Origin of the sequence: Streptomyces sp. NPDC001292 (genome assembly GCF_042896465.1) — a bacterium.
Classification (GTDB): domain Bacteria; phylum Actinomycetota; class Actinomycetes; order Streptomycetales; family Streptomycetaceae; genus Streptomyces.
Genome location: NZ_JBIAXG010000018.1, coordinates 55,733 through 113,403, shown reverse-complemented (window position 1 = coordinate 113,403; position 57,671 = coordinate 55,733). Strand labels below are relative to the sequence as shown.

The window sequence follows — 57,671 nt, the reverse complement described above, 5'->3', positions numbered from 1 at the left end:
GGCCGCCGGAACCGCGCTGCGCATGGCGGGCCGCGTCACCGGCCGACGCCGGCTGCTGGTGGCGACCGCCGTCGACACCGACAAGCTGTCCCGCATCCGGGACTACGTCCGTCCCGACCACGAGGTCACCGTGGTCCCCGTCGACCCGCGGACCGGCTGCGCCGACCTCGACGCGCTGCGCGCACACCTGGCGGCGGGCGACACCGCCGCCGTCTACGCGGACTCCCCCTCCGCCCTCGGCATCGTCGACCCGGCGCTGCCGCGGCTCGCGGAACTCGCCCACGAGGCGGGCGCGTTGTACGTCATCGGCTGCAACCCGCTCACCCTCGGCGTGCTCGCGCCCCCCAGCGCGTACGGCGCGGACATCGCCTGCGGCGACATCCAGCCGCTGGGCATCCACCAGAGCTTCGGCGGCGGCAACGCCGGCTTCATCGCCACCCGCGACGAAGAGCGGCTGGTCGCCGAGTTCCCCTCGCGCCTGTTCGGTCTCGCACCGACCGCGGTCGAGGGCGAGTACGGCTTCGGCGACGTCGCCTACGAGCGCACCTCCTTCGCCCTGCGCGAGGAGGGCAAGGAGTGGGTGGGCACGGCGGCCGCGCTGCACGGCATCGGCGCCGGGGTCTACCTCGCCCTGATGGGACCGCAGGGCATGCGCGAGATCGGCGAGACCATCCTCGCCCTCACCGCGTACGCCCGCCGACGCCTCGCCGAGGTGCCGGGCATCGAGGTCCCCTACCCGGACGCCCTGCACTTCGCCGACTTCACCGTGCGCTACACCGGCGCCAGGACCGCCGCCGAGATCCGCGCCGACCTCAGGGAACGCGGCATCTACGGATCCGTGCCCACCGGCAAGCACGATGCCGCCTTCTGCGTCACCGAAGTCCACACCAAGGCCGACATCGACCGGCTGGCCGCCACCCTGGAGGAGATCGTCAAGTGACCGCCCACCACACGCCCGCCCCCGTGACCGCCGAGGACGCGCGGATCGCGCCCAAGCCGCGGCTGCGCCGCTTCCAGCAGGCCTCCTGGGACGAGTCCCTGATCTTCGAGCTGGGTTCGCCGGGCGAGCGCGGCGTCCTGGTGCCGGCGCCCGACCCCGCCGTCCCCCTGGTGGAGATCCCCGCCGCGCTGCGCCGCGCCGAGCCGCCCGCCCTGCCGGAGATGTCCCAGCAGCAGGTCCTGCGCCACTACCTGCGCCTGTCCCAGGAGAACCTCGGCGCCGACCTCAACATCGACGTCGGCCAGGGCACCTGCACCATGAAGTACAGCCCCAAGGTCAACGACCAGTTCGTCCGCGACCCGCGCATCACCGCGCTGCATCCCCTCCAGGACGAGGACACCGTCCAGGGCGTCCTCGGCATCATCCACAGCCTGGAAGAGCTCCTGAAGGAGATCTCCGGCATGGACCGGGTCTCCCTCCAGCCCGGAGCCGGCTCGGCCGCGATCTACACCAACGTCGCCATGATCCGCGCCTACTTCGCGGCCCGCGGCGAACTGGAGCAGCGCGACGAGGTCATCACGACGATCTTCTCCCACCCGTCCAACGCGGCCTGCGCCAAGACGGCGGGCTTCAAGGTCATCACCCTGTACCCGGACGCGGACGGCTACCCGGACATCGAGGCGCTCAAGGCCGCCGTCGGACCGCGCACGGCCGCGCTGCTCATCACCAACCCCGAGGACACCGGCATCTACAACCCGCGCATCGAGGAGTTCGTGCGGATCGTGCACGAGGCGGGCGGCCTGTGCGCGTACGACCAGGCCAACGCGAACGGCATCCTCGGCATCACGCGCGCCCGTGACGCCGGGTTCGACCTGTGCCACTTCAACCTGCACAAGACGTTCTCGACCCCGCACGCCTGCGGCGGACCGGCGGCCGGTGCCAGTGCGGTGACGGAGGACCTGGCGCCGTATCTGCCGCGGCCCACCGTCGAGTTCGACGGCGAGCGCTACTTCCTGGACGACGACCGGCCCGAGTCCGTCGGCAAGATGCGCCCCTTCTACGGAGTCGTGCCGAACCTGGTGCGCGCCTACGCGTGGATCATGTCGCTCGGCGCGGAGGGACTGCGCGCCGCGGCGGAGACCGCGGTCCTCAACAACAACTACCTGCTGCACAAGGTCCGGCAGATCCCCGGCGTATCGGTGCCGTACGCCGAGGGACGGCCGCGCGTCGAACAGGTCCGCTACAGCTGGCAGAAGCTGCACGAGGACACCGGGCTGCACTCCGAGGACATCGGGCTGCGTGCCGCCGACTTCGGCACGCACTACTGGACGAGCCACCACCCCTACCTCGTCCCGGAGCCGATGACGCTGGAGCCGACCGAGTCCTACACCCGCGCCGACCTCGACGAGTACGCGGCGATCCTCGCCGAGATCGCCCGCGAGGCCTACGAGTCCCCGGACACGGTCCGGACGGCCCCGCACCGCTCCACCATCCACCGGGTCCGCCCGGAGAGCCTCGACGACCCCGCCACCTGGGCCGTCTCCTGGCGCGCCTACCGCCGCAAGATCCTCGGCGAGGCGGCCCGTTGACCAGCGCCGGACGTGCCAGGGTCGGCCTGGTGGTGAACCCGGTCGCCGGCCTCGGCGGCCGGGTGGGCCTGGGCGGCACGGACGGCCCGGACCGCCGCAGGCAGGCCCTCGCGTTGGGCGCGAGGCCCCTGGCGGGGGAAAGGGCGACCGCTGCACTGCGTGAACTGCGCGCGCGGCTGGGGACGTTGCCGCCCGGGGCAGCCCCTGGCGGACGTCCCGCCCCGTGGGCCGTACCCGGACCGGACCGGCGGCCCGCTTTCCCGCGCGCCGTGCCGGAAGCCGACCGCACGGCCGCCGGACCCGCCCCTTCCGCGCCCCGGAGCCGCGCGGCGACGACAGGCGACCTCCGCGAGCCCACCGGCCGGGATGCCATCTCGGACATCGGTCCGGACGAGGACGCTACGGTGGGCGCCGGCCTCGGCTCGGGTGTCCCCGTCGGGTCGGGGGCCGGCTCCGGTGCGCCGGGCGCTGCGGTCGCGCAGGCGGGCGGCGGGTGCCCCGGCGCGGAACTGGAGGTCGTCACCGCCGCCGGCGCGATGGGGGCCGACTCCGCCACCGCGGCCGGGCTCGCGCCACGGGTCGTCCACACCCCGGAAGCCGGGCGCGAGACCTCCGTCGCGGACACGGTCGCCGCCGTGCGCGCCATCGTCGCCGACGGTGTCGATCTGCTGCTCTTCGCCGGCGGCGACGGTACCGCCCGGGACGTGCTCGCCGCGCTCCACGACGTGCGCCACCCCGTGCTCGGGGTGCCGACCGGCGTCAAGATGCACTCGGCGGTGTTCGGCGTCACCCCGCGCGCCGCCGGCGAGGTCGCGGCCGCGTGGCTTGCCCGCTCCGGCGCCGCGCGCCTGCGGGACGCGGAGGTGATGGACCGGGACGAGGACGGACTCCGCGCCGGCCGCGTCGCCTCACGCCTGCACGGCTGGCTGCCGGTCCCCCACGTGCCCGCGCGCGTGCAGCAGCGCAAGACCGGCAGTGTCGCCGGTTCCCCGGAGGCGGTCGGCGGCATCGCCCTCGAGGTCGCCGAGCGGGTCGGGGACGGGCTCCTGGCGCTGGGCCCGGGCAGCACGACCCGCGCCGTGGCCGCAGCGCTCGGCGCGGATGTCTCGCTCGCCGGCGTCGACGTGCTCGCGCTGCGGCCCGGCCACCCGGCGCGGGTCGTCGTACGGGACGCCGGCGAGGACGCGCTCCTCGCGGCGGGTCCGTGCTGGATCGCCGTCTCCCCCATCGGGGGCCAGGGCTTCCTGCTCGGCCGCGGAAACCAGCAGATATCACCCCGCGTGCTGCGCGCCGCGGGCGGCCGCGAGCGGCTGCTCGCGCTGTGCACCGAGCAGAAGCTGGCAGCGCTGGGCGGCCGCCCCTTGCTCCTCGACACGGGCGACGACGCGCTGGATGCCGAATGGTCCGGCCATCTCCCCGTCATCACCGGCTGGCACCGCACCGCGCTGTACCACCTGACCACCTGACCGGTGCGGCCGTGCGGCCGCCGAGATCTCCGTACCCGTACCTTGTGCCCCCGCCCAGCCCCGCCCCCGCAAAGGAGTTCCCGTGATCACTCTCGAAGGCAAGCGTGCCGTCGTCACCGGCGCCGCCACCGGCATCGGCCGTGCAACGGCCCACGTCCTCGCCGAACTCGGTGCCCGCGTGGTCATCGCCGACATCGACGCGGACGGCGGCGAGCAGACCGCCAAGGACACCGGCGGCGTCTTCGTGCGCTGCGACGTCTCGCGGCGCGAGGACTGCGAGGCCGTGGTCTCCACCGCCCAGGAGCGCTTCGGCGGTGTCGACGTCCTGTTCAACAACGCCGGCATCATCCGCCGCTCCACCGTCTGCGAGATCACCGAGGACGACTGGGACCTGGTGATGGCCGTGAACATCCGCTCCATCATGCTGATGAGCCGCCTGGTGATACCCGGCATGGCGGCGCGGGGCGGCGGCTCGATCATCAACACCGGATCCGGATGGGGCATTTCGGGCGGCGCGCGCGCCGTCTCGTACTGCGCGTCCAAGGGTGCCGTCGTCAACATGACCCGGGCCATGGCCATCGACCACGGTCCGGACAACATCCGCGTGAACTGCGTCTGCCCCGGCGACACCGCCACCGGGATGCTCGCGGAGGAGGCCCGGCAGCTCGGCGAGAGCGCCGACGCGTTCTACGCCGACGCCGCCGACCGGCCGCTCGGCAGGATCGGGCAGCCCCGGGACATCGCGCAGACCGTGGCGTTCCTGGCGTCCGACGCGTCGGCGTTCGTGAGCGGTGCCATCATCCCCGTGGACGGTGCCGGTACCGCGTGATTCGCCCGGTGGCGGATAATCGACCGGACCGAAAGGGGAGGGCCGCCTCACATGCCAATCGACAACCGCCCGCTGCGCGAGCAGGTCAAGGATGAGCTGATCAAGCGTCTCGGGAGTGGCACGATCGCGACCAACGAGCCGATCAACGAGGTACAGCTCGCCACCGAACTCGGGGTCAGCCGCACTCCGCTGCGCGAGGCACTGATCACCCTGGAGCGCGAGGGTGTCATCACCAGCGAGCGCGGCCGGGGTTTCCGGTTCACGCCGCTCAGCGCGCAGGAGTACCGCGACCTGACGGCGATCGTGGCGACGCTGGAGGCCCTGGCCCTGGAGTCCAGCGACCTGGAGCACCTGCGGGCGGCGGCTCCCCGCCTGCTGGAGGAGGCGCGCGCCTTCTCCGCCCCGCAGGCACCGCACGACGTCATAGAGCGGTACGACGACGCGTGGCACGAACTGCTGCTGTCGGGCTGCACCAACGAGCGGCTGATGAAGCTCATCACGCCGCTGAAGGTGACGATGCACCGCTACGAGCGCGTCGCGCTCGGCGACCAGGACGTCCTGGAGCGCTCCGCCGAGGAGCACGAGCGGATCGCGCAGTGCCTGCTGCGCGGCGATCTCGACGCGGCGCTGGCGGCGCTCAAGGAGAACTGGAACAGCGGGATGCACCGGATCCTGGACCGTCTCAAGGACTGAGGGCCGCGCCGGTGCACGGGGGCAGCACGGTGGGGCGGAGCGCCCGGGCGCCCGCCCCCGGTGCACCGGGCAGCGTCGGCAGGGACCGGCCGGCGGCGCTCCACGCCCACCCGGAGTTGCGCGTCGAACTGTTGATCACCCTGGGCTCTCCCCCCGGCCCTGCCGCACGGCGTCTTCCACCGGTGGCCCCCGCGCGGAATCAGTATCAGCTGGTAGGAATCGGGATCGGACTGCCGGATCAGCTGCGCCGACCCGCAGGTCCCCAGCGACGGGCCCGCGGGTCCCCAGCGACGGGAAGGTCAGCGCCGGAACCTGCACCGCGCCCAGGTCCAGGGGCAGCGGCCTTGCGGTCTTGCGAGCCGGGTGGGTGTCCGGCGCCGGCCCTCGTGCGCCCGCCGGACGGGCCGCTTTTGCGCGGAGGTGGCGAAACCCCCCGCGAACGCGCGCGGTGGTGAGCTGTGACGCTGCGGGAGGTGGAGTCCTCGGCGGTGCTCCCGGGCAGCCTCGGATGGCCCACAGACGGCCCGTGCCCTGGCACGGAAGAAGGCCGGGGCGGCCCGGCCGCAGGGCAAGGATGCCTGTCGGCCGGGCGCGCTGGACGGGTCAGTACACGCTCACGTTGTACGCGCTGACCGCTTCGGGGACGGGCTGGTAGAACGTTGTGCCACCGGACTTGCAGTCGCCGCTGCCGCCGGAGGTGATGCCGAGCGCTTTGGAGCCGTCGTAGAGCGGTCCACCGGAGTCGCCGGGCTCGGCGCAGACATTGGTCTGGATCATGCCGCTCACGGTGCCACCGCCGCTGCCGACGTATCGGACGGAGACGTTCAGCGCGGTGACGGTTCCGCTGTGGGTGCCGGTGGTGGATCCGGTGCGCTTGACCGGCTCGCCGACATAGGCGTTGGCAGCCGAGAAACCGCCCGGGTGGCTGAGGGAGGTGTTGTCGTAGCGGACCAGTGCGTAGTCGTTGCCCGGGTAACTGGATGCGATCGTCGGGCCGATGAGCGTTTTGTGGCCGGAGTCGGTGTACCAGGTGTTGGCCACGTTTCCGCAGTGCCCGGCGGTGAGGAAGTAGTAGGTGCTCCCGCTGACGACGTTGAAGCCGAGTGAGCAGCGGTAGTTGCCGCCGTAGATGGCGCCTCCGGCGGACAGCAGCGGCTTGAAGACGCCGCCGGCGCGCTCGATCTTGATCGCTCCCGCGTCGGAGCCGGCCGCCTGCTTGATCTCGGCGATCTCGGCGCGGGAGACGGTGCCGTCGGTGGTCACGACGACGCGGTCGGAAGCCTGGTCCACGTACCAGGCAATTCCTTCGATGCCCGACTGCATCACCGCGTTGCTCACCTCGGAGAGCTGGCTGGCGGTGTACGCCTGCTGCGGCGCCGCGTTGGCGGTCGGCAGGGCGAGTGTTGCGGCTGCGGCCACGCTGGCCGCTATGGCGAGCAGCCGTGCGGATTTGGTGATTCCGCTGCGGGAAGGAGTGCGCTTGATCCTCACTGTCTCCTCCTCAGGAATGAGGCCCGCTGGGTGATGGGGCCCTGAGTCGTTGTCAGAAAGCGCACCCCCGAGATGCGGGTGACGTGACCCTGACAACTGGCTGAGTATCAGTCAGGAGGAGCCAATCCGCAAGGGGACGCTCAGGGACGGAGCGCGAAGGGTTCGACGCAGTGCCTCCACCCGCGCCGGTTATCACCTCCGTGCCGAACAAGGCGGCCCTCTCCTGGCAGGTCATCGGCCCCGGCCCGAACCGGGACCGATCCCCGTGGAACATCGACTCGACAGCCGGAACCGGCTGGCCGACGGGCAGGGTACGTGGAGAGCCGTCACCGCGCCCCGGGCCGACCGCACATTCGCGTCGCGCTCGCCGCCACCTCCCGGGTGGCGGCTCGTCCGTCTGGCAGTCATGCCCGACGGGACGTGGAGAGTTGAGGACCTTGCACTGGCCGCAGCAGGTTCCCGGACGAAGCAGTGGGGCCTTGGTCCGGGAACCTGCGGAGCACGGTGGCGTGTCGGCCGGACGCCCTGCCCGCGGATAGGGATGCCATGGCGGGCAGGGGGTCTTCGGCGTGGCCGGGCGTGCGCCGGCAACGATGTATCCGGGGAACTGGCGAGCCCAGGAAGCGCCCAGGCATGTCTGCAGCCGAGTGACGGATGTCCACAGGGGAGCACGTACGGAGCAGCAGACGAAGCCGGGCGAGACGGTATCGTCGTCGCTCCGTCTCATCAGCACCAGCGCGCACTGCGGCGCGCGCAGGCGTCCACCTGCCCAGTGGCGGCGCCCTCCTGACCTGACGGGATTCAGGCGGGGTCGGCGTTGATGTGAAAGGGGACGGTGACGATGTTGGAGGCGACGCCCATCAGACCCAGGTCCTTGGCGTCGATCTTCCCATCGCCGTCGAGGTCCTTCACGACGCCGGGTGCGTCGTTGTAGACGCCGTCGTGGTTGAGGTCGTCGACGACGGCCACGGTCAGGGTGGTGTCGACATCCTGCCCCGCGATGGGGGCGCCGACGATCCAGGTGTCCCACAGTTCGGTCTTGTGCGGGGTGCGGTTGGTGACGCCGGAGAGGTTGAACAGGTTGGCCAGGTTGGTGCCGGGCCCGGAGAAGCCGGGGAGGGTGCTGTTGGTGGTGGAGTCCAGCACGACCAGTCCAGGGATCTTGTCGTCCTGGCCGGTGGAGAACGTGCCGGGGAAGGGGGCGATGTTGTTGTGCGCGGCCGGGCCGGTGAGCTGGAGCCCGTTGAAGCCGGTCTGGGCCAGGGTCTTGCCCCGGAAGGAGAGCTTCAGGTCCACGAACCAGCCCTTGCCCTCCACCCCCGCGTTGTCCCCGCGCTCGGGCGCGAAGACCTCCACCTTGACCGGGTGCGTTTTGGTGGAGGCGGATGTGTTCTGGCTCGAGGCGCTCGCGCTGGACAGCCCGGAGGCCGCGGCGCCCAGGCCGAGGATCATGGCCGCACCCGCGCCGAGGGCCCAGCCGAACTTCTTCTTCCTCATGACTTGTTCTCCTGAGTGTTGGGAGGCTTGCGGTCATGTGTACGACCACCTGCGGTACCCGGTTCAATCCGCAGGTCGACCAGAAATGCTCTGTTGGATGGCGCGCGCCGAAGGCCGGTCACGGTCGTGTTCCGGCGGTTCCTTGTCCGTATGGTTCCGGGCGAGCTGGGCCATTCACGCCAAGAGCTGGAGGCGTTCGCGGCCGAGGTGTTCGCTCCCCTGCGGCGCTCGGACCAGCAGGGCAAGGGCGTGGGCTACCTGCGCGGTCTGCTGCTGGGCGGACGGCGCAAGTCGATGTAGTCAACGGCGAGCGGTTGGGCGTCGACCGCCAGTGCCTGCAACAGTTCATGGCGGGTCGGGCTCCCGCAGGGCGACCCCGGCGACGGACTCAGCGCCGTCCGGCGTCCGGCAAGCCTGTGGGGACGAGGATGCCATCCAGCGCACCCGTGGTCTCAACGGCGGCTCCGTGTCAGCACACCCGCGCACCCCCCTGCTACAAGGAGCGCCGACGGGCCTTCGCTCCAGCGGACGGCGAGAACCTGAGTTCGTCCGCTGCCTGCGGGTGAACTTGAACCCCCAGCTCGTCGTATACGTAGCGGCAAGGGCACACGATCAGTGCCTCAGGACACAAGAAACCGCCTGTCGCAGCCGTTTTTCGATGACGGCGCAGCCGGTGCGGTCATGTCTGGAAGTGAGTCGGATGGATCGGATCTGGTTTCCGGGCCTCCCCAGGACGCGGACTGTCCGCCGCCTGCAGTTCGGGCCCGGCGATGCTTCGAGCGACCCCAGCCTGCGAGACGAGGACATCGAGCGTGACGCCGGACGAACAGTTGATGACTGCGTTGTACACCGAGCACCACGACGTGCTGCTCTCCTTCGTGCGCAGGTACGTGCGCAGTCCTGAGCAGGCGGAGGACGTCGTGCAGGAGACGCTGCTGCGGGCGTGGCGCAGCATCACCAAGATCGAGCCACGCCACGCCACCATCCGCTCCTATCTCTTCACGATCGCCCGCAACGTGCTCACCGACGGCTGGCGCGCCGAGCAGCGGCGTCCGGAACCGCTCTACGACAACGAGACACTCGCGGCTGTACCTTCTGCCGATGATGTGGAGTCGGCGCTGGAAGGGCACCTGATTGCCGCAGCGTTGGAACGCTTGTCCGGCGAGCATCGTGACGTGATCCAGGCGCTGTACTTCGAGGGGCTGACCATCGCCGAGTCCGCGTCACGGCTCACGATCCCGGAGGGAACGGTCAAGTCCCGCGCCTACTACGCCGTACGCAACCTGCGCGCAGCCTTTGAAGAAATGGGAGTTCTACGGTGAGCACCGACCACGATGACGTGCGCATGCTGATCGGCGCGTATGTGCTGGGCGGTCTCAGCGAGACCGACCGCCGCGTCCTGGAGTCCCACCTGCCCACGTGCCAGGAATGCCGTGACGAACTCGCGCGCTCGGCCCCGCTGGCAGGACTGCTGCGCCGTGCCCCGGGCATGTCCGCGCCCCGTCCCCAGGCCCCGCGCGAGGCCGGCACCGATGCGGCGCCCCCGGCTTCGTCGGCCGGGCTCGACCGCCTGCTGGAGCAGGTCCGCGCCGCCGATGTCGCACGCAGGCGCCGGGCCCGTCTGCAGTGGCTGGCATTGGCTGCGGCCCTGATCGTGCTTGCCGGGCTCGGACTGGGGTCGATGCTGCCGTTCCGGCAGTCGACCGGCCCGTCCACGGCCTTCACCTCGGCCGCCGGGTACTCCGTGTCCGGCCGTGCCACGCTCACGGCCAAGCCCTGGGGCACCGCGGTGAGCGTCACCCTGGCCGACCTGCCCGCAGGAGGACCAGGACCCTTCATCCTCCAGGTCTCCTCGGTGGACGGCCGCAAGGAGCAGGCGGCCACCTGGGCGATCACTCCCAACGGCAGCGCCGCCGTGACGGGGGCGAGTGCCCTGCACCTTCCCGATATCCGGTCCATCTCCGTGATGGACCATGCGGGGCGCATGGTCGCCACGACCCGACCACTCTGACCTGCCTCGACCACCATCCCGCGGTCCGCTCCACTGCCGGGCCCACGGGATGGTCCCGCCTGCCCTGATGCGGGGCGACACACCACTGACCTGAGGTCTTTGCCCCTGCGGAGCGGTTGCCCCAGCACGTGCGACTCGCGGCAACGCAACTCTGGCCCGGCACCGGGCTGATCCTGCTGTTCGGACGAGCACAACTCCGCCCGCCCGGAAGCCATCACCAACGACCGACCCCGCCGCCCTACCTGCTGGACCGTACCCGCGCCGCCGGCACGGACGCCGTGAAGTCCGGCGCCTGAAGGTGTGCACGGTCCAGGCCGGTCTGCGCACAGGCTCGCCGCAGGCGTCCAACAGGTAGACAGCGGTGATACCGCCGTCGCGGCGTTACGGGCACCTGGACACCCGGGCCCTCCGTGAGCTGTGCGACGAGACGGACCGCACACGCCGACTGCCGCGCGACGTGCCAGTAGATCATCACGCCGAGGCCCCAGTAGCGCTGGTGCCACTCCCCGCGACCGAATCCCCGAGGCACCCAACTGGGCTTCCGCAGCCGGACTTTGAACTCACCGATGACAAAGTGTGGACGCAGTCGGCAGAAGTCCCCTAACGTGACGGCGCGACCGTAGGAGTACCGACTCTTCGGCATCAGCATCCGCGTTTCCGTATCGCTCGACCGGAGTGTGATCCGGCGGCCTCCGGTCCCGTCCTGGAGGACCGATGCATCCACATAGGTTCCGCCGCGCCCGAAGACAGCTCACCGCTCTGCTCGTCGGCGGCTTCCTCGCGAGCGGGATGGCGGCCGCGCCCCCGTCCGCCGCCGCACCCGCCGACATCCCGCCCCAGGAACCCGGTGTCACCCTGCGCGTCTTCGACACCCAGGTCCCGCTCACCAAGCTGTGCACGCTCAAGCCGGGCCAGACGCCCAACCACGACAAGCTGATGCCGACCGTGGACTGGTCCTCGACCGACGACTTCGGCGGATTCGCCGACAACTTCTCGGCCCAGGCCTCCGGTTACCTCGTCATCCCCGCCGACGGGACGTACACCTTCCGTCTCACCAGCGACGACGGGTCACGGCTCACCATCGACGACCGTGAGGTCATCGACCACGACGGGCTGCACGCCGCAGAGCCCAAGGACGGGGCCGTCGAACTCACCGCTGGCTCCCACCCGTTCCGCGTCGACCACTTCGAGCGCACCGGCGGGCAGCAGCTCACGCTCGCCTGGAAGCCGCCGGGCGCCACCGGCTTCACCGTCGTGCCGCGGGAGTCGCTGACCACCGACGCCGGGGTCGTACGGGTCACGTCGCCGGGCCGCAAGGAGTGCGAGGCCGGCGCGGACAGCCCCGGTGACGGACTGCCGCTCACCGACGTGCGCCCCGACCTCACCCTCACCGACCTGCGCCCGGACGGGTTCGAGCCGCAGGTCACCGGCATGGACTGGCTGCCCGACGGGCGGCTCGCCGTGAGCACGTGGGGCGGCTCCCAGAACAAGGCGGGCGAGGTGTACCTCCTCGACCATGTCACCGGGAGCACCAGCCGCGACAAGGTGACCGTCAAGAAGGTCGCGAGCGGCCTGCGCGAGCCGATGGGCATCAAGTACGTCGACGGCTCCCTCTACGTGTCGCAGAAGCACGAGCTGACCCAGCTCGTCGACACCGACGACGACTCCGTCACCGACGAGTACCGCACCGTGGCCACCTGGCCCTACGGCGGGAACTTCCACGAGTTCGCCTTCGGGCTGCTCTACCGCGACGGCTACTTCTACGTGAACCTGTCCGTCGCCATCAACTACGGCGGGGCGTCCACCACCCCGCAGCCGGCCCCGGGCCGCGGCACCACGTACCGGGTCAGCAAGAAGACGGGGAAGATCCATCCGGTCGCGGGCGGTCTGCGCACGCCCAACGGGATCGGCTGGGGTCCGGACGGTGGCATCTTCACCACCGACAACCAGGGCGGCTGGCTGCCGGCCAACAAGCTCGTCCAGATCAAGCAGGACCGCTTCTTCAACCACTACACCGAGCCGTCGGGCCCGTTCGACGACCGTCCCGTCACCCAGCCGGTGCTGTGGCTGCCGCAGAACGAGATCGCCAACTCCCCGAGTGCCTCTTTGTACTTGACCAAGGGTCAATTCGCCGGGCAGATGCTCATCGGTGACGTCACCTACGGCGGGATCCAGCGCGGCTATCTGGAGAAGGTGAAGGGGCAGTACCAGGGAGCCGTGTTCCGCTACACGCAGGGCCTCGAAGCCGGCGTCAACCGGATCACCACGGGCCCCGACGGCGCGATCTACGCGGGCGGCCTGGGCGCCGACGGCAACTGGGGTCAGGAGGGCAAGCTCAAGTTCGGCCTGCAGAAGCTGACGCCGAACGGCGGCAACACCTTCGACATCAAGGAGATGCGGGCCGTGCCCGGCGGCTTCGACCTGGAGTACACCCAGCCGGTGTCCGAGGCCACCGCCGAGAAGCTGGCCTCCCGCTACCAGGCCGAGCAGTGGCGCTACACCCCGACATCGGACTACGGCGGGCCGAAGATCGCCGAGGAGCGGCTCGCCGTCCGCTCGGCGACGCTCGCCGACGACGGGCGCACGGTCCGGCTGCGCCTCGACGGCCTCAAGCCCGGCCGCGTCGTGCACGTGCGCTCGCCGCGCCCCTTCGCGTCCGCGTCCGGCGAGACGCTGTGGAGCACGGAGGCCTGGTACACGCTCAACGCGCTGCCGGGAAAGCAGCCACCGCCCGCCACGCTGTACGAGGCCGAGGAGGCGCGCCTGACCGGCACGGCCGGCATCAACACCGACCACACCGGGTACTCGGGCAGCGGCTTCGTCGACCGCTACAGCACCGAGGGCAAGGTGGCCACGACGTTCGACGTGACGGTCCCCGAGGCCGGCGAGTACGACGTGAACCTGCGTTACTCGAACGGCCCCAACCCCTTCCAGGGCACCAAGTCCCTCTCTCTGTACGCCAATGGGGAGAAGCTGCGCCAGACGAAGCTTCCCTCCACGGGCACGTGGGACGCCTGGTCGACCCGGACCGAACGTGTCAGCCTGCGCGCGGGCCACAACACTGTCGCGTACCGCTTCGACGCCGGAGACACCGGTCATGTCAACCTGGACCTGATCACCGTGCGTCCGCACGGCGCCACGGTCACCCTCTTCGACGGCACCACAGCCTCCCAGGCGCAGTGGCAGCATCCGGACGGGCGGCGCGTGGAGTGGCCGCTCGCCGCCGAGCAGTCGATGGAGGTGTGCTGCGGCGACATCCGCACCAAGGAGGCCTACCAGGACTTCAAGCTGCACGTGGAGTTCCGGGTTCCGCTGCTGCCGGACGACGTGACCGGCCAGGACCGCGGCAACAGCGGCGTCTATCTTCACGACCGCTACGAGGTGCAGATCCTCGACTCGTACGGTGACACCACGCTCGACACCAACGAGGCCGGGGCGATCTACCTGAAGAAGGCCCCCGACGTGAACGCGGCGACGGCGCCCGAGACCTGGCAGACGTACGACATCACGTTCCGCGCGGCACGGTTTGACGACAGCGGCCGCAAGATCGCCGACGCGCGGGTGACGGTCGTGTGGAACGGCAAGAAGGTCCACGACGACGTCGCGATCGACGGGCCGACCGGCGCCGGTGCGCCGGAGGGGCCGTCGGCCGGGGCGATCCGCCTGCAGGACCACGGGAACAAAGTGCGGTTCCGCAACATCCGGGTTGAACCGCTGAGTTGACGTACCCGCACCGCAGTCGCGCAGCAGCGGGGCGCGCCCACGGGGTCGTGGGCGCGCCCCTTTCGAGGCCCCCCGGCATTGAACTATTCGGGCGGCAGGCCGCTTCGTCTGAACAACAACTTCACCCAACACGGTCCACCTGCCCGGCCAGGTGGCGCGAGGCAAGGACAATGTTCACACGCTGGCTCCACGCGTACCCGGGCCGCCATGCCGGTGTGGTCCGCGGGTCGGGCCCGCGGACTTCGGGGCGCCGGTGGTCCTGTCCCTACGCCGTCGCCCTCACCTCCGTGCCCAGTTCGCGTCGGGCGCGGGCGGCGGCGCCGACCGGGACGGCGTCGGAGGCCAGGGCGGCCTGGACCAGGCGGACGGGGTGGCCGCTGACCGGGGGGTCGACGGCGAGGGCGGACAGGATGACGGGCTCCAGCAGGGGCCAGGCGCGGCTGACGCCGCCGCCGACGACCACCGTGGTGATGTCGACGACGCCCGCCGTGATGACGATCGCGCGGGCGATGCCCGCTCCCGCGGCGCGGTACACCGCGAGAGCGTCCTCGTCGCCATGGGCGGCGGCCTCGGCGACTTCGCGGGCGGTGAGGCGGTGGCCGGTGCGGTCGGCGTAACGAGCCCCGATGGAGCGACCGGAGGCCAACGTCTCCAGGTGGCCCCGGCCGCCGCAGGAGCAGGGCAGGTCACCGAAGCCGGGGATGTGCCCGATCTCGCCGGCCGCGCCGTGCGGACCCGCGTACAGGGCGCCGTTGGTCCACAGAGCGCCGCCGACGCCGGTCCCCAGGGTCATGCCGAGGACGTCGGCCTCGCCGCGCACCGCTCCGCCGCAGACCTCCCCGTAGAGGAAGGCGTTGACGTCGTTGTCCAGGAAGGCCGGGACGCCGAGGGCCTCCTCGACGGCGGCGGTGACGGCGAAGCCGGCCCAGCCGCGGAAGGAGTCGCTTGCGACCAGGATGCGGCCGTTCGCGGAGTCCACCACCCCGGCGGCGCCGATTCCGGCGCCCACCAGGCGGCCCGGGGTGCGGGCCAGCAGCGGGGCGAGCGCGTCGAGCGCGGCGCCGACCATGGCCCGGCCGCCCTCAAGCGCCGGGGTGGCGGCCTCCGCGCCGTCGAGGACGGTCAGGTCGTCCGAGCAGACCACCACCTGGGTGGTGGTGCCGCCGATGTCGATGCCGGCGAACAGCGGCCGGAGGGCGGTGGGAATGGCCGGGTCCTGCGGGGTGTAGGGGGAGAGAAGAGGTCCGGTCACGCCTGGGCCTCCGTACGGCCGGCCGCGAGGGTGGCCAGGCGTTCGGCCCTGCGGCCCCGCTGCACCACCGGGTCGGGCACCGGCACTGCGGCCAGCAAACGGCGTGTGTAGTCGGTCTCCGGATGCAGCAGGGTCGTCCCGGTGGAGCCCTGCTCCTCGATGCGGCCGGCGCGCATCACGACGACGCGCTGCGCGAAGTGCTGCACGACGGCGAGGTCATGGGAGACGAACAGACAGGCGAAGCCGAGTTCGCCCTGGAGTTCGGTGATGACCTCCAGGACCGCTTCCTGCACGCTCACGTCGAGCGCGCTGGTGGGTTCGTCGGCGACCAGCAGCCGGGGTTCCAGGATCAGGGCTCGGGCCAAGCTGACCCGCTGGCGCTGTCCGCCGGAGAGTTCGCGGGGCGCGCGCCGGGCGAGTTCGCCTGGCAGCCGGACCCGGTCGAGGACGGCGGCGACCTTGGCCTGCCGGTCTTTGGCGGACAGGTCGCGACGGTGCACCCGGAGAGGTTCGGCGACGCACTCGCCGACGGTCATCCGGGCGTCGAGGGAGGCCACCGGGTCCTGGAGGACGACACCGATGCCGGCCCGCAGGGCGCGGCGGGCCCGGGCGCGGGTGCGGCCGAGGTCGGCGCCGAACAGGCAGACGGTGCCGGAGGTGGGCGGGATCAGGCCGAGCGCGACCCGGGCGGCGGTGGACTTGCCGGAGCCGGACTCGCCGACCAGGCCCAGGGTCTCCGCCGGCCCGACTCGGAACGACACTCCGTCGAGGGCGCGTACGGCGGCCTTGCCGCGGCCGAACACCACGTTGATGTCGCGCAGTTCGACCACCGCTTCGCCCTCGGGGCCGCCGGGCCCGGCAGGCGAGGCCGACGGCTCGGCCGCGGAACGGTTCCTCTGGGCCGGCACGGACGCGGCAAGCCGGCCGGTGCCGTCTGCGGCCTCGGCGACGGACAGCCGGGGCACGGCGGCCAGCAGGCGCCGGGTGTAGTCGTGGGCGGGGCGCAGCAGGACGTCCTCGACCGATCCGGTCTCCACGATCTCGCCGTGGTACATGACGGCAACCCGGTCCGCGAAGTCGGCGACGACGCCCATGTTGTGGGTGACGAGCAGCACGCCGGTGCCGGTCTCGACGGCGAGCCGGCGCAGCAGGTCGAGGATCTCGGCCTGCACGGTCACGTCGAGGGCGGTGGTCGGCTCGTCGGCGATGAGCAGGCCGGGCTCGTTGGCGATGGCCATGGCGATCACGACCCGCTGGCGCTGTCCGCCGGAGAGCTGGAACGGGTAGGCGCGGGCGCGCTTCTCCGGTTCGGGGATGCCGACCCGGCGCAGCAGTTCGACGGCCTCGGCGGCGGCGTCCTTGGCGGACACCTCGCGGTGGTTGCGGATCACTTCGGTGATCTGCTTCCCGATCCGGGTGAGCGGGTCGAGCGCGGTGGCCGGCTCCTGGAACACCATGGAGGCGGTCTTGCCGCGCAGCGCCGCGAGGCCGTTCTCCGAGACGCCGACGATCTGGGTGCCGGCGATGACGGCGCTGCCGGTGGTGCGGGCGTTCTGGGCGAGCAAGCCCATCGCGGCGAGCGCGATGGTCGACTTGCCGGAGCCGGACTCGCCGACCAGGGCCAGCGTCTCGCCCGGCCGGACCTGGAGGGACACGCCCTTGACCGCGGGTACGTCGCCGGTCTCGGTGGTGAAGACGACGCCGAGGTCGTCGAGTTCGAGGATCGGGCCGGACGCCGCAGTGCGGACGGCGGAGCCCTTGGTGGTGGCGGTCATCCGCGTCCCCTCACATCGAATGCGTCGCGGAGTCCGTCCCCGATCGCGTTGAACGCCCACACCACCAGGATGATGGCCAGGCCGGGCGGCAGGATGAGCCACCAGTAGCCGGAGTAGGCGGCGGTGAGACCGGCGGAGAGCATGCCGCCCCAGTCGGTCTGCGGCGGCCGGACTCCCATGCCCAGATAGGAGACGTAGGCGACCAGCAGGATGGCGTCGGCGACCTGGAAGGTCGCGGCGACGATGATGGTGGAGACCGAGTTCGGCAGGATGTGACGCAGGATCGCCCGGGCGTGCGTGCCGCCGATGGCGCGCAGGGTCAGGACGTAGTCCCGGTTCTTCAGGGTCAGCGTCTCGGCGCGGACCAGCCGGGACGGCACCAGCCAGGACACCAGGCCCAGGATGACGACGAGACCGGTCAGGCCCGGCGTGGTGATGGCGGAGACCACCAGCAGGATGAACAGCGCAGGGATGGCGATGCCGGCGTCGACGATCCGCATCATCACGGCGTCGATCCAGCCGCCCGCGTAACCGGCGGCGGCGCCCCACAGAGTGCCGATGACGGTGGCGAGGACGCCCGCGGCGAGGCCGACGATCAGGGAGACCTTGCCGCCGTACATCAGCCGGCCCAGCTCGTCGTGGCCGACGGCGTCGGTGCCGAGCCAGTGCGCGCCGCTGGGGGCGAGGTTGACCTGCTGGAGCATGGTGTGGGTCTGGTCGGTGGAGTACACCAGCGGACCGGCGAAGCAGAACAGGAAGAAGAAGACCACGACGGCGAGTCCGACGACGGCCAGCTTGTTGCGCAGGAAGCGGCGGACGGCGAGCCGTGCGCCGGAGGCCTCACGCGGCGGGGCGGCCTTCGCCGGGGCCATGTCCGGCTGGATGACGGCGCTCATGCCCGACCTGCCTTCACTCGGGGGTCGATGATCCGCTGGACGATGTCGGCGAGCAGGGTGCCGACGACGGTGGCGACGGCGATCACCAGGACGCAGCCCAGCAGGACCGGGTAGTCGGAGGACTGCGCCGCGGTCCAGAACAGCAGCCCCATGCCGGGGTAGTTGAAGAGCTGCTCGACGACCAGGGCACCGCCGAAGAGCACCGGGACGTAGTAGCCGAGCATGGCGACCACGGGCGTCAGCGAGTTGCGGAACACGTGCCGCCACAGGATCGCGCGGGCGCGGGAGCCGCCCGCCCTGGCCGTGCGGACGTAGTCCTCGGAGAGGTTCTCCAGGGTGGCCGCCCGCATGTAGCGGCTGAACACCGCGACCATGGAGGCCGCGCCCGCGACCACCGGCAGTACCAGGGCCTGCGGTTCGGAGAACACCTGGCCCAGCGTCTCGCCCTGCGGAGCCTGCGACGGGAACCACGCCAGCCCCTGGCTGAAGACCAGCACCAGGATCAGCCCGAGGAAGTACACGGGCGTGGAGTAGGCGATGAAGCTCAGCGTGGTGATGACGTAGTCCACCGGCTTGTTGCGGCGCACGGCCTGCCACATGCCCATCGGGATGGCGAGGACGAGGCCGACGAGAGCCGACAGCACGGTGAGGACCAAGGTCTTCGGCAGCCGCTCGGTGATGAGCTGGGAGACCGGCTCGTTGAGGGTGTACGAGGTCCCGAGGTCCCCGTGCAGCAGTTGGCCGAGGTAGTAGAAGTACTGCACGGGCAGGGGCTTGTCGAGGCCCTGTTCGTGGTTGAAGTGGGCGATCTGCTGTGCGGTGGCCTGCGGCCCGAGGATCCCGCGCGCGGGGCCTCCGGGCAGGGCGTGCAACAGGCCGAAGACGACAATCGTCACGATGACGATCACCGCGACGGCCTGCAGGACGCGTCTGATCAGGTACGAGGAAGTGCTCATGTGTTTTCCGGTCGCTTCGTCTCTGTGGTACGCGCGGGCGTCACCTGGACATGGGCGTCACTGCGACGTGGGTGTCGGCGTGGCGGGTGCCGGTGTGGCGCGGGCGCGCGAGGGGTGCGCGCGGGTCCCGGGGCGGCCCGGCCGGGTGGACGGACGACTCCGCAGGCCCGCGCGGGCACCGACCGGGCTTACTTGGTCCACTTCCACATGGCGGGGTGGAAGTTGGCGAGGGAGTCCTGGGCGAAGCCGCCGAGGCCGTCCTTGACCACGGAGATCTGGTAATCGGGCTCCGGCAGCCAGATCACGGGGAGGTCCTTGGCGAGCGCGGCGCTGTACTTCTGCACCGCCTCGTTCGAGGAGGACGTGGTGGTTTCGGTGATCAGCTTGTCGACCTCGGCGTTGGAGTAGCTGCCGAAGTTGGAGCCGCCGCCGGTGGCGAAGAGCGAGTCACCGCTCGGGTAGGCGGGGAAGTACCAGCTGCCCGCGGTGCCGAAGAAGGACAGCTGCCACTTGCAGCTCGACTCGTCGGCGGTGCACTGGCCGGACTGCGACAGGACGGAGTTGACCGGGGCGGTCTTGATGGCGAACTTGATGCCGGTCTTCGCGAACGACGACTGCAGCGCGCTCATCATGTTGTCGGTCACGGTGGAGCCGGACTGGGACAGCACCTGCATCTCGAACTTGGTGCCCTTGTCGACGCCCGCGCCGCACTGGTTGTCGCCGGTGCCGGGGCTGGTGCACACCATGGTGCCGCCCTGCTCGGTCCAACCGTGGTCGGTGAGCAGCTTCTTCGCCTTGGCCGTGTCGAACGGGTACGGGTTGTTCTTCTGCTCCGGGGAGACGAAGGACGAGTCCTGGCCCTGCGGGATCGGGCCGTAGGTGGGGACGGCGGTGCCGTTGAAGACCACCTTGGAGAGGGTGGCCTGGTCCACCGACATCTGGATCGCCTGGCGGGCGTACAGCTGCTTGAACACCGGGCCCATGGCGGGGTTGTTGAAGTTGTACGGCATGTAGGTGATCGCCCAGCCGGTCCACGGCTTCACCGAGTAGCCCTTGGCCTTGAAGGACGACTCCTGGCTCAGGTCGGTGGCGTTGATGTAGCCGTAGTCGACGGTGCCGGCGCGGAGGGCGTTCGCCTCGGCGTCGGTCGTGGTGAACGGCAGCAGATTGACGTTCTTGATGTTGGCCTTGCCGCCGCCGTCGTACTTCGCGTTGGCGGTCAGCTCGACCTTGCCCGCGGTGGAGAACGACTTGATGGTGTACGGGCCGCTGACCGTCTTCCACAACGGGTCGGTCGCGTAGCCGGAGATCTTCTTGGCGGCGTTGTTGAGGTACGTCCAGACCTTCTTGGCGCCGGCGGCGGTGCGGTCCAGGTCGGAGACGGCGCCGGAGTCGCTGGTCTTGTCCCAGACGTGCTGCGGCATCGGGCGGATCATGCTCAGCTCGTTGGCGAGCATCCACTCCTGGTTGTACGCCTTGTCGAAAGTGATCGTGAAGTGCGAGTCGTCGATCGTCTTGAAGGAGGTCCAGTTGTCCGGCGCCTTGCCCGGGCTATAGCTTGCCCAGTCCGCCCTGTTGGCCTTGACCAGGTTGAACCAGAACTCCACGTCGCGTGAGGTGATCTGCTTGCCGTCGCTCCAGTGACGATCGCCGAGGGTGATCGTCACGCTCTTGCTGTCCGCGGCGAACTTCGCGTCGGCGGCCAGAGAGTTGTCCTTGTTCCATCCGACCTTGCCGGTGGAGCCGTCGTACGCGATCAGCGGCTCCCAGACGGCCTGGGATATGGAGGAGTTGTTGGTGTTCAGGTGCGAGGCGGTGCCGACCGGGAGGATCCAGTTCGGCGTGAAGTTCGCCGGGAGGGCGTAGTTGATGGTGTCCGACGACGCCGAGCCGGAGGACGACGAGGTACCGCCGCCGGAACAGCCGGTGAGCAGCGCGCCGGTGGTGACGACGGCACCCGCGACGAGGGCCCAGCGGCGGCCGGCCGCCGTGTGAGCAAGGAACATGACTCTCCTCAGAGTGAAAGGACCCGCATACGTCCCGGGAGACCGGGTCGGCGCCGCTGGAACGGCGCCGTGTACGGCGACAGTCAACGACGGCCGCGCCGAACAAACAAACAAGAATTAGTAAAAAGTAAGTTTCTGCGATCTCGACAAAAGTCACACCCATCCGTTCCAGGCACCTCAGGCGGTATGTATGTGCCAATTTGAGGCGATTTTACTTGCATTGACGCTCTCTACTTTCTTCACGGAGCTGTTCCCCGCCCGCCTGGACGGGCGTACTGTCTCCGTCACACCCACCGTTGCGGAAGTTACTTCGTACATGACTGAAATAAGTGCACGGGACCGCAAGACCACCAAGGGCGTGTACCCGAAGGGCACGACCACCCTCGCCACGCGGGTCCTCGAACTCGTCGCCTCGGGCCAGGCGTCGTCCCGCGCCGAACTCGCGGAACTCCTCGGCACGGCCGCCTCCACCATCTCCCTCACCGTGGCTCAGTTGGTCGAGCGCGGGCTCATCGCCGAGGAGGGCACCCAGTCCTCCACCGGCGGCCGCCCCCGCAGGGTCCTCAGAGCGGGCAGCAACGACGAGTACGCCGTCGCCGCCGACGTCGGAGGCCGCCATGCCCGGATCGGTGTGGTGCTCCCGGGCGGCGGTGTCCGTGACGTCGCCAACGTCCCGTTCGAGGTCGCCGACGGTCCCGAAGTCGCCCTGCCGAGGCTCGCCGCGCACCTGGAGTCCCTCGCCGAGCAGCGTGGACGCGACCGGCTCCGGGGCGTCGGGCTCTCCCTGCCCGGGCCGGTGGACGTCGCCTCCGGCGCCGTCGTCCTGCCGTCCCGGATGCTCGGCTGGAACCGCTTCCCGGTCGGCGCTTGGCTGGAGGAGCGCTTCGGGGTCCCGGCCGCCGTCGACAACGACGCCAACTGCATGGCGGTCGGCGAGCAGAGCGTCAGGCCCGCCGAGCACCGGCAGTCGATCATGGTGAAGATCGGCTCGGCAATCGGTGCCGGCGTCATCGCCGACGGTCGCCTCTACCGGGGCGCCACCGGAGCCGCCGGCGACATCACCCACATCCGCATCGACGGCGGCGCCGACATCCCCTGCTCCTGTGGCAACACCGGCTGCCTGGAGACGGTGGCGTCCGGCGCCGCGCTCGTCCGCATCCTGCGCGAACGCGGTCTCGACGTCGCCAGCCCCGAGGACGTGGTACGGCTCGCCACCGACGCCGACCCGGAGGCCACCCGCGCCGTCCGCAGGGCCGGCGACCACCTCGGCCAGGTGCTCGCCGCCAACGTCAACTTCTTCAACCCGGACGCCGTCTACCTCGGCGGCATCCTCTCCACCCTCGAGCCGTTCGTCGCCGCGGTGCGCAGCAAGCTCTACGAGAGCTGCCACCCGCTGGTGACCGAACACCTCACCATCGAGCGGGCCAGTCTCGGCGCCGACGCCGGCCTGGTCGGCGCCGGACTCTTCGCCCTGCAGCGCGCCCTGACCCGCGCCCTCGGCGGCATCGGCCGCGCCACCCCTGGCGCCGACCGGCAGCACACCGCCGCAGGCCACGGAGGGATCTGACGCCGCTGCAAAAAGCCTGACAGTCGCGGAAATTACTCCGCGCACACGGCGACGCACCCGCCCGGGAGCCGCGGCCCGTACCCCGGCTCCCGGGCGATCCCCTGGTCCCCGAGCCCTGAGCCCAGGGGCCTGTCCAGGGGCCACTCCCGAAGTCCCCGCACCCGCCCAGATATCGACGTCCGCGGCACGCCCCCTGGCGGGCCGCCGAACGAGCCTCACGCACCACACCCCGTCCGAGGAGCCATGTCGCACACCCGCACCCCCGCCGCCCGCCCGGTCATCGCCGTCGCCGGCCTCGGCATCGAGTCCTCCACCTTCTCCCCGGCCCGCACCGAAGCCCCCGCCTTCCACCCCTCGCGCGGCGCCGGGATCTTCGACCGGTACCCCTTCCTCGCCCCTGGCGAGGAACTGCGTGAGGCCGCCGAATGGCACGGCGCCCTGGTCGGCAAGTCGCTGCCCGGCGGCACCGTCACCGCCGCCGCCTGGACCGCGCTCACTGACGAGCTCATCGAACGGCTCGCCGCGCTGCCCCGGTTGGACGGTCTCTGGTACGACATCCACGGCGCCATGACCGTGGAGGGGATCGACGACGCCGAGGCCGTGCTGCTGGAGCGCATCCGCGCCACCGTCGGCCCCGACGTGATCGTCTCCACCTCGATGGACCTGCACGGCAACGTCTCCCGCGAACTCGCCCACCGCAGCGACCTGATCACCTGCTACCGGATGGCCCCGCACGAGGACCACATGGAGACCAAGGAGCGTGCCGTCCGCAACCTGGTCGACCTGCTGGCGTCCGGCGCCCCCCGCCCGGTCAAGGCGTGGGTGCCGGTCCCGGTGCTGCTGGCCGGCGAGCAGACCTCCACCCGGATCGAACCCGCGAAGAGCGTGTACGCGGCGGTTGATGAGGTCGAGGCCGCCGACGGCGTGACGGACGCCGCCATCTGGGTCGGCTACGCCTGGGCCGACGAACCCCGCAACCGCGCCGTCGTGGTCGTCACCGGCGACGATACGGCGGCGGTCTCGGCCGGGGCCGAACGACTCGCCCGGGGCTTCTGGAACGCCCGCCACGACTTCGACTTCGTCGCCCCGACCGGCACCTACGACGAACTCCTCGACGAGGCCCTCGCCTCCGACCAGCGGCCGTACTTCATCAGCGACACCGGCGACAACCCCACCGCGGGCGGCGCCGGTGACGTCACCTGGGGCCTGACCCGGCTGCTGGAGCGCCCCGAGTTCCAGAAGGAGGACGGGCCGACCGTCATCTACGCCTCGGTACCCGGCCCCGCCGCGATCGAGACCGCCGTCGCCGCCGGGGTCGGCGCCACCGTCACCGTCACCGCCGGCGCCGAGGTCGACGACCGGCACGCCGGTCCCGTCACCCTCACCGGCGTGGTCCACGCGATCCGGCACGGCGACCGGGACGCCGAGACCGAGGTCGTGATCCGGGTCGGCAGCGTGTACGCGATCCTCACCAGGCTGCGCAAGCCGTACCACCACGAGCACGACTTCACCGACCTCGACCTCGACCCGCGCTCCGCCGACATCGTGATCGTCAAGATCGGCTACCTGGAGCCCGAACTGTTCGACATGTCGGTCGGCTGGAAGATGGCCCTCACTCCCGGCGGTGTCGACCAGGACCTGGTGCGCCTCGGCCACCGCCGCATCCGCCGCCCGATGTTCCCCTTCGACCGCGACATGGCCGACCCGGACCTGACAGCCCGTATCATCCCGGCCTCCAACCAGCCGCTCACCGGGGACGACGCATGACCGACCACACCACCCGGCCCCTCGGCCCGCCCCGGGCCGGCGGCGCGGGCCGGGCCCCGGCGCCGGTGGCGGCCGACGAGGTTCCCGGACTCGGGCGGCCCGGCCCAGCCGGACCGGTCCGCCGGCCCACACTGGAGATCGCCGTCACCTCACCGGCCGGTGCTCGTGTCGCCCTCGCCCACGGAGCCGATCGCGTCGAACTCTGCACCGGCCTGGAACTGGGCGGTCTGACCCCGTCGGCCGCCCTCGTCGAGGCGGTCGCCGCCGTAGGCCTGCCGGTGCAGGTCCTGGTCCGCTGCCGACCGGGCGACTTCGTCCACGACGCCGAGGAGATCGCCCTGATGGTCGCCGAGGTGCGGTCCGTGATCGCCTCCGGCGCCTCCGGCGTGGTCGTCGGCGCGCTCACCGCCGACGGCGGCCTCGACACCGACGCCGTCACCCGCCTCGCCGCGGCGGCTCATGACGCGGGCCGCCCCGTCGAGGTGACCCTGCACCGCGCGATCGACCTGTCCGCGGACCCGGTCGCCACCGCAGCGCTGTTGCCCGCCCTGGGGCTCACCCGGGTGCTCACCTCCGGCGGCGCCCCGGCCGCCGGACAGGGACTCGCCGCGCTCGCCGCCATGGTCGAGGCCGCTCCCGGCGTGCAGGTGATGGCGGGCGGCGGGGTGCGCCCCGCCGACATCCCGGCCCTGACCGCCGCCGGTGTCGCCGCGGTCCACCTCTCCGCGAAGCGCCGCGCCGAACCCCGGCGCGGGGGTGCGTGGATCCCCCTCGGCGCCTCCAGCGCCTCCGCCGAGCAGGACACGTACTTCGTCACCGACCCAGCGGTGGTCGCCGAGGCCAGGAGAATGCTGGGATCGCGGGCAACCGGCTGACCGGCCGTGCGCTCCCTGCCGGAGCGCGCCGCCCCGAAAGTCCGCGGTTCGCGTCGGACCGCGGACTTTCGGGGCGGGAGGGTGTACCGGAACCGATCACCGTAGGGCAACGACGCGATGCGTCAGCGGGCCATGCGCGAGAGGAGGGGTCAGCTCGTCGACGTTGTCGCCAAGGCCGTCGTCCTGCACGGCGAGGAAGGCAGCGGCGAGCTGGGCCGGACTCTGGTGCCGGTACCAGCCGTGCCAGGACCGAACTTCGTAGTCGGCCAGTGCGCAGGCGGACTTGGCGAGCTTGATCGCTTCCTCCACCCGCCACCGGGCGCCGGGCACCACGGTGAGCACGCCGGTGATCCCGTGGTGTCGGGCAGCAGTGAGGTCGTGGGTCGATCCGGGCAGGGCGGGCGAGGACCACAGCAGGTGTCCGAACGGATCGGTGAGGACCTGGATGTTCATGCCGTGGCGCTTGCGTTTCCCGGAGTAGTACGGGGTGTCCGCAGCGATCCGGTCGATCGGCAGCAGGGTGCCGGCCAGGATCACGAACGCCTTCTCGCGGATCGTCCGCGTTGCGCAGGAGCGTCCAACTTGCGGTCGGCATCGGGACGTTGGAAAGCTTTCACTGATGTCCGGCCCCACCTACACTAAAGCCGCACATGACTATTCAACCTGGATCATCCCTGACGACGATCCCCTCGAACTCGGTAGCCCGCGCCGAACACAAGCCAGTTCCCCAGGACCTTTGCGTGATCGCGACTTGGTCTCCTGAATGCGCGCGTCATCGCGATCGGAGCGCGGGCGCCGCAACCTCACGGTGCCCGCCCCACGCGTCTGACGGCTCACATTGGGCCGTGATCGCTACGCTGGGGCAGGTCAATGCCTGGGAGGGAGCCGGCAATGTCGTTCAGCTACTACGTTTACGTCAGCGACAGCAAGATCAACATGCTTTTGCCGCAGATCGAGCCCGGGTTCGGGGCGAAGCGCACGACGGAACTGGGCGTGAATCTCACGGTGCTGTCGGCGAAGCGAACGACCGAGGGCCCGTCCGACGACCGGATCGGCCGGCTGGAGACCGTCGTCGGGTACCTGCGCGATCACGGTGATCTCGGCTCGGTGGACGAGCCGGGTCAGTTCTTCTGGGGGTCGCTGCCGATGCGCTGGGGGGCGTTCCCCGGCGATCCCACGTCCTCGCTGGTGTTCTTCGGCGGGCGGAGCGAGGACACCGTCGTCGGGCTGGGCGGCTCGTACAAGCACGTGTGCGACTCCGTACCGGACGCTGCGGCGCACGGGGTGGGGCGCTCGATGATGTCGTCGATGCTCGACGGGCTGGGAGTCACCTCGGACCTGGAGGACGAGTACGTCGCCGACGCGGTGGACGGCGACCTCGACCGGGCCGATCGCGCCGCGCTCGCCCGGGTGCAGGGCGCCGTGGCGAGCCTGCGGTGGCCGGCGCAGAACGTCGAGTTCGTGGCCAAGCGCCTGCTGCACGGCGACAGCCCGGACGGCACGGCCAAGTCGGTGCTGCTCGGGACTCCGGTGTACGTCGCCATCGTCGACTGACGGCGATGGAAGCGTGGCACCGCGGGGACCTGATCCTCGGCCTCTACGAGGTCCTGGACGTGGTGCGCACCGGCGGCATGGGACTGGTGCACCGGGTCCGGCACCGCGGCTGGGACATCGACCTGGCGGTGAAGACCCCGCGCCGGGCCCTGGTCCGCTCGCCGGACGCGATCCGGGACTTCGAACGGGAAGCCGAGGTGTGGGTTGGGCTGGGCCTGCACCCGCACATCGCGAACTGCGTCTACGTCCGCACCCTGGATGGCGTGCCCCGGGTCTTCGCGGAGTGGGCGGACGGCGGCAGCCTGGCCGAAGCCGTCCGGAGCCGGAGCCTCTACGGGAACGATCCCCTGGCATCGCTGCTGGACGTCGCCATCCAGTCCGCGTGGGGGCTCGACCACGCGCACGAGAACGGTGTCGTGCACCAGGACGTCAAGCCCGCCAACGTGATGCTCACCCGGGACGGCACGGTCAAGGTCACCGACTTCGGCATGGCCCGGGCTCGCATGGCCACCGGGGAGGACGCCGGGGACGCGGATCCGTTCGTCAGCCGCGGCGGCCTGACTCCCGCGTACTGCTCGCCCGAACAGGCGCGGTCGCCGGGCGGGCTCACGACGGCCACGGACACCTGGTCCTGGGCGGTCACCGTCCTCGAAATGTTCCTCGGCCGGCCACCGGACCCGGACGGGACCGCGGCGGGCGGCGTCTTGGACGGCTTCGCCCGCTCCGGGGCCCTGGACGCGATCCTGCCGGTACCGGTCGAGGTGGCGGACCTGCTGCGCGAGTGCTTCACCAAGGACCCGGCCGCGCGCCCCGGCCGGCTCGGGCCGCTCGCGGAGCGCCTGATCCGAGTGCACGAGCGGGAAGTCGGGCCGTACCCCCGGCGCGCCCCGGCAGCGGCCACCTTGCTCGCCGACGGCCTGTCCAACCACGCACTGTCCATGCTGGACCTCGGCCGCCGCGACAGCGCCGAGGAGCTGTGGACCCGGGCTCTGCGGGCGGATCCGCACCACCCACACGCCCGCTACAACCGCGGGCTGCACCGGTGGCGGACCGGGGTGATCACCGACGCCGAACTGGTCGACGAACTGGAATCCGTGCGGTTCGGGGATCCGGATGACGGCGTGGGGGCATACCTGCTCGCGCTGGTGCACCGGGAACGCGGCGACCCGGTCGCGGCGGCCACGCTGCTGCGGGACGTGGCCGCGCGGACGCCCGGCGACCCGCAGGCCGCCGCCGCGCTCGCGTCGGTCGAGTACGCACCCTCGCCGGCGCAGTCGGTCCTGCCGGGGGAGCACGAAGACGGGATCGCCGCCCTCGCGCTGACCCCGGACGGCCAGGTCGCGGTCTCGGCCGACCGCTCCGGCGGGCTGCGAATCTGGGACGTCCCGGCGAAGGAGTGCCGGCAGCAGTTGCAGCTCGAGAAGTACAGCGCCTCGGCCCTGGCGGTGCGCGACGACGGACAGCTCGTGGTCGTCGGCGGGGGTATCGGGCGGGCGCTCGTGCTCGACCTCGAAGCCGCGGCCGGGTTCGAGCTGCCCGGCCATCCCAGCTGGGTGGGCCTGGTCGCGCTGACGGCGGACCAGCGGCACGCGGTCACCAGCGGCTTCGAAGGGGAAACCGTCACCTGGGACCTCAAGACGCGCGAACCCCTGGACGTCCGGCAGTTCGAGAACAAGGCGGACGTCCTCGGTGCCCAGGGCACCCTGTGCTCCGTCATCGATTACCAGCACCACACGAACTCCGTGTACGACGTCCGCACGGGCGAGCTGGTGCACCGATTCGACCGCACCCTGACGCCGGCGCGGTTCAGCGGCGACGGCCGCCTCGCCGTGGTCGGCCTCGGCAGCACCGACGTCCGGTTGGTCGATCTCGAATCCGGCGAACCCCGGCGGGAGCTGAAGACCGGCCACGGCCGGATCGCCGTCAACCTGGACGGCACGGTCGGCTTCTCCAGCGGCGGCCGCGACGAGCCGTCGCGGGTGTGGGACCTGAGCAGTGGCCGGTGCCGCCTGTCCCTGGACCCGGCGCCCGACACCGACGAGGTCGTGCTGAGCGCGGCCGGGCGGGTCGCCGTGACCGCCGAGGGGAAGTCCGTTCGGGTGTGGCACCTGCCGCCCGCGGGGCCGCCTGCCCCGTGGAGTTACGTCCGCCCACATGAAGCCCCGGACGTCGCCGCCACCGCCGCCTGGGCGGCCGCGCTGCTGGCGGAGGCGGCCACGCTGGCCGGCGCCGGGCGGCTCGACGAGGCGGCAGGCCGGATCCGCGCCGCTCGCGCGCTGCCCGGGCACCGGCGCCACGCCGAGCCGGTGCGCCTCTGGCGCCGGCTCGGCGCCCTCGGCCGCCGGACCGAGCTCGCCGACGCCTGGTCCGCGGGCCGGATCGTCCCGGAGGACGGCCGGTCGTGGGCCCTGGAGTTCAGCGGCCGCAGCCCCACCGCGCTCGCCCGCGCCGGGAACGCCGCCGAAGCGTGGGTCTTCGAGATCGAGACCGGGCAGCTGCTGCACACGCTCAGCCTGCACACCGGCCACATCAGCTCCATGGCGATGACCGCCGACGGCCGGCTCGCGGTGTCCGGGGGCGAGGACGGCCGGGTCGTCGCCTGGCACCCGCGCGACAGGCGGATCGTCCAGCTGTTCACCAGCCCCCGCGACCACGTGTACCACGTCGCGGTCAGCGAGGACGGCCAAGTGGCTCTCTCGGGAACCACCGACGGCCTGGTCGCGGCCTGGGACATCGGCAGCGGCCGGACCATCGGGCGCTGGGAGGCGCACCCGGGGGCGGTGCTGGACGTGGCCGTCAGCGCTGATCACCGCTACGGGCTCTCTCGCGGCCAGGACGTCACCGTGAAGATCTGGGATCTGCGCGAAGGCGAGCTCCGGTGGGTGCTGCGGGGGCACGACGAGTGGATCGGCGCCGCACGGCTGAGCGACGACAGCCGGTTCGTGGTCACCGGTGGCGCCGACGCCGCGGTGCGGGTCTGGCGGACCGCCGACGGGCAGTGCGAGGTGGTGCTCACCGGGCACGCGGACGCCGTGGTCGACGTCCTGCCGAGCCCGGACGCCCGGCGGCTGCTGTCCTGCTCGGTGGACGGCACCGTCCGGCTGTGGGACGTCGTGGGTGCTCGCTGCGTCCACGTCCTGACCGGGCACACCGGCGTCGTGCGGAGTCTGGCTGTCACACCGGACTTCCGGCTCGCGGCGTCGGGCGGGGAGGACCGGAAAGCCCGGTTGTGGGACCTCACGACCGGCCGGCAGCTGCGTGCCTTCACCGGCCTTTCGGACGTGGTCACGCACGTCGCGCTGGCCCCCGACGGCGCCCTGCTCCTGGCCGGCGACGAGCGCGGGCGCCTGCTGACCTGGGCCCTGGACTGGGAGTACGACTTCGGCTCGGCGACCGGCTCCCTGCGGCCGGAGGCCGAGCCCCCGCTCGACGAGCTGCGGGCCGAGGTCGCCGTTCCGCTGCCTTCCCGCGAAGACAGCCGCCCGGCGCTCGTCGAGGCGTTCGCCCGCCTCGGCGACCGGCAGCGGCACGCCGTCACCCGCACCCTGGAGCTCGCGGGCGAACTGGACAAGATCCCCTCGCGCACCGATACCGGCTATCGGCTGTACGTGCGCTTCGTGGCCGACGACGCGGCGACCCGGGAGCCCACACAAATACCGAGCACGGCCGAACGGCTCGCGCTGCTGCTGCGACCGGAGGCAGAGCTGAACCGGTCCGAGGAGTTCTGGGCCGGCTACTTCGCCGAGCAGCTCCAGGACGACCTCGTCACGCTCGCCGAGGCTGCCCCGGTCCTGCACCGCGAGGGCGACCTGGCCGCGGCCGAGCAAGCGTGGCAACTCGTCGTCGACGTCCGCTCCCACCTCTGGGACGCCGGGCACGTCGAAACCCAGGACGCGATGCTCGGCTGGGCCGCGGTCCTCACCGACCTGCACCGGGAGCCGGAGGCCCTGGCGCTGGTCCGGGCGGTGACCGGAGAGCGCGCACAGGACCTGGGGCCGGACCACCCGGCCACCCTGGAGGCGACCGCGGCGCTCGCGTCCCTGCTCTCGGCGAGCGGCGAGCAGGCGGAAGCGGAACGGATGTACGACGACCTGCTGCCCCGGCTCGTGAAGCGCTTCGGCCGCGACGACGGCCGGACGCTCGACGCCCGGGTGGGGCTGGCGCGCGTGCACCACCGGCTCGGGCGACTGGGCGACGCCGAGCCGGTCCTGCGCGAGGTGCTGGCGAAACGGCGGCTGCGGCTGGGCGACGACCACCCGGACACGCTCGCCGTCCAGACCGAGCTGGACAGCGTGCGGGGGCCGGCGCCGGAGAAGCCGGCGCGGCGGCGATGGAGGAGGCGGCGATGATCCCGGGTCGGTCCAGTATCGAAGCCTTGATCACCGGCAAGGTATTCATGGGCGAGATCGGGGCGTTCTTCCCCGTGAGCATGACGTTGCGAGGCGACGAGTTCGCGGCCGTGTTCATGATGCGCGCCAGTCAGCTCGGGCATCGGACCACCGGGCCGTACACGCCCGACCGGCCACCGGTCGACGCGATGAACTGGGCACAGCTGCGGACGGGGATCGGCATGGCGGGGTGCTTTCCCCGCTTCCGGATCGACGCGAGCGGCCGGTGGCCGCGCATCCACGTTGAGCTGCTCGGCACCGCCGTCCGCGGGCTGATCGTGATGCCGGAGGAAGTGACCGCGGAGTCGGTGAACGCGCCTTACCTCGGCGAGTGGCAGGAGCAGATCTCTTCCACGGTGCGGATCGCGCTCGACTGGATCGCCCGCTGGCTCATGGCCTGTCACCACCAGGCCGGCGGCACCGAGCCGTCGGTCGACCTCGATCTGGTCTATCGGCCGGACGACGATTACGAGACCGGCCTCGCCCGGGTCGACGAGCGGGTGCGGGAGCTCATCCCGCCGGTGCGCCCGGTCCTTGAGCTGCGCTGGCGTTCTGTGAGCCCGGCCCAGCGCAAGGCCTTTGTGAAGAACCTGAAAGGCGCCCGAAGGATCGGGACCCGGTCCGACCGGCGACTGAGCCACCGGATCGGCGGTATCGAGCTGGAAGTGCCGGGCTGAGGAAGGCCACCGTGAACGCTTTCCAACATCCCGATGCCGACCGCAAGTTGGACGCTCCTGCGCAACGGCGAAGCTCCTGGTAGACGGGTTCCCGACCAAGTTCACCCGTGTCTGCCAGGAGCTTCGCAGGCTTGTCTACCCATCCTCGATCGATCTGTCCGGCCGAACCCTGCGGATCCTTACCGGTCAACTGGCCGCGCGGCAGGCGAAGATCGGTACACGGTGGCGACGCCTGCCCGCCGGCCGCCAGGCTCTGCTCGCCCTCGCCCACCTGCGGTGCGGTGATACCCACGCCCAGCTCGCTGCCGGATTCGGCATCGGGATCGCCACGGTCTTATCGGCACCCGCAGAGTCGGGTGTCCATCGAACGTGTGCTGACTGCGCCTGACGATGCCCCGGGGCCGCCGGGAGGGCTCACGCCTTGTCGTGGGCGTCGAGGAACGCTTCGAGGCCGGTCAGGTCGTCGGTGTTCAGGAAGTCAACACCGGCGGCGAGCAGTTCACCCCAGAGCGCGTCGCGGGCCGGGCCCGGCTGGTCCGGCGTGGCCCAGAAGCGGACCTGCTGTCCGCGCGCGTGGGCTGCGGAGACGATGCCGCGCAGCTTGTCCCGCTCGGCGGCGGGCATCGGGCCGTCGCCCCGCCAGGTGAAGTTCAGGGTCCAGTTGTCGCTGATCAGCGAAGTGAAGGTGGCCGGGGTCGCCGTGCCGAGGTCGGACAGTCGCCCGTCGTAGAAGGCGTGGCGCACCTGCTGGGCCTCCATCGGGCCGCGGGCGGCACGGTCGCCCGAGATGACGGCCGTCAGGGCGGCGGGGCGCACCTTGCCGTGCGCGTACGTGCTGAACAGGTGCCGATAGCGCTGGAGGCGGCGGTCGAGTTCGAGGTACGTCGACGAGCCCTCCGTCTTGATGTCGATGAGGAGCTGCAGGGGTTCGCGCCAGCCGCGGTAGACGGAGCCGTGGTTGGCCTTGATGCGCTGCGCCAGTGGTTCGAGGTAGAGCGATTCGAGGGTACGGGAGGGGTCGAGGTCCACCGGATCGTGGGCGACGAGCAGCTGCCCGCCGACGAGGTAGATGTCGGCCTCGACGCTGCCGAAACGGTGGTCCAGCGCGTCGAAGAGGGGCCGGGTGTGCTCGTAGTCGTTGTGCGCGTGGGCACGGCGCAGTGGACGGGGACCACGGCCGCGCTCGCTCGCCTGCGCGTACGCGGCGGGGGCGGCGACAGCGCCGACGAGGGCGGCGCCAAGGGTGGTGAGGGCTCTGCGGCGGGTAGTGTGGAGCATGCTCTGCCTCCCTGGAGTGCCGTATGCGACGCCAGTGAGTATGGGGGCCGATGCGCTCCAAATGGTATGCGTGGAATCGGAGTTGGCCGGATCGACTTCGCCGGTTCACTTCTGCGGACGGTGTTGTCAATTGTGGGAGCGGCGTTCCACCGAGCCCATGAGTTCCCGGTGAGCCGGCCCGTAGGAGCGGAGCTTGTCGGTCACCAGCACCCGGGGTACCCGGCACTGCTTCTTCATCAGCTTGGCCATGAACCGCTTCGCGGCCTTCGCGTCCCGCCGGGCCTGGACGAGGATGTCCAGGACGCTGTCGTCCTGGTCGACGGCCCGCCTTCGACGCCCTACCGACCGGCGCTGGGGTGAAGGTCCTCACGACCGGCATCCGGATACCGCGGATGAACTCCCTCATGGAGCGCTGGATCCAGACCTGTAGGCGCGAACTCCTGGACTCCTGACCTACGACCCCGCGACCGGGACCCTGATCGCGGACACACCCCAGGCAGAAAGGAGCGAAGGTCGTCCGCGAGCCGCGGCTGCTGAGGCACGGCCCGGGGCGGCGGGCGACCCCTGCGCCCGCCGCCCCGGGCCGTGCAGGACCGCACCACCGGCCGGTGGGTGTCGGGGCACACCCCTGGGCAGCCTCGGCGCGGAACCGGTCGGCCCCGCCCCGCCGGAAGCCACCCAGGAGCGCCCCGGGGTCGTGCACGGCGGCTGGGCCGGCGGCTTCGACCGGTCGCACCTACCGGGCCGCGGGCCCGCGGATGCGCGCCGTCCGCAACGAACTCGCCGCCCGCCAGGCCTGCGGGCCGCGGGAACGCATGTCAGCCGCCCATCGGGCGAACTCTCACTGTCCGGCCCAGCGCTTGATCGTGGCGATGGCCTCGTCCCGCTGGTCGGCGGGCAGAGCGGAGATACGGGCGCCGTGGTTGGAGCCGGGAACGACGTACTTGTACGAGTCGTGGGAGCTCGGCTCGAACTGCTCGGCGCTCCATGGGTCGTTCTGCCCGTAGACGAACATCATGCGCTCGGAGTCGCTCCGCACCCACTTGTCGACGTCAGAGATCGCCTTGCCGTTGTAGTCGGTGCGCATGTCGGCAGGCAACACCGAGTTGGGCTGGTAGATGTCCGGGTAGTGGCGGACGTCCTTGAGGTGCTTGAACTTCAGGTCGGCCCAGCCCAGTTGAGCGGCGGCCTGCCGGTAGTACGGGCCGGAGCCGTTGGCGCCGAGTGAGCTGTCCTCGTAGACGGACAGGCCATGGCCGAGCGACCAGGTGTAGAGGTCGTCGTCGGACACGGTCTCGGCGTCGGGCACGGTCGGGCAGTCGGCGGCGGTGCCGGACTGCCAGAAGTTCCAGACCTGGTCCAGGACGGCGAACTCATAGGCACGATCGGTGGTGCCGAGGGTGTTGGTGAAGGTGTAGCCCTTCTCCTTCGCCGTCACCTCGAACTTGGGCAGCAGAGTGTCGCGGCGTTCGAGCATCGCACGCTGGACCGCGTTCAGCGCATCACGGCACTCCTTGGTTCCGACGGTCTCGAAGAACCGTTCGTAGCCCTTGTCGTCATGGTTGTTGGCGTCGTTGGGAGCGACGTAGGCGATGACCGCGTCAAGGTCCTCGGGGTAGTAGCGGCGGTGGTACGTCTGCGTCATGCCGCCCTTGCTGCCGCCGGTGCCGAGCCACTTGGAGCTCTTGTCGTACAGCGGGCGGATCGCCTCGACGATGGCGTGCTCGTCGCTCGCCTCCTGCCAGACGGTCATCTTCGACCAGTCGACGTCGGCCGGGCGGGAGGGACCGAAGAAGCGGTGCTCGACGCTGAGCTGGTTGGCGTCGAGGATGGTGGTGGGCTCACGGGTGGAGCTGGAGAGGCCGTAGCCACCGGTGTAGAAGACGACCGGCTTGGTCACCGACTTGTGCCAGAGGGTGAAGCGCTGCCCGAAGGTGCCGAGTTCGGGCTTGCTGTGGTCGATCGGCTGCGTGATGGTGAGCGAGTAGAGCGGGTAGCCGCCCTTGTCGGTGACGTCGGTGACGGTCACGCCGGGTATCGCGCGCAGCTGGTCCGCGAAGGACGCCTCGGCGGTGGCAGCCGTGTCCGCGGCGGCTGCGGGGGCCGCGGTCGTGGCGAGGACGCCCGCGGTGAGGGCGGCGGACAGCAGCAAGGTCGGAATGGTGCGGGTACGCACTCGGGCCTCCGGTTTCTCTGGGCAGCGCGGGGGGTCCGGCTGACCTTGCCTCACCACGTGTCCCCTGAGTAATCCCAAACCGTCATAACACCAAGCGGTTATGGAAAGTTAGGGTTCATCCGTGCAACTCGAAATACGACACCTTCGGGCGCTCAGTACCATCGCCGAACACGGAAGCGTCACCCGGGCCGCAGCGGCGCTGGGCGTCTCACAGCCTGCCCTCAGCGCCCAACTCCAGCGCATCGAGGTACTTTTGGGCGGAGAGGTGTTCACGCGGGGACGGCACGGGGTGAGGCCGACGCCGTTCGGCGAGTTCGTGATGTCGCGCACGCGTGCGGCTCTCGGCAACATCGACGACCTGCTCGACCGCGCCCCGGGGCGGGCCGGGCCGCAGTCGGTGGTGCGCTTCGGCGCATACGAGAGCCCGCTGGCGCTAGAGGTCGTGGAGCGGGTGGCGACGCTGCTGCCCGGGGCCCGCACCGAGCTCCAGGTCGCCTACTACACCGGGCTGCTGCTCGACTGCATCGCCACCGGCCGGCTCGACGGCGCGCTGCTCGCCGACTACCCGGGCTTCGAGCTGCGCCCGCAGCCAGCCGTACGGTACGCCGAGGTGGCCACGGAGCCCGTCCATGTGGCGCTGCCCGCCGGGCATCCGGCGGCCGCCCGAGAGGAGGTGCGGCTGGCGGATCTCGCCGACGAGGACTGGGCGCTGTCGCCTTCGGACGGCACCGGCTGGCCCGAGCACCTGCTGGACGAGTGCGAACGCGCGGGCTTCCGTCCGCGCGTGCGCTACCGGCTGGAGCAGACCGGCATGCGGACGGAACTGGTTGCGGCCGGGCGCGCGGTCTCCGCCTGCCAGGCCTCGTACAGGGGTGGCGAGGGCATAGCGGTGCGGCCCATCGCCGGCGGGTTCGTGCGGATGCGGTTACTGCTGGCATGGCACCGCGACAGCGCGCTCGCACCCCGCGCCCCGGTGCTGGTGGAGGCCGTGCGGGAAGTGCACCGGCGGGCGACGCAGCCGCCGGGAACGGCCGCGCGGGGCTGAGCCGGTCGGCCGTGAGCGTCACCGGGTCGGTGAGGCCGCTTTGAGTGACATCGCCCGTTTGCCCTCGGGCACTCGCTGTCGCTCCGGATGTGCGTGAGCGGGCATGACGGTACGGTGGGGGTGTGAGCGAGGACGGAGCACGAGGCGTCTAGATCCACGAACTCGCGGCCACCTGCAATAGGCTCCATCGCCAATGCAAGGGGGTGTCTCATGACCACCCATCATGGCACCGACGTGCCGATGGACCGTCTGTTCGCGAGGGCGGAGGAGAAGGGCCTGCATGGGCGCCGGGTGTCCGCGGAAGCACCACCCCCGGCTGCCTCAGTCCCCAAGAGGCTCCCTGCCGGCCAAAGCCCCCACAGTCTGGCGGTTAGCGCCGATGAAACTCGCCTGTACGTGACCAACTTCCAGCCCGGCACCGTATCGGTGGTCGACATCTCCAGCGAGACCGTGATCGCCACGACTCACGCGACCGAAGGGCCATACGGCGTGGCACTCAGCCCGACCGGACGCCGCCTTCACGTCGCTGGTCCGAGTCGGAACGCGTTGGTGGACATTCAGCTTCCCCAACTTCTTTCAACCGACAGCCATTTCGGGCACTCGCCGTACGGTGTGGCAGCGGGAGCGGACGCCCGCGTCTATCTGACCCTCGCCCTGGAAGACTCCGTACTGGTGACGGACGCATTCGCGAAACCCGTCTTCGCCGTGATCCAACGGATCGACTTCCCGACCGGCGTGGCGGTAAGTCCGGATGAGACCCGCCTCTATGTAACCAACTACTTTTCGGACAGCGTGTCGGTGGTCGACCTCTCCAGCGAGACCGTGATCGACACGATCCCGCTCAGCGAGGGTCCTTATGGAGTGGCCGTGAGTCGTGATGGGGCTCGCCTCTACGTGGCGCACTTCCCCTTCGACTCGGTATCGGTGATCGACACCTCTAGCCTTGCGGTGATCGACACCATCCCGGTCGCCGACGGTCCGCGCGGCGTGGCGGTGAACCAGGACGGGACTCGCCTTTATGTGACCAACTTCTTCGCCAACTCCGTGTCCGTGATCAGCTTGTAGCGCACTGATCCGCGACCCTGCAAAACACGCCGCGGGCTCGTGGATACGAGGACGGCACGACAGCCACCTCCTGTGTGCGAGATGCCGCAGACAGCCGCCTCGGTGTGCAGCCGGATAAATTCCTGAAGCGCTGGGGCACATTCGGGGTCGACAACCACGACGGGTGCCGTGTGACCAGTCGCCTCGTGCTAGCTCACCGCGCCCCCCTGATCGGTCGCCTCAGGGCAATGAAGCCACCAATCCCCGAGGTATCAGCGCGGCGCTCAGCCATTTAAATCCGGCCTGACTTCACAGAGATGGGTCAGTCGCTCGGTCAGGGTTCGAAAAGACCGTGGGAAGTGCTGGGCTCCGGGCGGGAAAAACTCGATGCAGCAAGCCAGAAAGGTTTCGAAGTCTCCCGACGTGTGAGCGCGGACTGCCTTCACGAAGCACCTAGCCCGGGCAGCCGCACCGTTCGACACGCCTCTCGGCGGATACGAGAAAACGGCGGCCACGTGACTGAGAGCCTCAGCGTCGAGCCTGCTCACGACCGCGAGGACCTGATCCATCAAGTGCCGCCGGATGTCGCCCTCGAGGCGATCGGGCTTGCTGAGGTACTCGAGGTCCGGAAAGGGCCAGAAACGGCGATCCGAGGTGTCAATCAGGTTGAGCAGCTGTGCCAGCACGGCAGAGCTCTCCTTGTGTTTCCCGGCTTCGACGTGTACTCGCGCGGCGTTGCAAGCGAGATGGATTCGTCGGCCCTCTACCGGATAGTCCCAGGCGTCACGCAACTCCCGGCAACGATCCATGGCCTTGAGTATCGAGGAGACGGCCGCGTCGGCCCTGCCTGACTTGAAGTGCGCGAATCCCTCACCTGCGCACAGGAAGGAATCCGAGAGCACGAATGCTTCCCTGCCGATTTCCGCTCGAGTCAGCATGTCCCTGGCTCGAGCGATCACGGATCCACCATCGTGGACCCGGCCGACTCGGCAGAGTGCGAGACCCCGCTCGCGTGTTTCGGTGATTACCCCCAGGACGCGGGCCTCGTCCTCACTCAGGTCACGAGTGATCCTTTCTGCGTAGATTGCCGAAATTTCGGCTTCTGCGTCCTTTTGCGCCACAGCCGGGCGGGCGAGTCCGCGGGCCAGCGCCCCAGCCGCGGCCGCGAGCAGGCCGGATGGCAACGTTGCGTCAGGCCCAGTCGTCGGTCGGCGTGACGCCTTCAGGTCTTCGAGCGGTAGTTGATGCCCGTTCGCCCCGCGCTCTGCAGCGGGAACCCCCCGCCGCGCTGCCCGCTCCTCCAGTCGCGGTGGACGAGACGGCTCACGGACCACGACCCATCCCCTCAGCGGATCAAACCTTCGGTGCTTCCGAGTGACTCACGCGCTAAAGGTAGCTTACGCACGCATATGTAGTGGTATCTGTGTTTCTTGTTGCTCCTTTTGTGATCGAGGAAGGTGTGGTTGTGCGTTTCCTCTTTAAGGACTTGATGATCACGATGTCGGACGTGGCGGGTCCGCACTGCCAGAGATGCTCGGTCATCTCGTGCCGGCTACCGACGGTAAAGTGCGGCCAAGTCACCTGCGGCATTACGTCAGTCATCAAAAAAGATGAGTTCGACGCCATGAAGCTCGAGCTGAACCAGGCATTGGAGGTGGTCCGCGCGACGGTCGAGCTGGAGTCGCAGACACGCCTCCGCCCGGAGACGGTCGAGGAGGCCACTGAGCTCGAGTGGAAACTCACCGCCGCCCTTCATGCGGTGCGGGAGGCAAAGGCGGAACTCGAGGCATCCTGACACTGCTGCCAAGCGTCCCAGGATGTTTCGGTGCGCGAACGGCACACCAGGAGTGTGAATGTGCGTACGCTGGCGACTGACCGGCACCTCTACAGGTCCAATCCGCGATACGTCCTGCGTGGACTGGACGACCTCAAGCGTTCTCAACGTCAGGCCCTCATCGGCTCTTCGCCGAGTTCCGCTATCGGCGGGCTGCTCTTTCCTCTCGACGGAGCCGATCACGGCTCCATCAAGGCCGTGAGCGCGCCGACGGCGAGCCTGTTTCAGCAGGCTGCTGTTCCTACCTGGCTGCCCTCACCACTCTTGCCGGCCCTCAGCGGCGAGGAGCTTGGCGACCTGGTTGGCGCTGAGGTGCTTGAAATCCAGATCACCGGCCGGTTCGTGACGGGCATCGAAGCCCTCACCGAACTGGCTCATGGTCCGCTCGAACCGCCCGATGGCCGACTGGCCGCTCTGTCACTCAAAGCGATCGCCTATGCCGAGTCGCTGGGCCTGCGCGCTCAGGCCGTCATCGCGGAGCGCCTCTACTCGTTCCATCAAGTAGCGATTCGCGGCGAGTGGCGCACTGCGGAATACGGCGACGCCTTCCGCGCGAGGATGAGCCACGCGATGCCACACGGATTGGGGAGCGACCCGCGATGGATCGAGTTCGGGCAGCGGCCGTGGCGCGTCCATCGACGGCGTGACGCCCAACTCCGGGCGGACCGGCCGACCATCAAGCTTTACATCAGTCCCACGCCGGACAACTTGGCCGACGTCGTGGCTGCCTCGATCCCGCTGATCATAAAAGCTCCCGGAATTGTCGGCTGGAAGGTGGCTGACACGGTCGACACGATGGTGCGCCCCGACAAGTTCATGGTCTATCTCGCGTCATGGCAGGCGGTGCAAGACCTCGCCGGCGAACTCTCGTCGGCCCTGGCCGGATTCGACGTGCACGGCGTTCCGTTCACCTGTGACGCCGGCCTTGACGGGCTGCTCTCGTGGGGGCTCGACCCCGCATCGTCGCCAGACGAGCCGGAGGCGCTCGTCGACAGCTGGCGGACCTGGGTCACCACCCGACTCGCGGGCGGACTGGTGCAGGCACGACAGGCTGGCCTGATCGGCGGGCAGGCGCAGGCCGCTGCGCTGCACCGCCTCCGGGCTGCGGGGGTCGACACGTCCACCTGGCAACCGGTGACGAGGCCCATCAGCACGTCTGAAGGGAGCGCGGTGTGCAGGTGACCACAAACAGGCTGATCATGCCGGCCGACGTCGAGTTGGCCCGCGTCAGCGATTTCGACCCCGCCAGTCTCGTCGACCTGGATTTCGATGAGGGGGACTGGATCGTGACGCGGGTGGCTTCGCGTTCGCGTTCGATGATCCTATCCGCGGATCTCGCGGAGCTGTTCCAGAGCTTTCGCACGCCACGCACGATCATCGATGCGATCACGCAGTACGCCAGGGAGCATACGCTCGACCCACAAGTGGTTCTCGATGAATCCTGGCCGGTCCTCACCCGCTTTCTTCACGCGAATTGGCTGGTCCTCGAACACTCCTATCTGAGCCGTGCCCTCGCGCGCTGGTACGAGCCCGGAAGCTCGTTGATGGGGCACACGGTCGATGCTTGCGTCTACATCACCGACGACACGCAGGTCTATCGCGCGCGTACACACACCGGCGAGATCTGTGCCGTCAAGGTCGTCGACGCGACCAGCGATCGAAGCGTTGCCGCGTTGCGCCAGGAAGGACGCATTCTCGAACGCCTCGGCGGCTCTCCGAGTCCACGGTTCCTTGGATTCGGTGGCGATGAACGGCGCCAGTTCCTGGCCATGGAATGGTGCGACGGAGTCGAGGTCACCCAAGCGGTCGCTCGCGCTGGAGACAAGAGCGGCTCACGACAGGAGACGCGTGACTTGCTCGTCGCCGTTCTGTCCTCCTATGCAACGCTGCACGACCGACAGGTGATCCACGGTGACGTGCATCCGGGCAACCTGCTGGTCGACGCCGAAGGAAGAGTCAGGATCCTGGACTTCGGGCTTGCTCGGCTGCTCGACGACCCACTCTCCGGGACTTGTCGCGGCGGGGCGCCCGAGTACTTCGACCCTGACTATGCCAGAGCCTCACGGAAGGGCATGGAGCCACCTGACGCCACCGCCGAGTCAGAACAGTATGCCCTGGGCGTGCTCTGTTACCGGGTGGCCACTGGTCGCGACTATCTCCGCTTCTCTCCGGAGGCAGAACGGTTCTACGGGCAGATCGAGCAGACACCACCCCTCTCGTTCGCCGAGAATGGCGTTGCGCCCTGGCCAGAGTTGGAGAGCGTGCTGCGCCGGTCGCTTTCCAAATCCACAAGCGCCCGGTTTCCATCGGTGGCCACGATAGCGGAGGCGCTGTCGCGGGTGCGGATCGACGACCAACCCTCGCGACCTTCAGCGAGAGTTACAAAGACGCGCGCCGATCTGTTCATCGAGCGTGTCGGCGAGTTGGTCGACCCGAACCACGGCCTCTTTGCCGCAGGGCCTGGCACTGGCCCGCAAGCGACCTTCATGCACGGTGCCGCCGGAATCGCCTACTACCTGCTGCGCATGGCTCTGCTCAGGGGTGACCCGGAGCCGCTTGCTGCAGCCGACCAGTGGGCGCAGCGAGCTGCGATGCTCGCCGAGGAGCCGCGGGGCGTCTATGACGAGGACGCCGGCATCGGACCGGACGTTGTCGGCTCGGTATCGCCCTACCACACAAGATCAGGAATCGAGCTGGTGCGCGGTCTGGTTGCCCACGCCCGGGGAGACACCCCCACCTTGATCGAGGCTGCGAGCGCCTACCTGCACCTGATGGAACAACCGCCGCAGGGAGTGGACCCGACGTTGGGAACCACCAGTGTGCTCGCCGGCTGCTCGCACTTCGTGAAAAGCCTCCGAGAGCTGGATCCTCAGGACGGGGTCACAAACGCCCTACTCGGGCAGCTGTCAGATCGCGCAAACGCCTTGACTGATCACATGGCGGAGCTGGTCCTCGGCCAACCGCGCAATCGTCAAGAAGGCCTGGTTCTCCAGTACACCGGCGCCGCCCATGGGTGGGCCGGTCTGATGTACACGCTCATGACGTGGTGTGAGGTGGCAAACAGGGATGTGCACGATGGTGTCGTCGGACACCTCACCGAGTTGGCCGGCTGGGGCGTACCAGGCGGCCGCGGTCTGCGCTGGCCTGTCCGCACCGACGAGGCCTCCCCGTCGTTCATGAACGGCTGGTGCCACGGGTCACCCGGGCATGTGTACCTGTGGAATGCGGCTCATCGCATTCTGGGTGATACCACCTACCAGGGCATCGCCGCCGCGGCCGCGTTCGCAACCTTCGAGGACCAAGCACCGAACAGCACGCTGTGCTGTGGCCAGGCCGGACATGTCTTCGCGTTGCTGAACATGTACCGCCACACACAGGAAGAGGCATGGCTGAGGCTCGCCTCCGAACGGTTGTACAGCGCCCTGGCTGACCACGACGCCGTGTCGGGAGGACAGTGGAGCCACAGCCTCTACCGTGGCGAAGTCGGGCTGGCCCTGGCGGCTGTGGAGATCGAGCAGCCGGACGAGGCGCGACATCCGCTGTTCGAATGACGAACTCTGCCGGCTTTTGATCACTGTGTTCGGATGGTGTCCGAGCTGCGTGCGGTAGAGCCGTCGCACGACGCTGTGACAGTCGGCCGGTCGCGTCGACGGGCGCGGACGGCTCTCCCGAGCCAGGCGCAGTACCAGGACGTGGATGGAGTGCACGGTGCGTGGCCGGCCCGAGCGCCTCATCCGCCTCCCTGCCTGGTGGAACGGCCATCCCCTCGACCGCACCAACCACAGCCACCTCTCCCGACTCCAACTCCGCCTCGCTGCATTACAGTTGGAATTAACCACCAAGATCGGGCACGGTCGGGCTGCGGCGCCCGAGCCATGCCTGCAGTTCGGAGTGAACCGTTCCCACCCGCGCCTCGCCCGCTACCGGGCCGCCCTCGCACCCCCGCCACGCCGGCGCCGTCTATGGCCCCGACGCGGCGCGCAACGCCCACGCCGAGCCGTTGAACGCCACCGTCAGTTGTGCCCTGGGCCGAGGAGGGAGGGGCTGATGGCCACGTTCGTCACCCGCTCCCAGTGGGGCGCCCGGGCGCCGAAGAGCGTCAGCAGCGACATCACCCCGGAACAGGGCGGCGTGGTCGTCCATCATGTCGACGCCGTGAAGGTGGCCAGGGCCGACCACGCCGACTGCGCCGGCCAGGTGCGGGGCATCCAGAACTTCCACATGGACTCCAACGGCTGGTCGGACATCGCCTACAGCCACCTCGCCTGCGCCCACGGCTACCTTTTCCAGGGCCGCCTGTCCGCACCGCCGCCCAGTGCACCTCGCAGGGCAACGACGACTGGTACGCGGTCTCTGTGCGCTGACCAGTGGTGGATGCCATGGCCGAAGGACAGGTGTCGGGCGGCGGGACAGGTGATGTCGAGCGAGTCCGCATCGCCTCCGTCGGGCAGGGGGCGTCGCGGCTCGCGGAGGCGAGTGCCACGGCGACGATGCCGCCCCGGGGAATCCGTGCTCCGCCCAGTTCCAGGTCCTCGGCAGCCTACCGGTTCGTCGTGCGCTCGACGGAAATGTCGTAGCGCAGGAACTCCTCGACCGCGTTGTCCAGTAGAGCCGGGTCGTCCCACAGCAGCCGTAGCTGCTCGGGGTGCTGGAGCAGCGCCAGCACGGCGTTGCTCCAGCAGGTTGACGGTGCTCTCGTGACCGGCGATGAGGAGCAGGGCCGCGGTGCCGGTCGGTTCGTCCTGGGGGAGGCGGCCGTCGTCCTCGTCCCGGGCGGCGACGAGGGCGGATATCAGGTCGTCGCCGGGAACGCGCCGCTTGTCCTCGGCCGGCTCGCGCAGGAACCCGTGCAGGCTCGCCACCGACCGCTCCGCGCGCGGCGGCCGTCTCCAGAAACACGGAGACCAGCCCCGCGAAGGTTCACGGGCACGGCATTCGTGCCGGCCCCCGCCCCGGAAGCCGCCCGTCACGGCCGGCCGCCCCGGGTCGGCACCGGACACCCGGACCACTCCAGGCTGGTCGCTCCACCGGCCGCGCCGCACAGCGTGATGTCGAACAACGGCCGCCCCCCGCCGGGGCGGAGGGCCGCCTCACGACCCGGATCCGCCCGCCTCGGGCCCTCGTAAGACCTCCCTGTCAGGTTCTGCGTGTTGATGGATCGCGGCTGTCGGGTGCTCTGGCTACGCCGATGCTCCGTGAGCGGGCTCGGCCCCGACCGCCGGTGCCCAGACCCTTCCCTCTCCCACAGAAGTCTACGACTGTATACTTCTGCGAGAGATGCTTCGCATTGCCGAAGAGTGCGGGGCCCATGAAGGGGAAACACGAGATGAACCTCAATCTGACCGGTAAGCGCGCGCTCGTCACAGGTTCGAGCGCGGGGCTCGGCGAGGCCACCGCGAAGCTGCTGGCGGCCGAGGGCGCCGCGATCGTGGTCCACGGCCGGGACAAGGACCGCACGGAGAAGGTCGCGCGGGAGATCCGCGAGGCGGGCGGGACGGCCGGCACAGTCGTCGGTGACCTCGCCGACGATCTTGCCGCCGCCGACGTCGCCCGCGCCGCCACTGCGGACGGCACCATCGACATCCTCGTCAACAACGCCGGTTTCTACCGGCACCTGTCCTGGGCCGAAGCCACCCCCGACGAGTGGCGCGACACCTACAACGTCAACGTCGTCTCAGGCGTCCGCATGATTCAGCACCTGGTCCCCGCCATGCGCGAACGCGGCTGGGGTCGTGTCGTCACCATCGGCGGCGGACTCGCCTCCCAGCCGATGAACACCCACCCCCAGTACAACGCCACCCTGGCCGCCCGGCACAACCTCGCCGTCTCTCTCGCCCGCGAACTCAAGGGCACCGGCGTCACATCCAACATCGTCTCCCCCGGAGCGATCCTCGTCGAAGCCACCAAGGACCTCGTCACCAGCATCGGGACCGCCCGCGGCTGGGGCCGGACCTGGGACGAGATCCAGCCCAACGCCGTCCAGGCCCTCATCCCCAACGACCAGGAACGCTTCGGCGAACCCAATGAGATCGCCGCAGCCGTCGCCTACCTCTGCAGCGACTACGCCCAGTACGTCAGCGGAGCCACCATCCGCGTCGACGGCGGACTCATCCGCTCCGCCTTCTGAGCCCACACACCGGGCCATCCCGTGTGCCGACGACGGACGGCTACCCGACGGTGCCGTCGGGACCGGATCCAGGCACAGATGCGCCACCCGCCTCGCGGATGACCGGTTCGAGCATGTCGGCGAGGAGGGCCGCGAGGCGGCCGTCGTCGGCCGTGACGAGCGCGGTGGTACCGACAACGCTGCGCAGCAGCCACGTTCCGGCGACTAGCGCGAGGGCGAGCTGCGCGCGGACGTCGGCGTCCGATCCGCCGAGCAACCCCGCCAGACGGGCGCCCACATGGGTTTCCACGCCCTGCCGGACGATGTCCGCCGCCTCCGGATCCGGCGCCGAGCGCAGCAACAGGAGAAACGGGTCAAGCCGCTCGCTGCCGAACGCGGTGCGCTCGGCGAGCGTGTGGGCGATGGTGCCCGCCAAACCGGTGCGTTCGTCGCCGACGACGGTCGGCGGTGCGAAGGCCCGATCGACGGCCTGCGCGAACAGGCCCTCCTTCGAGCCGAAGTAGCGGTTGATCATCATCGCCGTCACACCCGCCCGCTCGGCGATCTGACGCACCCCGGCCCCGGCGTATCCGTGCTCGGTGAACTCCACGACCGCGGCGGCGAGAATCGCCTCGCGTGTCGCGGCGCCGTCGCGCCTGCGGGCAGGATGTGCAGTGCTCATGGTCAGGAGCATACGGGGCGCTGATGCACGGATTCCGGGACGGTGGAGCACGATCGGCGCGCTGGACGAGGTAGACCGGTCGAAAGGTGAGGCGACCACCGGCGCCCCGCCGGCGTAACTCAGAATGGCCGCACCACAGAAGCTGAGCTGGACGCCGCGCAGGGAAACCCGCTGGCCCTGCTCGAACTCCCCGACGCGCTGCGCGCGGACCAGCGCCGGGCCCGGGAGGTCCTGCCGGCCGTCCTGCCGCTGGGCGAACGCCTCCAGTCTGAACACCATCGGCTGGCTGGCGCACCGCCTCAGCGACTTGCACGCCCGCCGCGATCCGCCCGTTCTGCGACCCGATGCTTTCGCCGACGGCCGTATCAAGCCCGGCGAGCCCGTCTTCGACAAGGTCATCGTCATCACCGACCGCCGCGTACTGGACGCCCAGCTCTCGGCGACCGTCGGCAGCTTCTCATCGCAGACCGACGGCCTGGTCCTGAAGAACGAGAAGCACGGAGCGAAGAGCGAGCAGCTGGCCCGCGCCCTCTCCCGGGACACCGGGAAGATCGTCACGGTCACCCTGCACTCGTTCCCCGCGTTGCTGGACTACATCAAGCGCAACCCGACCGAGATCAAGGGCACCCGCTTCGCGATCATCGTCGACGAGGCGCACTCCTCCCAGTCCGGCGACGCCGCCACCGCCGTGAAGTCCGCCCTGCGCGACCTCGGCCTGGACGCCGACTCGGACGACGAGGGCGCGACCAAGGTCACCGTGGAGGACAAGCTGAAGGCGAAGGCGGTCGAGCGCTCCCAGGCCGCCAACCTCTCCTACTTCGCCTTCACGGCCACCCCCGCGGTCATGTCCGCGCCGATCATCTCGGTGCAGGACATGGACGCGTTCGTCGCCGCGTACTTCGAGGCGCAGGAGAAGGCCGGCGGCTCCCAGGCCAAGTGGGAGAAGCTGCACGCCGAGTTGTACCGACTCCTCTACCCCGCCGTCACCCGCTTCAGCACCCTCCTGGAGAGCGAGTGGCTGGCCCACCCGAGGAGCACTCCCCCGTTCCGACCCGCATGAACGACGGGGTGTGCGACCCGCACGGCCGGTTCTGGGCGGGCAGCCTGCCCTACGACGGCACGCCGGGCGCGGGCTCCCTCTACCGCACCGATCCCGACGGCACCGTGCTCAAGCGGCTGTCGCTCAGCGAGGCCAAGAAGATCCGACGGAAGTGGAATGCCCGCGCCAATCAGGACACCGTGCGCAATCTGGAGGCCATCGCCCAGGATCTGGTTCTCGCTCCGGTGATGGCTTCCTACCGGCGCGGCGACTTCGCTCGGTGGCCTGGCCACATCGCGGTCGACGACACTCCGGTTCCGGTCTGGGGCAAAGAGCCGGACTACCACCAGGACCGGGCCTCGCTTGAGATCACCGCCGGGATGTACGTGAAGGGAGGAACGCAGAAGAAGTCGGGGCCCAGCGGCAAAGCTGCGGCCTCCACGAACACTGGCACCCGGCGCGGCACGGCGAACAAGCCAGTGCCTCGCAAGACCAAGTCGGGACAGGAGAAGAAAGCCAAGGCGCCGGAGAAGAGAGAGTTCCGCTACGCCATGATGGCCGCGTTCCCGGGCCATGGCCATGGCGACCTCGCCGGCGCCTACCCGGCGGTCTGCCTCGGCATGATCCTTCACACCCCGGGCACCGAACCCGGCCCGGCCGCCCTGCGCGCCATCCAGCCGGCCTTCGAACGAGGCCTGGTCAAAGACCTGTTCTGCGCCGACCGGGGCATCGCCCAGGCCAAGCCTCACAACCTGCATCTGCAGCTGCTCAGACTCGGCCTCAACGCGGTGAAGCACTACAACGACGACAAGGTCGACCGGCAGGGAGAGTTCCGCGGCATGCAGCTGGTCGGCGACGAGTTCTACTGCCCGCTGATGCCCACCCCGCTCATCACTGCGGGCGCCACATACATCGACAGCCGCACGGACGAGGACCGCGCCCCCGCACTCAACCTGATCCAGTCCCGGAAGGACTACCAGACCAAGATCAAGGAGTACGGGCCCGCAGGGGACCAGCGCAGACAGTGCCCCGCCCTCGGGTCCCACGCCACGGTCACCTGCTACTGCCGGCCCCAGCCACGCCCGTCCACCGTCGTCGACCTCGACGCCCCCACTGTCCGTACCCCGGCAGCCCTGCCCACCATCCCCAGGCCCAAGCGGGACGCCCCCGTCTACCCAGACATCTGCAGGGGGAAGAGCATCACCGTCCCGGGCACCGTGTTGGCCAAGTGGCGGCAGAAATACCCCCTGTTCACCCCTCTGTGGCAGGAAGCCTGGTCCGGACTGCGCAGTCAGAACGAGGGCGGCAACGGCAACCTCAAGAAGTCCGCCCTCGACAGCATCGACAATCCCCAGCTCCGCCTGCCGCACGGACGCGTCGCACAGACCCTGCTCAATGCCATCATCATCTTCGTGGCGAACCTCAGAGCCATCCGACGGTTCCTCCGCGACCAGGGCATCCAGCCCCGCAAAGCCGACACGCGGAGCGCCGCAACCCCACCCGGTGAGCCCTCGGACCCGTCCCTGGCGCGACCGCTTCCGACCGAGCAGGTCGAGCCTCCGCCACGCGAGTGACACACCCCCGCCGCGCTCCACCCCCTGAAAACCCCACATGCCTGCGCCACGGCTACCAGCCGTCGCGCAGGCATGTCCTGTTTCCGCAGGTGAGAGGCGCAGTACCTGGACCGCCACCACCCCACCCCCTCGCCGAGCCGATCACGAGGCTCGAAGGCCCCAGGAACGACGAAATACCGGTGAGTCACATGACTCGACCGGTAATTCGTGAACGCTTCGGGACGATCTCGTGAACGTCCCACAAGTGTCCGAGGGGGGACTTGAACCCCCACGCCCGATAAAGGGCACTAGCACCTCAAGCTAGCGCGTCTGCCATTCCGCCACCCGGACCAGGTGTCTGCCGCCTGACCGGGGGTGTTCCCCGCGGCGACATGCATAACAATACCAAGGTTTCGCGGTGCGTTTCACCTGCGTATCCGCCCCCGGGAGGGGTCCCGGGGGCGCGACGGGTTCATCCCTGCCGGGCGAGTTCCGCGGCGCGGCTCGCGGCGGTGTCCATGGTGGCGGCCTGTTCGAGCAGGGGGTGGGCGCGCTCGTCGAGGATCGCGCGGCCGCGTGCCGCGTTGTTGCCGTCGAGGCGTAGGACCAGCGGTCTGGTGAGCCGGACGGTGTCCAGGGCCTGGACGATGCCCTCGGCGACGGTGTCGCACGCGGTGATCCCGCCGAAGACGTTGACGAGGACCGACCGCACGGACGGGTCGGAGAGGATGACGGAGAGCCCGTCGGCCATGAGCCGCGCGGAGGCTCCTCCTCCGATGTCCAGGAAGTTGGCCGGGCGGGCGCCGCGGCCGGCGACCATGTCAAGCGTGGACATGACCAGGCCGGCGCCGTTGCCGATGACGCCGACCTCGCCGTCCAGCTTGACGTAGGTGAGGCCACGGGCCGCGGCCGCCGCCTCCAGCGGGTCGTCGTGCTCGGTGTGCTCCACCCCCCAGCGGGCCTGGCGGAAGCGGGCGTTGCCGTCGAGGGTGATCTTGCCGTCGAGTGCGACGATCCGGCCCGATCTCGTCCGCGCCAGCGGGTTGACCTCCACCAGCAGGGCGTCCTCACGGACCAGGACCTGCCAGAGCCGGACCAGGGTGTCCACGGTCTGCGGAGGCAGGCCCGCCGCCTTGGCGATCTCGGCCGCCTTCGAAGACGTGACGCCCTCGGTCGGGTCGACGGGGACGCGCGCCACGGCCTCGGGCCGGCTTGCGGCCACCTCCTCGATCTCGGTGCCGCCCTGAGCCGAGGCGACGGCGAGGAAGCCGCCCGCCGAGCGGTCGAGGACGTAGGAGACGTAGAACTCCTCGGCGGTGTCGACGGGTTCGGCCACCATGACCTTGCGGACCCGGTGACCCTTGATGTCCATGCCCAGGATATGACGGGCCGTCAGTTCGGTGGCCGCGGGGTCGGCGGCGAGTTTGACTCCGCCCGCCCTGCCCCGTCCACCCGTCTTCACCTGGGCCTTGACGACGACACGGCCGCCGAGCCTGCGGGCGATCTCGCGGGCCTGCTTGGAGGAGTCCGTGACCTCGGCCCGCGGCACCACGATGCCGTACTCCTCGAAGAGTTGCCTTGCCTGGTGTTCGTAGAGGTCCATTCCGGCTCCCGTGCGGGACGGCTCCTGGCTGAAAAGTGCTGCGCAACCCCTGGACACCTGTGACGGGATGCGGGATAACAAACTTCATACAGTATTCGTCGACTGTATGCAATGAAGCGGTCGGCGAGCAGATCGAGTCCGGGAGCGGCCGGTGGTGGGCGCGGGCCGCCCCGGACCGTACGCGCGACCGCACAGACTGCACCGGACCGTCCTGCGCCGTACCGGCGCTGTTCCGCAAGACTCCGGGCCGACCGAACGCCCGGCGCATCGTCCCCGATCCCCACCGACACGGCGAGGAGATGGCCAGACATGACCGCGGATCCCATATCAACAACAAGTACGCCGGGCGATTCCCGCACGGCGTACGGCTCGTATCGCGAAGTGACCGACTCCCGGGGGCGGGTCTACCGCATCGGTGAGACCGACATCGACATCATGGGGCGGCCCCGCCGGTGGATGGTCATCCTGCCCTGGGTGGGCATGATGGGCATCAGCTCCGCCGAATACGCCTTCACGTCGGCGGAGGAGACGCTCCACAAGGCCCACCTGTGGAGCAGTGGGCACATCTTCTGGCTGATGGGCGTCTGGGTGTTCTTCCAGGCGGCCGTGGCCTTTCCGGCCGGACAGCTGCGGGAGAGCGGCAGGCTGCCCGCCCGTTCGGCCATGCTGCTCGGCGCGGTCGGCACGCTGCTGGGCTATCTGTCGCTGGCGTACGCACCCCACGTGATCGTGGCGTACTTCGGCTTCGGCATGTGCAGCGGCATCGGCGCCGGCCTGGTGTACGCGACCTGCGTGAACATGGTCGGCAAATGGTATCCGGAGCGCAAGGGCGGCAAGACGGGCTTCGTCAACGGCGGATTCGCCTACGGCTCGGTGCCGTTCGTCTTCCTTTTCACCTCGTTCATGGACCTGAGCAACTACCGGACGGTGCTCGCCTGCGTCGGTGTCGGACTGTGTCTGGTGGTGGCGACGGCCGGCTGGTTCTTCCGGGACCCGCCGAAGAACTGGTGGCCCGCTCACGTCGACCCGCTGAAGCAGACCGACGACCCGAAGCTCCGCCGGGCGCTGGCGAAGAACCCGCCGGCGGTCAAGCAGTACGCCCCGGGCGAGGCCGCCCGTACGCCCGTCCTGTGGATGATGTGGTTCTGTCTGCTGTGCACGGCCGGCATCAATATCTTCGGCATCGCCTTCCAGGTGCCGTTCGGCAAGGACATGGGCTTCGCGGGCGGGATCGTGGCGACCGCGATGTCCCTGAAGGCGATCGTCAACGGCACCGGGCGCGGCGTCATCGGCTGGATCTCCGACCAGTGCGGGCGGCGCAACACACTGATCATCGTGTGTCTGGTGCTCGGCACGGCACAGTTCGGCGTGCTGGTGTCCGGGCAGATGGGCAGCATGCCGTTCTTCCTGTTCTGCTCCATGGTGTCCGGGTTCGGCGGCGGGGCGATCTTCCCGCTGTTCGCGGCCATGACGGCCGACTACTTCGGGGAGAACCACAACGCCGCCAACTACGGCATCGTCTACAGCTCGAAGCTGATCTCCGGGCTCGTCGGTTCGGGTCTCGGCGCGGTCGTCGTCGCCGCCTGGGACTACCAGGGCGCCTTCGTCCTGGCGGGCTCGATCGGGCTGGCCTCGGCGGTGCTGGCGCTGTTCCTGAAGGCTCCGGGCAGGCCGCAGTCCCGGCGCGGCGTCGCCGCCAACCCCCGGCCCCTGGGCGAGGACATGGCGTGAGCGGGTGAACCGCGTGCGGAGGGCCTCCCCGGCGATTCCGGGGAGGCCCTCCGCGGGTGTGCGCTACTTGCGGCGCAGCGCGGCCATGTTCTCGTAACCGATCCGCGCGTGTTCCAGCGACTGGCCCGGATTGGTGGAGCTCGGGGCGTTGTCCTGCTCGACCATCGGGTTGTGGTAATTGGGGTGGCCGACCCGGGAGAAGAAGGTCGTGTAGTCGATGACGCCGGTGCCGAACGGGACCATGTCGTAGCCCTGTCCGTTGGCGGTGTTGATGACGCCGTCCTTGGCGTGGAACAGCGGGTAACGCTTGTTGTGGGCGGCGACCAGGCCCGCCGGGTCGAAGATGTTCTGCCGCACGGCACCGTCGTGGTCGGTGTAGGTGCGGAACTTGTACTGGGCCACGTGCGCCCAGTAGATGTCCATCTCCAGCCAGATCAGCTTGGGGTCGGTGATGGACAGGAAGTATTCCAGCTTGCGGATGCCGGAGCTGCGGGTCGGCCGGCCCTGGGCGTCGAGCGGGCCGCCGTCGAGCAGGAAGCCGTAGGCCGTGTCGTGGTTGTGGGTGTAGAGCTTGATCCCGGCGCTGCGGGCGATCTCACCGAGGGCGTGCCATTTCTCGGCGGCGACGTCCCAGTCGGCCTTGTAGGAGCTGCCGGTGGGGTCACCGCCGGTGCCCATGTGCTGCATGCCGAGGATGTTCGCGATCTCGAGGTGCTTCTTGAAGGTGTCCAGGTCCCCGGTGGTCAGCGGCCAGGAGCCCGGGATGAAACCGTGGTTGCCCTGCGCCCGCAGCCCGAACTCGTCCAGCCAGCCGCGCAGCAGCCGGGCGCCCTCGACGCTCTCCAGGCTGGCGCCGCCGGGGGCGTTGCGGTGCTGGCCGTAGCCCGCGAACTCGACCTGCCGGTAGCCGAAGCGGGCCAGTTGCTCGAACACCGCGCGGAAGCCGGACGGCAGGCTGGTGGAGAACGGGTCGCGGCCGGTGGCGTCGCGCACCGTGTAGAGGATGATGCCGCGCTTGTCCTCGGGGACGAGCAGGTGGCCCTTGGCCTTGCCGTTCGACTCGGCGGGGGTCGCCGCCTGCACGGGGGCCGCGCCGAAGACGGGAGCGGCGATCGCCCCGGCCGCGACGGCGGTGCAGGTGCTGAGGAAGCTGCGGCGGCCGATGCCCAGGCTGCGACGCAGCAGTTCGTCGGTGCCGTGGTCGGTTGCGTGGGTGTCGTTCACGGGTGCCTCTCTTCGGACTTGTGGTCTGCTTGGCCGAGACCGGCGAGGTGGAGCAGGAGGGACTTCACGTCGGTGGCCGCGATGCGGTCTCCGACGGCGAGGGGGGTGGAGCAGAGGAGGAGCGGACCGTCGTCGTCGCTCGCGGGCAGGCGGCCGTGGCTGCCGCGGATGGGTGAGGCGTCGAGCGGCACGACCGCCATGCGGTAGCGCAGGCCGAGTTTCTTGCGGGCCACCGCGGTCGCCGCCTTGACCTTCACGTAGGGGTCGTGCGGATCCATGAAGAGCTCTACCGGGTCGTAACCGGGTTTGCGGTGGATCTCGACCAGCTGCGCGAAGTCGGGCGCGCGCTCGTCGTCGAGCCAGTAGTAGTACGTGAACCAGGCGTCCGGCTCGGCGACGGCGACGAGCTCCCCGGAGCGCGGGTGGTCGAGGTGGTGGGCCTTCTTGCCCTCGTCGTCGAGGAGTTTCTCGATGCCGGGCAGTCCGTCGAGGGCGGCCCTGGTCGCGTCCATGTCCTCGGGGCGGCGCACGTAGACGTGGGCGATCTGGTGGTCGGCGACGGCGAAGGCGCGCGAGGCCATCGGGTCGAGGTATTCCATGCCGTCCTGGGTGTGCACTTCTAGCAGGCCGGCCCGGCGCAGGGCGCGGTTGATGTCGACGGGCCGGTCGGCGCGGGTGATGCCGTACTCGGACAGCACGACGACGGTACGGCCCTCGGCGCGGGCGTCGTCCAGGAGCGGGGCCACGGCGGCGTCGAGGTCGGCTGCCGCTTGCAGGGAGCGCGGGTCGTCGGGGCCGTAGCGTTGCAGGTCGTAGTCGAGGTGGGGCAGGTAGCAGAGCGTCAGGTCGGGGCGCCGGGTGCGCAGGATGTGGCGGGTTGCGTCGATGATCCACTGGCTGGAGACGAGGTCGGCGCCGGGGCCCCAGAAGTGGAACAGGGGGAACGTGCCGAATTTCTCGGTGAGTTCGTCGTGCAGGACCGGGGGACGGGTGTAGCAGTCGGGTTCCTTGCGGCCGTCGGCGTAGTAGACGGGCCGTGGGGTGACGGTGATGTCGGTGTCGGCGCCCATGGCGTACCACCAGCAGATGTTGGCGACCGTGTAGCCGGGGTGTGCCCGGCGGGCGGCGTCCCACAGCTTGTCGCCGGCGACGAGTCCGTTGTGCTGGCGCCACAGCAGGACGTCGCCGAGTTCGCGGAAGTACCAGCCGTTGCCGACGATTCCGTGCTCGGAGGGCATGGTGCCGGTGAGGAAGGTGGACTGGGCGGCGCAGGTGACGGCGGGCAGGACGGTGCCGAGCGCGGCGCGGGAGCCCGACTGGCCGAGTGCCTTGAGGTGGGGCATGTGGTCGAGGATGCGCGGGGTGAGACCGACGACGTCCAGGACGAGCAGGGGTGTCGGTCCCTCGGGCCGGGTCATGGCAGTTCCTTCAGGCCGAGGTCGGTCAGCAGGTCGCGGGTGAGGTCCAGTTCGGCGGCGATGCCGTCGGCGAGCCGGCCGCGGTCGCGGGGGCGCAGCTCGGGCGGGAGCGCCTGCCAGGTGTAGGTCTCGACCTCCAGGTGGCGGGTGAGCGGCTGCGGGCCGCCGACGAGCCGGGTCAGGGCGGTCTTGAGGACCGGGAGGGTGGAGGTGAGGGGTTCGGCGGGGGCGGCGTGCAGAGGGACGTGGAAGTGGGCCCGCCAGGGGGCTGCGTCGGGCAGGACGTCGCCGCCGAGCGCCGCCCCGAGGTCGTCGGTGCCGCGCAGTCCGGCGGCGGTGACGGTGCGGGTCTGGTGCAGGAAGCGGGGCTCGTCGAAGGCGGCGAGGGCCTCGCGGACCTCGGGCAGGTGGGGCTGCTCGGCGTGCAGGGCGGCGGACAGCTGGGACTTGACGACGGGGACGCCGGCCGCGGTGAGGGCGTCCAGGGCGGTGTGCGGGTCTTCGAAGGAGGTGGCGAGGTGGCAGGTGTCGACGCAGATGCCGATGCGCTCGTGGGCGATCGCGGTCAGCGGGGCGATGGCGTCCTGCGTGGTCTCGACGACGCAGCCGGGTTCGGGTTCCAGGCCCACCCGGATGGAGCGGCCGGTCAACTCCTGGAGGGCGTCGAGGCGTTCGGCGAGGGTGCGCAAGGCCGTGCGGGCCTGCTCGGCGCGGGTGTCGTCGTACGCGGTGCGCCAGGCCAGGGGCAGGGTGGAGACGCTGCCCTCGCCGACGTCGTCCGGGAGGAGGCCGGCGAGGATGCGGGCGAGCGCGGTGGTGTGGTCGAGGCGTTCGGCGTCGGCCCAGTCCGGTTTGTAGACGCGGTACTTGACCTCTTCGGCGCCGAAGCCCTGGTAGGGGAAGCCGTTGAGGGTGACCACCTCCAGCCCGTGCCGGTCGAGTTCGGCGCGCAGGGCGCGCAGCGCGGACGGGTCGGAGTCGAGGGTGCGGGCGGCGTCCCGGGCGAGCCACAGGCCGATGCCGAGGCGGTCGCGGCCCAGCCGGCGGCGGACGGGCTCGCAGTGGTCGCGCAGTTGGGCCACGACGCCGTCGAGGGTCTCGGCGGGGTGGACGTTGGTGCAGTAGGCGAGGTGGACGGTGGAGCCGTCGGGGTGCCGGAAGCGCATCGATCACTCCCCGCCGCGCAGGATGCTGTTGCCCTCGTGGGTGGCGCCGGTCGCGGCGACGTCGAGGCTCAGCCGGCCGCTGAGGCCGTAGAACTCGACGGGGTTGCGCCACAGCACGCGGTCCACATCGTCCTCGGTGAAGCCCTCGGCGAGCATGAGGTCGCCCACCTTGCGGGTCTTGAGGGGGTCGCTTCTGCCCCAGTCCGCGGCGGAGTTGACCAGGACCCGGTCGGGGCCGTGGGCGCGCAGGATCGCGACCATCCGCTCCTCGTCCATCTTGGTGTCGGGGTAGACGGAGAAGCCGAGCCAGCAGCCGCTGTCCTTGGCCTCCTTGACGGTGGTCTCGTTGAGGTGGTCGACCAGGACGCGGTCCATGGGCAGCGCCGACTCCCGTACGACGTCGAGGGTGCGGCGCAGGCCGGCGAGCTTGTCGCGGTGCGGGGTGTGGACGAGGGCGGGCAGCCCGTGGTCGGCGGCGAGCTGCAACTGGGCCGAGAGGGCGGTGTCCTCCTCGGGGGTCATCGAGTCGTAGCCGATCTCGCCCACGGCGACGACCTGGTCCTTGACGAGGTAGCGGGGCAGTTCGTCGAGGACGGGCAGGCAGCGCGGGTCGTTGGCCTCCTTGGGGTTCAGGGCGATGGTGCAGTGGTGGGCGATGCCGTACTGGGCGGCGCGGAAGGGCTCCCAGCCGATCAGGGAGTCGAAGTAGTCGAGGAAGGAGGCGGCCGAGGTACGGGGCTGGCCCAGCCAGAAGGCCGGTTCCACGACGGCGCGGACGCCGGCGGCGTGCATGGCCTCGTAGTCGTCGGTGGTCCTGGACGTCATGTGGATGTGGGGATCGAAGATGCGCATCAGGACTCCTTGCCGTCGGGGTCGACCGGGCCGTGCGGCGCGGTGCCGGGCTCGGTCAGGGCCAGGACGCGGTGCAGGTCCTCGGGGACCTGACGGCCCGCGGCGGTGCGTTCGGCGGCGTAGTCGCCGAGCATGCGGGCGAGTTCGGCGTCGCCGCGGGCGCGGCCGCCCAGGTCCGCGACGTTGTCCACGGACACGCCCGTGAACAGGCACTTCAGGACGGCGTGCCGCCAGGCGTGGGGCGCCAGGTGCTGAGCGCCGTACGGGCCCACGGCGGCGGCGAGCAGCCGGGTGTCGTTGGTGCGCAGCGCGTCCTCGACGAGCGGGAGGGCGTCGGGGCCGGACACGAGGTGAGGCAGGGCGTGCAGGACGGCGCGGCGTTCGTCGGCGGTGCCCTGGCGGTAGACCCGGGTGAGGGCGTCGCGGTCGGCGCGGGCCGCGTGCAGGATGAGGACGCGGGCGGCGTCGGCGTGGGCGGGGCCGCAGCGGCGGCCGGCCTCGGCCAGGCGCAGTTCCCACACGGAGATCGGCCCGTTGGTTCCGGGGTGGGCGGCGGCCTCGTCGAGCGCCTGGTCGAGCCAGGCCCGTGCGGCCGGGGTGAGGCCGGTGTTGGTGCGGGCGCGCAGCTCGTCCGTCGGGGTCGGTGCGGTGCCGGCCGTGGGGGTGCCCGCGGTGCCGTGCGGGTGGGTCATCGGGTGCTCCCTTCTGGGGTGACCGGATGCTCGGGCGCGGGAGGCGCGGAGGCCGGGGGCTCGCCCGTGGACGCGGCGGCGGTGGCCGCCCGGCGGAGGAAGGGCAGGGAGAGCTCGGCGTAGTGCGGGCCGGCGTGGGAGTGGCGGGGCAGTTCCACGACGGTCAGGCCCTGATAGCTGGTGGCGGCCAGGGCCGCGAGGACGGGCGGGAAGTCGATGTCGCCGTCCCCGAGGGGGAGGTGTTCGTGCACGCCGCGGCGCATGTCCTCGATCTGG

At 70.3% G+C, this 57,671-nt stretch carries 41 protein-coding genes, 1 tRNA gene and 6 pseudogenes (2 of these 48 running past the window's edge); 26 read left to right on the top strand and 22 right to left on the bottom strand.

Annotated features, from left to right (window positions below; all coding sequences use genetic code 11):
- The 5 genes from gcvPA to ACFY4A_RS20510 form a co-directional block, all read left to right on the top strand.
- A protein-coding gene (gene gcvPA / locus ACFY4A_RS20530; RefSeq protein WP_390830794.1) for an aminomethyl-transferring glycine dehydrogenase subunit GcvPA crosses the window boundary here: on the top strand, positions 1 to 940 show its 3' portion. It extends 440 nt beyond the left edge of the window; 940 of the gene's 1,380 nt are visible here — the last part of the coding sequence; its start codon lies off the left edge, out of view; it ends in the stop codon at positions 938 to 940.
- Entirely contained in the window at positions 937 to 2,529 is a 1,593-nt protein-coding gene (gene gcvPB, locus ACFY4A_RS20525; RefSeq protein WP_390830793.1) for an aminomethyl-transferring glycine dehydrogenase subunit GcvPB, read from the top strand. Before gcvPA ends, gcvPB begins: the two co-directional genes overlap by 4 nt.
- Positions 2,526 to 3,995 (top strand): NAD(+)/NADH kinase, encoded by a 1,470-nt coding sequence (locus ACFY4A_RS20520; RefSeq protein WP_390830792.1) that lies wholly within the window; start codon positions 2,526 to 2,528, stop codon positions 3,993 to 3,995. The genes gcvPB and ACFY4A_RS20520 overlap by 4 nt, the downstream gene beginning before the upstream one ends.
- 82 nt (positions 3,996 to 4,077) lie before the next feature.
- A complete protein-coding gene (locus ACFY4A_RS20515) occupies positions 4,078 to 4,824 on the top strand; it encodes an SDR family NAD(P)-dependent oxidoreductase (RefSeq protein WP_390830791.1) in 747 nt (248 codons plus the stop codon).
- Between the two features lie 51 nt (positions 4,825 to 4,875).
- Entirely contained in the window at positions 4,876 to 5,517 is a 642-nt protein-coding gene (locus tag ACFY4A_RS20510; RefSeq protein ID WP_390830790.1) for a GntR family transcriptional regulator, read from the top strand.
- A gap of 603 nt (positions 5,518 to 6,120) precedes the next feature.
- On the opposite strand, the gene ACFY4A_RS20505 is transcribed toward ACFY4A_RS20510, so the two are convergent.
- Positions 6,121 to 7,008, bottom strand: a complete 888-nt coding sequence (locus tag ACFY4A_RS20505) for a S1 family peptidase (RefSeq protein ID WP_390830789.1) — start codon at positions 7,006 to 7,008, stop codon at positions 6,121 to 6,123.
- A gap of 801 nt (positions 7,009 to 7,809) precedes the next feature.
- Entirely contained in the window at positions 7,810 to 8,505 is a 696-nt protein-coding gene (locus ACFY4A_RS20500) for a hypothetical protein (protein WP_390830788.1), read from the bottom strand.
- A gap of 150 nt (positions 8,506 to 8,655) precedes the next feature.
- On the opposite strand from ACFY4A_RS20500, the pseudogene ACFY4A_RS20495 reads away from it, so the two are divergent.
- The 4 genes and pseudogenes from ACFY4A_RS20495 to ACFY4A_RS20480 all read left to right on the top strand — a co-directional run.
- A pseudogene (locus tag ACFY4A_RS20495) lies at positions 8,656 to 8,802 on the top strand (IS701 family transposase); the annotation flags it as partial.
- Positions 8,803 to 9,317: 515 nt separating this feature from the next.
- Positions 9,318 to 9,827 (top strand): sigma-70 family RNA polymerase sigma factor, encoded by a 510-nt coding sequence (locus ACFY4A_RS20490; RefSeq protein ID WP_390830787.1) that lies wholly within the window; start codon positions 9,318 to 9,320, stop codon positions 9,825 to 9,827.
- On the top strand, positions 9,824 to 10,516 hold the full coding sequence (locus ACFY4A_RS20485) for an anti-sigma factor family protein (protein ID WP_390830786.1): 693 nt from the start codon (positions 9,824 to 9,826) through the stop codon (positions 10,514 to 10,516). Before ACFY4A_RS20490 ends, ACFY4A_RS20485 begins: the two co-directional genes overlap by 4 nt.
- A 714-nt stretch (positions 10,517 to 11,230) precedes the next feature.
- Positions 11,231 to 14,239 carry a family 16 glycoside hydrolase gene (locus tag ACFY4A_RS20480; RefSeq protein WP_390830785.1) on the top strand — a complete coding sequence of 1,003 codons (3,009 nt, stop codon included), beginning with the start codon at positions 11,231 to 11,233 and terminating at the stop codon, positions 14,237 to 14,239.
- 265 nt (positions 14,240 to 14,504) lie between these two features.
- Here ACFY4A_RS20480 and ACFY4A_RS20475 read toward each other — a convergent pair whose 3' ends face one another.
- From ACFY4A_RS20475 to ACFY4A_RS20455, 5 genes are all read right to left on the bottom strand, one after another.
- Complete coding sequence (locus tag ACFY4A_RS20475; protein WP_390830826.1) at positions 14,505 to 15,425, bottom strand: ROK family protein; 921 nt, start codon at positions 15,423 to 15,425, stop codon at positions 14,505 to 14,507.
- A gap of 62 nt (positions 15,426 to 15,487) precedes the next feature.
- On the bottom strand, positions 15,488 to 17,266 hold the full coding sequence (locus ACFY4A_RS20470; protein ID WP_390830784.1) for a dipeptide ABC transporter ATP-binding protein: 1,779 nt from the start codon (positions 17,264 to 17,266) through the stop codon (positions 15,488 to 15,490).
- The gene (locus ACFY4A_RS20465; protein WP_390830783.1) at positions 17,263 to 18,162 is read right to left on the bottom strand and encodes an ABC transporter permease; all 900 of its coding nucleotides are present in this window, start codon (positions 18,160 to 18,162) and stop codon (positions 17,263 to 17,265) included. Before ACFY4A_RS20465 ends, ACFY4A_RS20470 begins: the two co-directional genes overlap by 4 nt.
- The gene (locus tag ACFY4A_RS20460; protein WP_390830782.1) at positions 18,159 to 19,118 is read right to left on the bottom strand and encodes an ABC transporter permease; all 960 of its coding nucleotides are present in this window, start codon (positions 19,116 to 19,118) and stop codon (positions 18,159 to 18,161) included. Before ACFY4A_RS20460 ends, ACFY4A_RS20465 begins: the two co-directional genes overlap by 4 nt.
- 188 nt (positions 19,119 to 19,306) lie before the next feature.
- Entirely contained in the window at positions 19,307 to 21,124 is a 1,818-nt protein-coding gene (locus ACFY4A_RS20455) for a peptide ABC transporter substrate-binding protein (protein WP_390830781.1), read from the bottom strand.
- A 316-nt stretch (positions 21,125 to 21,440) separates the two neighbouring features.
- Here ACFY4A_RS20455 and ACFY4A_RS20450 point away from each other — a divergent pair, with 316 nt between their 5' ends.
- From ACFY4A_RS20450 to ACFY4A_RS20440, 3 genes are all read left to right on the top strand, one after another.
- On the top strand, positions 21,441 to 22,691 hold the full coding sequence (locus ACFY4A_RS20450) for an ROK family protein (RefSeq protein ID WP_390830780.1): 1,251 nt from the start codon (positions 21,441 to 21,443) through the stop codon (positions 22,689 to 22,691).
- A gap of 243 nt (positions 22,692 to 22,934) precedes the next feature.
- Positions 22,935 to 24,458 carry a M81 family metallopeptidase gene (locus ACFY4A_RS20445; RefSeq protein WP_390830779.1) on the top strand — a complete coding sequence of 508 codons (1,524 nt, stop codon included), beginning with the start codon at positions 22,935 to 22,937 and terminating at the stop codon, positions 24,456 to 24,458.
- Positions 24,455 to 25,333, top strand: a complete 879-nt coding sequence (locus ACFY4A_RS20440; protein ID WP_390830778.1) for a copper homeostasis protein CutC — start codon at positions 24,455 to 24,457, stop codon at positions 25,331 to 25,333. Before ACFY4A_RS20445 ends, ACFY4A_RS20440 begins: the two co-directional genes overlap by 4 nt.
- Positions 25,334 to 25,666: 333 nt before the next feature.
- On the opposite strand, the pseudogene ACFY4A_RS20435 reads toward ACFY4A_RS20440, so the two are convergent.
- Positions 25,667 to 25,885, bottom strand: a pseudogene (locus ACFY4A_RS20435) (transposase family protein); the annotation flags it as partial.
- Between the two features lie 339 nt (positions 25,886 to 26,224).
- Between ACFY4A_RS20435 and ACFY4A_RS20430 the strand changes: the two are divergent.
- The 4 genes and pseudogenes from ACFY4A_RS20430 to ACFY4A_RS20415 form a co-directional block, all read left to right on the top strand.
- On the top strand, positions 26,225 to 26,887 hold the full coding sequence (locus ACFY4A_RS20430; RefSeq protein ID WP_390830777.1) for a DUF7019 family protein: 663 nt from the start codon (positions 26,225 to 26,227) through the stop codon (positions 26,885 to 26,887).
- A 5-nt stretch (positions 26,888 to 26,892) separates the two neighbouring features.
- Positions 26,893 to 31,236, top strand: coding sequence for a protein kinase (locus tag ACFY4A_RS20425; RefSeq protein WP_390830776.1), 4,344 nt, complete (start codon positions 26,893 to 26,895; stop codon positions 31,234 to 31,236).
- Between the two features lie 26 nt (positions 31,237 to 31,262).
- Entirely contained in the window at positions 31,263 to 31,952 is a 690-nt protein-coding gene (locus ACFY4A_RS20420) for a hypothetical protein (protein WP_390830775.1), read from the top strand.
- 76 nt (positions 31,953 to 32,028) lie between these two features.
- Positions 32,029 to 32,286: pseudogene (locus ACFY4A_RS20415) on the top strand (transposase family protein); the annotation flags it as partial.
- Positions 32,287 to 32,366: 80 nt separating this feature from the next.
- On the opposite strand, the gene ACFY4A_RS20410 reads toward ACFY4A_RS20415, so the two are convergent.
- Together ACFY4A_RS20410 and ACFY4A_RS20405 are read right to left on the bottom strand one after the other, a co-directional pair.
- Positions 32,367 to 33,230 carry a phosphatidylinositol-specific phospholipase C/glycerophosphodiester phosphodiesterase family protein gene (locus ACFY4A_RS20410; protein WP_390830774.1) on the bottom strand — a complete coding sequence of 288 codons (864 nt, stop codon included), beginning with the start codon at positions 33,228 to 33,230 and terminating at the stop codon, positions 32,367 to 32,369.
- A gap of 132 nt (positions 33,231 to 33,362) precedes the next feature.
- A pseudogene (locus tag ACFY4A_RS20405) lies at positions 33,363 to 33,557 on the bottom strand (DDE-type integrase/transposase/recombinase); the annotation flags it as partial.
- Between ACFY4A_RS20405 and ACFY4A_RS20400 the strand changes: the two are divergent.
- A pseudogene (locus ACFY4A_RS20400) lies at positions 33,557 to 33,676 on the top strand (integrase); the annotation flags it as partial. The pseudogenes ACFY4A_RS20405 and ACFY4A_RS20400 sit on opposite strands and share 1 nt — an antisense overlap.
- Positions 33,677 to 34,071: 395 nt before the next feature.
- On the opposite strand, the gene ACFY4A_RS20395 reads toward ACFY4A_RS20400, so the two are convergent.
- On the bottom strand, positions 34,072 to 35,406 hold the full coding sequence (locus ACFY4A_RS20395) for a S28 family serine protease (RefSeq protein ID WP_390830773.1): 1,335 nt from the start codon (positions 35,404 to 35,406) through the stop codon (positions 34,072 to 34,074).
- 121 nt (positions 35,407 to 35,527) lie between these two features.
- On the opposite strand from ACFY4A_RS20395, the gene ACFY4A_RS20390 reads away from it, so the two are divergent.
- Together ACFY4A_RS20390 and ACFY4A_RS20385 are read left to right on the top strand one after the other, a co-directional pair.
- On the top strand, positions 35,528 to 36,451 hold the full coding sequence (locus ACFY4A_RS20390) for a LysR family transcriptional regulator (protein ID WP_390830772.1): 924 nt from the start codon (positions 35,528 to 35,530) through the stop codon (positions 36,449 to 36,451).
- A 210-nt stretch (positions 36,452 to 36,661) separates the two neighbouring features.
- Positions 36,662 to 37,516, top strand: a complete 855-nt coding sequence (locus tag ACFY4A_RS20385) for a beta-propeller fold lactonase family protein (RefSeq protein ID WP_390830771.1) — start codon at positions 36,662 to 36,664, stop codon at positions 37,514 to 37,516.
- A 263-nt stretch (positions 37,517 to 37,779) separates the two neighbouring features.
- Here the strand turns inward: ACFY4A_RS20385 and ACFY4A_RS20380 are convergent, their stop codons facing one another.
- Entirely contained in the window at positions 37,780 to 38,454 is a 675-nt protein-coding gene (locus tag ACFY4A_RS20380) for a hypothetical protein (RefSeq protein ID WP_390830770.1), read from the bottom strand.
- A gap of 485 nt (positions 38,455 to 38,939) precedes the next feature.
- Here ACFY4A_RS20380 and ACFY4A_RS20375 point away from each other — a divergent pair, with 485 nt between their 5' ends.
- From ACFY4A_RS20375 to ACFY4A_RS20365, 3 genes are read left to right on the top strand one after another with little or no spacing between them, the layout of a single operon-like run.
- On the top strand, positions 38,940 to 39,290 hold the full coding sequence (locus ACFY4A_RS20375; RefSeq protein ID WP_390830769.1) for a hypothetical protein: 351 nt from the start codon (positions 38,940 to 38,942) through the stop codon (positions 39,288 to 39,290).
- Positions 39,291 to 39,350: 60 nt separating this feature from the next.
- The gene (locus tag ACFY4A_RS20370; protein WP_390830768.1) at positions 39,351 to 40,511 is read left to right on the top strand and encodes a hypothetical protein; all 1,161 of its coding nucleotides are present in this window, start codon (positions 39,351 to 39,353) and stop codon (positions 40,509 to 40,511) included.
- Complete coding sequence (locus ACFY4A_RS20365; protein ID WP_390830767.1) at positions 40,502 to 42,880, top strand: lanthionine synthetase LanC family protein; 2,379 nt, start codon at positions 40,502 to 40,504, stop codon at positions 42,878 to 42,880. Before ACFY4A_RS20370 ends, ACFY4A_RS20365 begins: the two co-directional genes overlap by 10 nt.
- 989 nt (positions 42,881 to 43,869) lie before the next feature.
- On the opposite strand, the gene ACFY4A_RS20360 is transcribed toward ACFY4A_RS20365, so the two are convergent.
- Positions 43,870 to 43,995 (bottom strand): hypothetical protein, encoded by a 126-nt coding sequence (locus ACFY4A_RS20360; RefSeq protein ID WP_390830766.1) that lies wholly within the window; start codon positions 43,993 to 43,995, stop codon positions 43,870 to 43,872.
- A gap of 660 nt (positions 43,996 to 44,655) precedes the next feature.
- Here ACFY4A_RS20360 and ACFY4A_RS20355 point away from each other — a divergent pair.
- A complete protein-coding gene (locus tag ACFY4A_RS20355) occupies positions 44,656 to 45,456 on the top strand; it encodes an SDR family NAD(P)-dependent oxidoreductase (protein WP_390830825.1) in 801 nt (266 codons plus the stop codon).
- Positions 45,457 to 45,496: 40 nt separating this feature from the next.
- On the opposite strand, the gene ACFY4A_RS20350 is transcribed toward ACFY4A_RS20355, so the two are convergent.
- Complete coding sequence (locus tag ACFY4A_RS20350) at positions 45,497 to 46,117, bottom strand: TetR/AcrR family transcriptional regulator (protein WP_390830765.1); 621 nt, start codon at positions 46,115 to 46,117, stop codon at positions 45,497 to 45,499.
- A 253-nt stretch (positions 46,118 to 46,370) separates the two neighbouring features.
- On the opposite strand from ACFY4A_RS20350, the pseudogene ACFY4A_RS20345 reads away from it, so the two are divergent.
- Both ACFY4A_RS20345 and ACFY4A_RS20340 read left to right on the top strand, forming a co-directional pair.
- Positions 46,371 to 47,015: pseudogene (locus ACFY4A_RS20345) on the top strand (DEAD/DEAH box helicase family protein); the annotation flags it as partial.
- Between the two features lie 116 nt (positions 47,016 to 47,131).
- Entirely contained in the window at positions 47,132 to 48,730 is a 1,599-nt protein-coding gene (locus ACFY4A_RS20340) for an SMP-30/gluconolactonase/LRE family protein (protein ID WP_390830764.1), read from the top strand.
- A gap of 245 nt (positions 48,731 to 48,975) precedes the next feature.
- Here the strand turns inward: ACFY4A_RS20340 and ACFY4A_RS20335 are convergent.
- Both ACFY4A_RS20335 and sucC read right to left on the bottom strand, forming a co-directional pair.
- Positions 48,976 to 49,060, bottom strand: a tRNA-Leu gene (locus tag ACFY4A_RS20335).
- Between the two features lie 121 nt (positions 49,061 to 49,181).
- Entirely contained in the window at positions 49,182 to 50,312 is a 1,131-nt protein-coding gene (sucC, locus tag ACFY4A_RS20330) for an ADP-forming succinate--CoA ligase subunit beta (RefSeq protein WP_390830763.1), read from the bottom strand.
- Between the two features lie 309 nt (positions 50,313 to 50,621).
- Here sucC and ACFY4A_RS20325 point away from each other — a divergent pair, with 309 nt between their 5' ends.
- Positions 50,622 to 52,043 (top strand): OFA family MFS transporter, encoded by a 1,422-nt coding sequence (locus ACFY4A_RS20325; RefSeq protein ID WP_390830762.1) that lies wholly within the window; start codon positions 50,622 to 50,624, stop codon positions 52,041 to 52,043.
- A 63-nt stretch (positions 52,044 to 52,106) separates the two neighbouring features.
- On the opposite strand, the gene ACFY4A_RS20320 is transcribed toward ACFY4A_RS20325, so the two are convergent.
- The 6 genes in view from ACFY4A_RS20320 to ACFY4A_RS20295 are tightly spaced (at most 3 nt apart) and all read right to left on the bottom strand, a layout consistent with a single transcriptional unit that may run on beyond the window.
- Positions 52,107 to 53,267 (bottom strand): sugar phosphate isomerase/epimerase family protein, encoded by a 1,161-nt coding sequence (locus tag ACFY4A_RS20320; RefSeq protein ID WP_390830761.1) that lies wholly within the window; start codon positions 53,265 to 53,267, stop codon positions 52,107 to 52,109.
- Positions 53,264 to 54,685 carry an alkaline phosphatase family protein gene (locus tag ACFY4A_RS20315; protein WP_390830760.1) on the bottom strand — a complete coding sequence of 474 codons (1,422 nt, stop codon included), beginning with the start codon at positions 54,683 to 54,685 and terminating at the stop codon, positions 53,264 to 53,266. Before ACFY4A_RS20315 ends, ACFY4A_RS20320 begins: the two co-directional genes overlap by 4 nt.
- Entirely contained in the window at positions 54,682 to 55,851 is a 1,170-nt protein-coding gene (eboE, locus tag ACFY4A_RS20310; RefSeq protein WP_390830759.1) for a metabolite traffic protein EboE, read from the bottom strand. The genes ACFY4A_RS20315 and eboE overlap by 4 nt, the downstream gene beginning before the upstream one ends.
- A gap of 3 nt (positions 55,852 to 55,854) precedes the next feature.
- Positions 55,855 to 56,703, bottom strand: coding sequence for a TatD family hydrolase (locus ACFY4A_RS20305; RefSeq protein WP_390830758.1), 849 nt, complete (start codon positions 56,701 to 56,703; stop codon positions 55,855 to 55,857).
- Entirely contained in the window at positions 56,703 to 57,395 is a 693-nt protein-coding gene (locus ACFY4A_RS20300; protein ID WP_390830757.1) for an EboA domain-containing protein, read from the bottom strand. The genes ACFY4A_RS20305 and ACFY4A_RS20300 overlap by 1 nt, the downstream gene beginning before the upstream one ends.
- A protein-coding gene (locus ACFY4A_RS20295; RefSeq protein ID WP_390830756.1) for a sugar phosphate isomerase/epimerase family protein crosses the window boundary here: on the bottom strand, positions 57,392 to 57,671 show its 3' end. It continues 659 nt past the right edge of the window; only the last 280 of its 939 coding nucleotides appear in the window; the start codon falls outside the window, past its right edge; it ends in the stop codon at positions 57,392 to 57,394. Before ACFY4A_RS20295 ends, ACFY4A_RS20300 begins: the two co-directional genes overlap by 4 nt.

Excerpts from the sequence above, each read along its gene's own strand:
- ACFY4A_RS20315 (WP_390830760.1), bottom strand. The coding sequence starts at position 54,685 with ATGACCCGGCCCGAGGGACCGACACCCCTGCTCGTCCTGGACGTCGTC.
- ACFY4A_RS20355 (WP_390830825.1), top strand. The coding sequence starts at position 44,656 with ATGAACCTCAATCTGACCGGTAAGCGCGCGCTCGTCACAGGTTCGAGC.
- ACFY4A_RS20465 (WP_390830783.1), bottom strand. The coding sequence starts at position 18,162 with ATGAGCGCCGTCATCCAGCCGGACATGGCCCCGGCGAAGGCCGCCCCG.
- ACFY4A_RS20350 (WP_390830765.1), bottom strand. The coding sequence starts at position 46,117 with ATGAGCACTGCACATCCTGCCCGCAGGCGCGACGGCGCCGCGACACGC.
- ACFY4A_RS20455 (WP_390830781.1), bottom strand. The coding sequence starts at position 21,124 with ATGTTCCTTGCTCACACGGCGGCCGGCCGCCGCTGGGCCCTCGTCGCG.
- ACFY4A_RS20410 (WP_390830774.1), bottom strand. The coding sequence starts at position 33,230 with ATGCTCCACACTACCCGCCGCAGAGCCCTCACCACCCTTGGCGCCGCC.
- ACFY4A_RS20480 (WP_390830785.1), top strand. The coding sequence starts at position 11,231 with ATGCATCCACATAGGTTCCGCCGCGCCCGAAGACAGCTCACCGCTCTG.
- ACFY4A_RS20325 (WP_390830762.1), top strand. The coding sequence starts at position 50,622 with ATGACCGCGGATCCCATATCAACAACAAGTACGCCGGGCGATTCCCGC.
- ACFY4A_RS20300 (WP_390830757.1), bottom strand. The coding sequence starts at position 57,395 with ATGACCCACCCGCACGGCACCGCGGGCACCCCCACGGCCGGCACCGCA.
- ACFY4A_RS20385 (WP_390830771.1), top strand. The coding sequence starts at position 36,662 with ATGACCACCCATCATGGCACCGACGTGCCGATGGACCGTCTGTTCGCG.
- ACFY4A_RS20460 (WP_390830782.1), bottom strand. The coding sequence starts at position 19,118 with ATGAGCACTTCCTCGTACCTGATCAGACGCGTCCTGCAGGCCGTCGCG.
- ACFY4A_RS20450 (WP_390830780.1), top strand. The coding sequence starts at position 21,441 with ATGACTGAAATAAGTGCACGGGACCGCAAGACCACCAAGGGCGTGTAC.
- ACFY4A_RS20470 (WP_390830784.1), bottom strand. The coding sequence starts at position 17,266 with ATGACCGCCACCACCAAGGGCTCCGCCGTCCGCACTGCGGCGTCCGGC.
- ACFY4A_RS20305 (WP_390830758.1), bottom strand. The coding sequence starts at position 56,703 with ATGCGCATCTTCGATCCCCACATCCACATGACGTCCAGGACCACCGAC.
- ACFY4A_RS20430 (WP_390830777.1), top strand. The coding sequence starts at position 26,225 with ATGTCGTTCAGCTACTACGTTTACGTCAGCGACAGCAAGATCAACATG.
- sucC (WP_390830763.1), bottom strand. The coding sequence starts at position 50,312 with ATGGACCTCTACGAACACCAGGCAAGGCAACTCTTCGAGGAGTACGGC.
- ACFY4A_RS20510 (WP_390830790.1), top strand. The coding sequence starts at position 4,876 with ATGCCAATCGACAACCGCCCGCTGCGCGAGCAGGTCAAGGATGAGCTG.
- ACFY4A_RS20445 (WP_390830779.1), top strand. The coding sequence starts at position 22,935 with ATGTCGCACACCCGCACCCCCGCCGCCCGCCCGGTCATCGCCGTCGCC.
- ACFY4A_RS20425 (WP_390830776.1), top strand. The coding sequence starts at position 26,893 with ATGGAAGCGTGGCACCGCGGGGACCTGATCCTCGGCCTCTACGAGGTC.
- eboE (WP_390830759.1), bottom strand. The coding sequence starts at position 55,851 with ATGCGCTTCCGGCACCCCGACGGCTCCACCGTCCACCTCGCCTACTGC.
- ACFY4A_RS20440 (WP_390830778.1), top strand. The coding sequence starts at position 24,455 with ATGACCGACCACACCACCCGGCCCCTCGGCCCGCCCCGGGCCGGCGGC.
- ACFY4A_RS20500 (WP_390830788.1), bottom strand. The coding sequence starts at position 8,505 with ATGAGGAAGAAGAAGTTCGGCTGGGCCCTCGGCGCGGGTGCGGCCATG.